Raw genomic sequence first — 57,671 nt, 5'->3', positions numbered from 1 at the left:
CGTCACGGCGCTCGGGCGTCGAAAGGTCGAGCAGCACCTCGTCGGGCCAGTCGGGGTCGGTGACGGGCGCGCCGTCGGAGTCGTGCAGGAGCAGCTCGGCGGGCCAGTCGTCCTGCTCCCCCGGCTGCGTCTGGAACGCGTTGACGTAGCAAATCGAGTACGCGCCGGGCTCGGGCACGTCGGTGCGATCGCGCACGACGACCTCGACACCGTCGGGTGGCGCGTAGCCGCCGCCGAGCTGGTAGTCGAACGGGGCGCCGGCGGGGAACTCGGGGCGGGGCTCGACCGTGTCGCTCGGCGCACCCGCGCAGCCCGCGAGCACGAGCGCCGCGGCCACGCCACAGGCCGCCGCGATACCGTGCCCGCGCATCCGCGCTCGTCTCACCATGCGCTCACGGTACCCGCCCCACGGGGCGGCGTTTCGCCGCGCGTGGCACGGTGAGCGCAGAACGCGAGGAGGCGCCCATGCGCGACGACCAGCACGAGCGAGCGGAGCTCGGCGATTCGGGGAGCGCGAACCTCGCGCTGACGGTGCGGTTCTTGCTCGAGATCGGGCTGCTCGTCGCGGTCGCGATCGTCGTGGTGCAGCTCGTCGCCGGGTGGCTCGGCTGGGTGCTCGCGGCACTGCTCGTCGTCGCGGTCGCGACGCTGTGGGGCGTGTTCCTCTCGCCGAAGGCGCCGATTCGGCGGTCGCCGGGCGCGAAGCTCGCGCTCGAGGCGGCGCTGTTTCTTGCTGCGGGCATCGGGCTCGCGGTGATCGGGCACGCGGTCACCGCCGTGCTCGGGCTCGTGATCTGGGCGATCGACCGCATCGCGCTCGCCCGCCTCGGGCGGTAGGCCGGGCGCTGCCTAGTCGGCTGGCCCCGCAATGGCGCGCAGGGCGAGTACGTGCGCGTCGAACGCAGCACGGCCCTCGCGGGTGAGCGACACCCACATGACGCGCCGGGCGTCGCCGCGACCCGCCGAGGCGGCCTTCGTCGAGTCGACGTAGCCCGCCGCCGTGAGCACCTTGAGGTGCTTCGAGAGCGTCGCGTCGGCAACGTCGAGGGAGTCACGCAGCAGCGCAAAGTCGAGCCGATCGACGCGACGCAGCAGGCCGCAGATGCGCAGTCGCAATGGCGCGTGGATCGTCTCGTCGAAGCGCCCGTCAGCCACGGCGCAGGTGGTCGAGCGCCGACCGGTACGCGTATCCGGCAAGGAGGGTTGTGCTCGCGAACGCGACGAGGCTCGTGAGTACAACCACCCAGCCGGCACCGAGCGACACGAGCCCGAGCGAGACGCTGAACAGCGCGAGGGCGATCACGATGATGCCAACCGTCGCCCACGTGGCGCGTGCGCCCATGTTGCGAAAGCGCACGCCGAGTTCGCGCTGCACGAGGTGCGCGACGACGAACACGCCGACGAACGCGAGCCACGCCGAGGCCGGCGGCTCGTAGTTTGCGCCGGGCTGCGTCGTCGCGGCGGCGGCCACCCACCACGCGCTGAGCGCGCCGTAGGCCGCCATGAGTGGCCAGGGGATGCGCACCCGCGACGAGAGCCGGTCGCGGTCGTCGGCGAGGGCGTCGAGGGCGTCGGCCGCCTCGTTGCGGGCGGCATCTCCAGAGTGAGTTTCCATACCGGAAAGACTATGCAAGTCTTTCCGTCACGGCAAGTGACTTTCGGGTGACGCCCAGGTTCACGCGGTTGCCCAGCTTCGACCACTGCCGAATCCCGCGGCCACCGGCCCGTGTTCACCTCGCGCTTGCGAGCCGGTCACCCGAGGGGCCCCGGCACGTCGCCGGCCCGACATCGCCGGTTCAACGTCGTGGCGAAGAATCGCCGCCCGTGACCGCCCTCCCCTCCCCGCATCGCCGGCGCCAGCGCCGACGCAACGCGCTGATCTTCTTCGCGTTCGCGGGCCCGAACCTCGTGCTCATCGCGACGTTCATCTACTACCCGCTCTTCAGCAATCTCTACTACTCGACGCTGAACTGGCGGATGGGCTCGTCGAAGGCCTCGTACGCGGGCTTCGACAACTACGTGCGCCTGTTCACGTCGGCGCAGGGCGCCGAGATGTGGCGGGTCACGATCACGTTCACGGTCGTCACGGTCGCCGCCTCGATGCTGCTCGGGCTGCTCGTCGCGCTCGCGCTCAACCACAAGATTCCGGGCGTCACGGCCGGACGCACCGCGATCTTCTCGCCGTACGTGCTCTCGGGCGTCGGTGTCGGCATGGTCTGGAACTTCATCTTCGACCCGCAGCTGGGCCTCCTCGGCCACGTGCTGCGCGCCTTCGGTGGCCGCTCGCCCGAGTGGTACCTCGACGGCGACCTCGCCCTCGTCATGGTGATGATCGTCTACGTGTGGAAGAACCTCGGCTACTGCGCCGTCGTGTTCCTCGCCGGCTTGCAGTCGATCCCATCCGACCTCCTCGAGGCCGCGAAGATCGACCGCGCGGGCACCCTGCGCCGTTTCTTCAAGGTGACGCTGCCGCTGCTCTCGCCGACGGTGTTCTTCCTCACCGTCACGACGATCCTCAGCTCGATGCAGGCGTTCGACCTGCTGAAGATCATGACCCCCTCGGGCAACGGCACGAACACGATCGTCTTCGAGCTCTACCTGCAGGGCTTCGGCCCGTACCAGAACGCGGGCTATTCCGCGGCGATCTCAGTCGTGCTGTTCGTCGCGCTCTTCGCGATCACCGCGTTTCAGCTTCGCTTCGTCGAAAAGCGGGTGCACTACGCATGAGTTCCCACACCCAGTGGCGGCACGCGTTCTCGCGCCCCAACCTCGCCGCGACGCTGCTCGGCGGCTACCTGCCGATCCTGCTCGCCACCGTCATCATCGCGCTGCCGCTCATCTGGATGGTCATTGCCTCGTTCAAGCCGCCGTCGGAGATCATCACGATGCAACCGACGCTCTGGCCGCAGGAGCCGACGCTCGACAACTACCGGCACGTCGCCGACAAGGTGCCGCTGCTCACGGTGCTGCGTAACAGCATCATCGTCACGGCCGTGGCCTCGGTGATCAAGGTCGCGCTCGCGATCACGACGGCGTACGCGCTCGTGTTCGTCGACTTCCGCTTCAAGAACGTCGTGTTCCTCGCGATTCTCGTCGCGCTCATGGTGCCGCCCGAGGCGGCGCTGCTGCCGAACTACATGACCGTCTCGGCGCTCGGCGGCCGCAACACCCTGTGGGGCATCATCCTGCCCGGCCTCGGCACGGCATTCGGTACTTTCCTGCTGCGGCAGCACTACAAGACGCTGCCGCGCGACCTGCTCGAGGCCGCGAAGCTCGACGGGGCCGGGCACTGGAAGCGCCTGTGGCGAATTGTCGTGCCGGTGTCGGCGCCGACGATCGCGACCGTCGCACTCGTGACGATCGTCGGCGAGTGGAACAACTTCATGTGGCCGCTCATCATCACCGACTCGGCCGAGAACATGACGCTCCCCGTCGGGCTCAACCTCCTGCAGTCGCTCGAGGGGCAGACCGGCAGTTACGGCTATCTCATGGCTGGTGCCGTGCTCGTCATCCTGCCGGTGCTCGTCGTGTTCGCCGCACTGCAGCGCTTCATCGTCGCGGGCCTCACCCAGGGCGCCGTGAAGTAGCGCCGGCCCCGCAGCCACCACCCCAATGACCACGTCACCCATCACCCGATTCGTACGAAGGAGCACCATGACCACCCGCATCCCCTCGACGCGCGCGACGCGCGTCACCACCGCCGTCGCGGCCCTCGCCGTGGCCGGGCTCGGCCTCACCGCCTGCGGCCCGAGCGTTGGCGCCACCGACGACGCCGAGGCCGCCGCGGTCGACTGGGCGTCGATCGAGCCCGCCGACTCGATCTCGTTCTGGACGAACCACCCCGGTGGGTCGCAGGAGGTCGAGCAGGAGCTCATCGACCAGTTCACCGCCGAGACCGGCATCGAGGTCGAGGTCGTCACGGCCGGCGCGAACTACGAGGAGGTCTCGCAGAAGTTCCAGACGGCGCAGAACTCGGGCGACGCGGGCGACCTCGTCGTGATGTCTGACGCCACCTGGTTCACGAACTACGTGAACGACTCGCTGCTGCCGATCGACGATGTGTTCGCGGCGGCCGGTGGCGACACCTCGACCTACCACGAGACGCTCTTCGACGACTACCTCTATGAGGACGCGCACTACGCCGTGCCGTACGCCCGTTCGACGACGATTTACTACTACAACAAAGACCAGTACGAGGAGGCCGGCCTCACCGAGGCGCCCACGACGTGGGACGAGGTGAAGGCGAACTCCGAGCAGCTCATCGAGGCCGGTGTCACCGACACCGCGTTCAGTTTCCCGCCCGCCGAGGACTACCCGGCGTGGATGATGAACAACCTCGTGTGGGGCTACGGCGGCGGCTGGTCTGACGAGTGGGATGCGAGCGCCGTCACGAGCGACGGCACGGTCGAGGCCGTGCAGTTCGCGCAGGATGCGGTGCAGGACGGCTGGGCGAACGTGTCGAGCGGCTCCCCCGCCGACGACTTCGCGGCCGGCGCGACGAGCCAGTTCATCGGCTCGACCGGCTCGCTCGGCGGAGTCACCGAGACGGCGAACTTTGAGGTTGGCGTCGCGTTCCTCCCCGGCGGCCCCGTCGAGCAAGAGCTCGTCGTACCGACCGGCGGCGCGGGCATCGCGGTGTCGGCGAACTCGACGCCCGAGGAGCAGCTCGCCGCGGCGATGCTCGCCGACTACCTCACGAACGCAGAGAACACGGTGACGTTCTCGACGGCCACCGGGTACATGCCGGTGCGCTCGGACGCCGACGCGACCGCACTCTACGAAGAGAACCCGAACTTCAAGGTCGCGGTCGACCAGCTCGAGACCGGCACGCGCACGCAGGACTACATGCGCGTGCTGCTCCCGGGCGGCGACCTCGCGCTCGCGACGGCGCTCCAGAGCATCCTCACGAGCGACGTCGACGTCGAAGAGTCGCTCGCGTCGCTCCAGACCGAGCTTGAGGGCCTCTACGAGAACGACCTCAAGCCGCAGCTCGAGGGCTAATCCCGGAGCGTCCCGCACCCCACCAAAGAAGGCACCGAACACCATGGTCAACGTCACGCTCACCGACGTCACCCTCACGTACCCCGGCGCGACGAGCCCGTCGATCGACTCGCTCAACCTCGAGATCGCGCACGGCGAGTTTCTCGTGCTCGTCGGCCCCTCGGGGTGCGGCAAGTCGACGACGCTGCGCGCGCTCGCGGGGCTCGAGTTCCCGTCGTCGGGTCGCATCGCCTTCGGCGACCGCGACGTGACGGGCGACGACGGCAGCGAGCGTGACGTGGCCATGGTGTTCCAGAGCTACGCGCTCTACCCGCACATGACGGTCGCCGGCAACATCGAGTTCGCGCTGAAGAACGCGAAGATGCCGGCGCCGCAGCGGCAGGAGCTCATCGCCGAGGCGGCCGAGCTCCTCGAACTCACCGAGCTGCTCGACCGCAAGCCCCGCGAGCTCTCGGGCGGGCAGCGGCAGCGCGTCGCGATGGGGCGCGCGATCGTGCGTCGCCCCGAGGTGTTCCTCATGGACGAGCCTCTCTCGAACCTCGACGCGAAGCTGCGAGTGCAGACCCGCGGGCAGATCGCTGCGCTCCAGCGCAAGCTCGACGTGACGACCGTGTACGTCACCCACGACCAGACCGAGGCGATGACGATGGGAGACCGCGTCGTCGTCATGAATAAGGGCCGCATCGAGCAGGTCGGCACGCCGCGCGAGCTCTACGACGAGCCCGAGACGCTGTTCGTCGCGAGCTTCATCGGCTCACCGCAGATGAACCTCCTCGAGGGGTCGTGGTCGGATGCCCGGGGCGCGACGGTCGGCGACCTCCCGCTGCCGTTCGCCCCGGCGGCCGGCCATTCCGCGACCAGTCTGACCTACGGCATCCGGCCCGAAGACCTCGCGTACGTCGCCGACGCAACGTCCGAGGCTGCGCCCGTGCGGGTGACGGTCGAGCTCGTCGAAGAGCTCGGCTCCGACACGTACGTGTACGGCACGGGGCACGGCGCGCGCTGGACAGCGCGGCTGCCGAAGGGCGCCCAGCCCCAGCCCGGGCAGGAGCTCGGGTTCGCGGTGCGGGCCGACGACGTCATCGCATTCGACCCGACCACCGGGCGGCGAGTGCGGTAGCTGTAATGCCCAGGGGCGCGTTGGCATGCGTAGGCGAGGTCATGACTGCTCTCAGCGATCTCAGATCAGCTCCATCACCGGGCCCTCATGCACGGCCTCGTAGATCGCGTTGCGGATCACGTTGGCCTCATCCGAGGTCAGGGTGCGGCCGATGGGGCGCAACATGATCCGGATCAGGAGATTGACCTGTCCGTCCTGAGTGCCGAGTCGAGAGCGCGCGGCCTCTGGCAATTCCTCGTGGCCCGTGCGGCTGAGAACCTCGAGAGACTCGATGACGTCGGCATTGTCTCCGAGCGCGACGCGGATGCGGTCACCAAGCGTCTCCTCATCCTCTTCCGCATCCACGACGACTGAGAGGTCGCGCCGTGCCGCAGGCAGAAGTGAAACGTGCCGCCATGGATCCAAGGTGAGCATCTGGGCCGATATGCGAGGGTCTTCTGCCCGAAGGTAGCGGATGTCAGGGATGCCCTTGCGCAGCATGAGTGCACGTTCAAGCCCCATACCGAGCGCCAGGCCGGACCATCGCTCGGGGTCAAGGCCCGATCCGCGCAGCACCTCGGGATGGATGCGGCCGCACTCGGCAAGTTCAAGCCATTCGCCGTCGTGGAACACGTCGATCTGCCTACCACCGACGGTGTACGGGTGCGCCACGTCTGTTGTTCTCCACTGCGCATCCGGAAGGACTGCCTCGACCAAGTGGCCGATCATCGTGAGCATGTCCTCGTCACCGGTATCCGGAGTGCTACGGATGCGCCACAAGTCCACCTGGTGCGGTTCCCCCACGTGGGTGCGATCGACGGCGGGGCTGATGTACCGGGTGTACCGGCGAGCCCGAGTCACATCACCTGGGTCGTAGCCGAGGCGGTCGTAGTTGTCCCGAACAGGAACGACCGGCGAGCTGCGCACATACCGGAGGGAGCTGTCCAACTCGGGCTGCAGACGGTCGATGACTGATTGCAGGAGAGACTGGATGGCGTGACGTCCCTGGTCGGGATCGCTGAGGTCTCGAATATTGAGAGCACGATAGAGCTGGTCGGAAGTCAGATAGTCGGCATGCGACATGAGAAGGTCTCCAAGAAGATGGCAGGTAGGCGAAGGACGAGAAACTTCCCCCGGCCGTACCTGCGGAGACCTACTGCGCTACAACTGCGCGTCGAAGACCCCGCGGCCATATCCCGGCCGGGGGTCTTGAAATCGCTGCTGCATCCGCATAGCACTATCGTAGCTGCGCGATCTGCCAGCTGCGGAAAACGTCAACAACCTCCCGGCCAGCAACAGCTAGCCGCGCCGCACTCCCCAAGCAGCCGCTACAGCACCGCCCAGCCGACGAGCCCCGCGGCGACGACGACCGCCCACGGCGGGGTCTTCCACACGCGCAGCGCGAACCACGCGAGCGCGGCGACGAGGAACGTCGGGGTCGAGGTGATGCCCTCGACAATGACCGGGTCGTAGAGCGCCGCTGCGAGCAGGCCCACGACGCCGGCGTTCACGCCCATGAGCGCGCGGCGCACGCGGGGCGCGTCGCGCAGCCGCGACCAGAACGGCAGCGCGCCGACGAGCAGCAGTGTGCCGGGCACGAAGATTGCGATGAGCGCGATCGCGGCGCCGAGCAGCCAGTTAGGTGGGGTCTGCGCGAGCATGCCGAGGTAGGCCGAGAACGTGAACAGCGGGCCGGGTACCGCCTGCGCGGCGCCGTAGCCCGCGAGGAACTCGTCGGCACCCACGAGGCCGGTCTGCACCGTCTCGGCCTCGAGCATCGGCAGTACGACGTGGCCGCCGCCGAACACGAGCGCGCCCGAGCGGTACATCGCATCGATGAGCCCCGCGGTCGAGTCCCCCGTCGCGGCGAGCAGCGGCAGCACCGCGAGCAGCAGTCCGTACGCGGCGAAGCACGCGACGCCGACCCAACGCGGAACCCGCACGTGGAACGGCGCCTCATCACCGGCGGGCGTCGGCGTTGCCCGCAGCACGATGAGCCCCGCGATCGCGGCGGCGACAATCACGCCCACCTGCGTGAGTGGCCCCGGCAGCAGCAACACGACGAGCATCCCGCCCGCGGCGATTGTCGCGCGGGTCGCGTCGGGGGTGAGCGTGCGCGCCATGCCGATCACCGCCTGGGCGACGACCGCGACGGCTGCTGCCTTGAACCCCTGCAGCCAGCCGGCGCCCGAGACGTCGCCGAGCGCCGTCACTCCGAATGCGAAGGCGACGAGCAGCACCGCCGAGGGCAGCGTGAACGCGAGCCACCCGGCGATGAGTCCGAGCACGCCGGCGCGCTGCAAGCCGATCGCCATGCCGACCTTGCTCGAGGCAGGGCCCGGCAGAAACTGGCAGAGCGCGACGAGGTCGGCGTACGCGCGGTCGCCGAGCCACCTGCGGCGCACGACGAACGTTTCGCGAAAGTACGCGAGGTGCGCAACCGGCCCACCGAACGAGGTGAGGCCGAGGCGCAGGAACGCGGTGAACACTTCGCCGACCGTGCCCGGATGCGCGCGGGGCGGCGGTGGTGCATCACTCATCCGTCGAGCATCTCCTGGGCCACGGTTCGATGCAAGCTGGCCTCGCGGAACAGTTGGCGAATTCTTGTGGACTACGCCCGCAGCTTCGCGATCACGTCCGTAGCTTCGCGATGCCGTCGAGCACGATGCCGAGGCCGACTTCGAACGAGTCGGCGATTGGATACGCGTCGGTCACGTACCGCTCGGCCTGCTCGGCGATGTGCGGGAAGCCCTCGAGCGGCATGCCGTCGCGCAGCTCGGCCGCGTCGGTGTCGAGGCCGACCTGGCGCAACATCGCGTCTTGCAGCGCGAAGCCGTAGACGAACGCGTCGAGCACCGCGAAGGCGTGGCCAGCCGCCTCAACCGAGAACCCAGCCCCACGCAGCACGGCGAGCACCGCCTCGTGTCCCGCGAGGTTTGCCAGCCCAGGGTGGGCGCGGGTTTCCATGACGCTGAGGGCCCACGGATGCGCGGCCATCGCCGCGCGCACCGAACGGGCACGGTCGGCGAGCTCGTCGCGCCAGTCGCCGCTGGAGCTGGGCCGAGCAATCGTTTCGAAGACGCCGTCGACGAGGGCGTCGAGCAGCGCGTCTTTCGTCGCGACGTAGTGGTAGATCGACATCGGCCGCACCCCGAGGTGTGCCGCGAGCGCGCGGATCGTGAGCGCCTCGAGACCCTTCGCATCGGCGAGTTCGAACGCGCCGGCGAGCACCCGGTCGCGGGTGAGGGTGTTGCGCGGGGCTCGATCCGACATGCTGCGAGACTATCGTACGGCGTATCGTACGCTGTACGATACGGACGTGAGGGCCCTCTCCGTGCGCGCCCCGCCCCACAAAAGGAGTTCCGATCATGTCCGCCGCCGCCGTCTCCGCCACTCCGACGCTTTCGACCGACCGCTCGCCCGACTCGGGCGCCGCATCCGTTCTCGACCGTGCGGCCGCCCGCACCACCGGCATCACGCTCGCCGTCATGGCGGTCGCCGCTCCCCTCGGCCTGCTCGTCGCACTGCCCGCGGGCGCAACCGGCATCGCCGCACTCACGGTGCTCGTCGTCGCGGCGCTCGACGTTGTCGTCGGCGTCGCGCTGTTCGTCGTGTTGCGTCCGGCGGGGCGGCTCCTCGCCGGCTGTGCCGCCGCGCTGCGCCTCGCGTACGCCGCGGCGTTCGCCTCGGCCGCGGGCTGGCTGCTCGGTGACGCCGACGTCGCTCGCTTCGAGGCGGCCTGGGACGCGGCACTGCTCGTCTTCGGTGCGCACCTCGTGCTCGTCGGCGTCACCGTCGTGCGCGCCGCCGGCATGCCGTCGTGGGTCGGTACCCTCACAGCGCTCGCCGGCGTCGGCTACCTCGTCGACTCGGTGAGCGTCGCGCTCGAGGCACCGCTGTCGGTGAGCGAGTTCTCGTTCGTCGGTGAGGTCGTGCTGCTCGGCTGGCTACTTGTGCGCGGCCTGCGGCGCGGCTCGCGATAGCCTACGTTCGGCGACGCGGCCGGGTGCGGCCTCGCGCATCCACGTACCTTTTCTGTTCGTAAGCCGAGGCAATACCGAGTGAACGATTCCAGAGCGCAGCGCGCGACGGCGACCGCCTGGGCCGTGTGGTGCATCGCGGTTGCCTGCTACGTGCTCGCGGTCGCGAACCGCACGTCGCTGTCGGCGCTCGGTCCGATGACGCAGGAGCACTTCAGCATCGACGCGACGGCACTCTCGTCGTTCACGGTGCTGCAGCTCGTCGTGTACGCGGGGATGCAGGTGCCGGTCGGCGCGCTGCTCGACCGCTACGGCTCGAAGGCGATGGTGCTGAGTGGTGGCGTGATCATGCTCGCCGGGCAGCTGCTCCTGGCGATGACCGAGCACGTGTGGCTCGCCGTCGTCGCGCGCATGCTCGTTGGCGCGGGCGACGCCTTCACGTTCATCAGCGTGGTTCGACTGCTGCCGGCGTGGTTCCCGCCGCGCAACCTTCCGCTCATGGGGCAGCTCACGTTCATGTGTGGCAACCTCGGGCAGCTCGTTTCGGTGCTCCCGCTCGCGTTCGCGGTCGACCGGTTCGGCTGGGCCACCGGGTTCATCGGCATCGCGGCGGTTGGGGCACTCGTCGTGCTGCTCGCAGTGGTGCTGCTGCGCGATCGCCCCGTGGGGGCAGCCGGGCTGGAGCCCGACGACTCCCCCGTCTCCGAATCCGTAGTCCCAACGCCGGCCGGCCTGCGTGGCGCGCTGTCGCGGCCGGGCGTGCGGCTCGCGTTCTGGGTGCACTTCACGGCGGGGTTCCCGCAGCACCTGTTTCTGCTGCTGTGGGGCACGCCGCTGCTCGTCGGCGGGCTCCGGTTCACGACCGGGCAGGCAGCGGCGACGCTGAGCGGCATGGTGCTTGTCGGGGTGTTCATCGGGCTCGTACTCGGGAGGGTGACGGGCCGATACGCCGAGCAGCGGGTGCCGATCGTGATCGGCTCGGTCTCGACCGTCGCGCTCGCGTGGATCGCTCTGCTCGCCGTGCCGGGCATGCCGCCGCTGTGGCTCACACTGTTGACGATTACGCTGACGTCGAGTGGCGGGGCGCTTTCGATGGTGGCGCTCGACGTCGCGCGAACCCACGCCCCGGCGCGGTCGCAGGGCCTCGCCGCGGGATTCGTAAACATGGGAGCGTTCATCGCGACCCTCACCGCCGTGTTCCTCATCGGCCTCGTGCTCGACCTGCAGGGTGCCGGCACACCCGACACCTACGAGCTCGGTGCATTCAAGCTCGCGTTCGCAACGCAGGTGCCGCTGTGGGCGCTGGGCATTGGGATGCTCGTGCTTGAGTTTCGGCGCACGCGGCGGGGTGGCGGAGCGCGGTAGGTGCCTCAGACCTCAAAGTCGATGAACGTCGGCGCCGGCAACTGCCACCCCACCCCTTGCTAAGTTGAGTTCCATGTACTGGAAACCAGTTCGTGACGAGCTGCGCGAATTCGTGGCTGAGCGAGATTGGGCGCAATTCCACACGCCCGAGAATCTCGCGAAGAGCATTTCGATCGAGGCCGGCGAGCTTCTCGAATGTTTCCAGTGGGGTGATGCTTCAACCGATGAAGCGAAAGATGAACTCGCCGACGTGCTCACCTACTGCATCCTGCTGGCCGACCGGCTCGAAGTCGACCCCGACACGATCGTGCTTGAGAAGCTCGCGAAGACGCGCGAAAAGTATCCGGCTGATAAGGCCCGCGGACGAAGCGACAAATATGACCGACTTTGAGGTACAACGGTTCCCCTTCGCCCTCAACGAGATTCGCACGTGGGGTGCGTCTTCAGCGCGGCACCGTAATTGGCCCGTCGTGTACGTCATGAACAACGCACGCGAGGTCTATGTCGGCGAGTCACTCAATGCTGAGGGGCGGATGCGCCAGCACCTCGAGTCAGCGGAGAAACAGGGGCTCGAGTGGGTACGCGTCGTGCTCGACGATACGTTCAACAAGTCAGCGTGTCTCGACCTTGAATCGTTCCTCATCCGGATGTTTTCGGGGGATGGGAAACTGCAGGTACTCAATCACAATGCGGGCATCACCGACGCCGACTATTACAACCGCGCGACGTATCGCAGGACGTTCGACGCCGTCTTTGAACAGCTGCGCACGCAGGAGCAGCTCTTCACGCGCACGCTGCCGGAGATCATCAATAGCGACCTCTTCAAGCTGTCACCGTTCAAGGCGCTGAATCACGACCAGGCGATCGCTGTTGAGGACATTCTTGAGGGTCTGTTCGATGACCTCGAGACCGGCGCCGAGAGCACTGTCGTTGTGAAAGGCAACCCGGGTACTGGCAAGACGGTCGTCGCGATCTATCTGTTGAAGCTTTTTGAAGATATCCGGCGGCATAACCCCGAGGAGCCACTCGACAGCGACTCGATTTTCAGCGAGTTCTTCACACCGGGTCATGCCGAGCTGTTGGCATCGCTCAAGGTCGGCATCGTCGTGCCACAGCAGTCGCTTCGCGAGTCAATCTCGAAGGTGTTCACGCTCACTCCGGGCCTGCACAAACGACTCGTATTGACGCCGTTTGCAGTTGGCGAAAGCGAGGAACGCTTTGATCTGCTGATAGTTGATGAGGCTCACCGACTCAACCAACGTGCGAACATGCCGTCTGGCCCACTGAACAAGAAGTTTGCTGCCATCAACGAGCGACTCTTCGGCGAAGACGATCTCAGCGTCACCCAGCTCGACTGGATCATCAAGCAGAGCAAGCACCGAATTCTCATGCTTGACACAGGTCAGTCAGTGCGCCCCGCTGACCTCCCCGAGAAGACGACTCGAGCGTTGCTCTCCGAAGCGAACGCGCGGGGCCGCGTCTATCCGTTGCAGTCACAGATGCGCATCGCAGCTGACCGGGACTACGTTGGCTACGTTCGCGCAGCGTTGAGCGACACTCCCCCATTGGCGCGAGAAGACTTCGGCGACTACGACCTCCGGTTCTTCACCGACTTCGGAGAACTGCGCCAGGCGATTCAAGCGCGCGAGCGTGAGCACGGCCTCGCGCGGCTCATTGCGGGATATGCGTGGCCGTGGCGCAGCAAGACCGATAAGCACGCATTCGACATCGAACTCGACGGCGAACAACTGCGTTGGAATTCGACGCAACGCGACTGGATCAACTCGCCCGGTTCCATCGACGAGGTCGGTTCAATTCACACGGTGCAGGGCTACGACCTGAATTATGCTGGCGTGATCATCGGCAAGGATCTTCGGTACGACGCCGGCTCTGGCCGCATCGTGTTTGACCGTTCGCAGTACTTCGATAAGAAGGGTCGCGAGAATAATCCGAAGCTCGGCATCATCTACACCGATGAGGACCTGCTGCAATACGTGCGGAACATCTACACGGTGCTGCTGACTCGCGGAATCCTTGGGACATACGTGTACGTGTGTGATGCGGCGTTACGCGAGCGTTTGCAGGCGTTCTTCTGACCTCGCACGATCCTGGGCCCGCACTCTCCTACCCACCGGCTCAGTCACCTCCCGATGGCCGCAACGTCTTGAGGGTCTTCATCGCGAACCGTGACGAGACGCGAGCAATTCCCGGGATCGTAAGTACCTGGTCAGTCAAGAATGACTCGTAGGCGTCGGTGTCCGCGGTCGCGACTCGAGCGGTGTAGTCCGGAGTGCCAAACAACCGGTGCAGCTCAAGGGCGTGAAGAACGAACTGGTGACAACTGATCGTTAGTGCCGGGAGGCGCTGACGGGGAGGATGTCATCATGCCCGGTCCCTATCCCAGAGAGTTCCGCGAGGACGTCGTCGCGGTCGCTCGTCGCCGCGAGAGCGGCGTCACCATCAAACAGATCGCCACCGACTTCGGTATCAGCGAAGCGACCCTGCAGAACTGGCTCCGTCAGGCCGATGTCGAAGACGGGAACCGTCCCGGTCAGACCGCGGCGGACGCAGCTGAGGCTCGGGAGTTGAAGAAGCGGATCCGTCTCCTTGAGCAGGAGAACGAGGTACTCAGGCAGGCGGCGGCGTATCTGTCGCAGGCGAATCTGAAACTCGGTGGCTCCCCAAAATGACGTACCCGCTCGTATCTGAGCTCGCTGAGGCGGGGATCCCCGTGTCGGTGTCGTGTCGGGTTCTCAAGCTCGCGAGACAGCCCTACTACCGGTGGCGCAACGATCCCGTCCGGGATGCGGACGTGCTCCGTGCGCATCGGATCAACGCGCTGCATGACGCTCACCACGACGACCCGACGTTCGGTTATCGATACCTTGCCGACGAAGCCCGCCGGGCGGGGTGGCGGATGAGCAGACGGACGGCGTGGAAGCTGTGCTCGCAGGCGGGGATCCTCTCGTCCGAGCAGCGCCGTCGTCGCGGGAAGGGCAAGAAGGCCGGCCCGCCCGTGTTCGACGACCACGTCCAGCGACAGTTCCGCGCCGACGCGCCGAACCGGCTCTGGCTCACGGATATCACGGAGCATTGGACGAGCGAAGGCAAGCTGTACTGCTGCGCGATCAAAGACGTGTTCTCCAACCGAATCGTCGGGTACTCGATCTCAGATCGAATGACTGCGAAGCTCGCCGTCGATACCGTCCGCAATGCCGTCACGCGCCGCGGTGACGTCGCCGGCTGCATCCGGCACGCCGACAGAGGTAGCCAGTTTCGAAGCCGAGCGATGGCCCGTGAGCTCCGCCGTCACGACATGGTCGGTTCGATGGGCCGCGTCGGCGCAGCGGGCGACAACGCCGCCATGGAGAGCTTCTGGTCGCTCCTCCAAACCAACGTGCTCAACCAGCAGCGCTGGGACACACGGCAGGACCTGCGACTCGCGATCGTCGTCTGGATCGAGCGGAAGTACCACCGCCAGCGCGCCCAGGACACCCTCGGCGGCTTGACGCCCATCGAGTTCGAAGCGAAGCTAACCGAGCCGCTCACACTCGCGGCCTAAACCGAATCTGTCACCAGTTCGTTCTTCACGCCCCCGGTATGCCGCTTGGGCTCACCGCAACGGATACGCACTGCAGTCCGCATCTCATTCATGGCGTAGAAGATGGACAGGAGACCCGCAGCAGGACCAGGAACTGCGTATCGTGCGGGAGTCCGCCTCCCGTCACCAATCATCGCGCAGACTCGAACACGGTTGACCCGGTCGCTTTCGACTGCGTGAAGGGCTCTGCAAACATGCCTACGAGCTCATCACCGAGAACGTCATACACCCGCCACAGCAACAGCGACCCGAGTACACCGATCCCGCCCCAGGGCCAGTGCTCTACGACACCGGACTCGACGCTGCAGAAGGACTCTGGCTACGACACGGATGGGCCGGTCGCCCCTGACACGCCCAACGCCATCCACACGTTTCTGCCGATAACCCGAAGCGTCGGGATGCGCCCCACTGCGCCTCCCCAACCGCCGCCGGTAAACGAGGCGGGCTTCGCGAGGGAGGCGGGGCGGCGGCCGGGGACCCCTACGGCGCAGCGGGGACCCCGCCTTGGCAACGCGAATAATGCGAAACGCCCTGCCTTCGGCAGGGCGTTTCGCATTATGTCGGGCTGACAGGATTTGAACCTGCGACCCCTTGGAAAATCCCTGATCAGAGCGGGTTTTTCCGAAAATCTTGGATTGTCTTGGGTTCCCTAGTGTGGACTGGGAAGTAGGCGTTTCGCCTCCTCCGAGTGTACCCGATCATCGTCGGTCCGTCAGGAGTGATTGAGTTGGGCTTGCAGTGTGTTCGGCGCGAGACACGTGCTGGGACAACTGAGAGCCATCCGACTCGACTGAGCGAGCTGCGCCGCTTGGGCCTTACGCACCTTCGGTTGATTGAGCCGCCCAAACCGGAGCGTTCCGCCGGGGAATTCGAGGTGCCTCGGTTGAAAGTTAGCGCGAGGGTGAGGTGGCCTCCACGACCTCGCTGAGCTAGAATGATGTTGTGCACTGCAGTAGCGGTGTGAAGTGAGCTCGGCAGCCTTCCGGACGGTCGGTGAGCCGAGCTTCGCGCTTTCATGGCGACAGCTTGGTAATCCCCGCGATGAGCGGGTCGGCGCGTTTCTTCCATTCTCCGCCTTTGGTGTAGCTCCACGCGATCGCGTCGGCTACCCACAGCAGCGGCTCCTGATGCGGCACTTCGAGAGCGTAGCTAAGTATGTCGCCAAGCCCGTGACGCCTGACTTCACGGAACAGAATCTGACGATCAGCCTTCTCGATTGATTCGTCACGCTCAATCACGATCTTGGTGTGCGCGTGCTCCGCAGCATGAGCGACGATACCTGTCAAACAGGCCTCACGGCCAAGAATCTGGCTCTTCGTCGCACAGTGGAACACCTGCGCTTGAGCACCGAACGCGGTGAGTCGAGAGAGGATCAGCCGCTTACGCTCGGGCTGTTCCTTGGTGAAGTGGATCCGCCGCTGGCCTGGGAGCACCAGCGATCGCACGTCGCGACGCAGACTGGTCACGTCGCCGGGCACGACCAGTGCCGCAACCATCGTGTAGCCCTTGGCCTTCGATTCGTCCACGAACAGGATGCTCATGATGCACCTGCTTCCGTGAATCGAACCTTCTTCCGGCTCGCTGCTTGGGCGTCATCGATGGCTTTCTTCGAGAACGGGCCTTGCAGGGTGTAACGGAACTCCTCTGCCCAACCGTTGGGCGACCGAGGCGAAGGAACGAACGAGCTGATCTTGCTCAGCAAGCCGCGAGCTTCCAGTCCACGAAGCCCTCGACGCGCCGTAGATTCTGATACCCCATACCAGTTGGCGGACTGGTTGAGAGGGAGGGGAAAGTCATCCTGCTGGTCGAGCGCGATCAGTAGCATCAACTTCTCGGGGTGACTGAGCGACGCGTCGTACTCATCGATCCAGTAGGAGTAGGGCAGGCGCAACCAGTGCCCGTCTCCAGCCTTCTTGGGTCGAGTGTATTCCTCGCCAGTACCCGCTTCGTGAAGAAGCTTGTACTGCATCTCGTTGCCCTTGCGTTCGCGCTCGAGCAGACGCAGCGAAACGAGCTTGGTGACGACCTTTGACCAACGAGACTTCCCCGCCTCGAATGTCGCTGCTTCATCAAGTCGCACAATCTGCACCCACGTCGCCGCTGGGTAGGCCGCAACATAGGGCTCGCTGCTGGATGCCAGCGCATGGAGGAGGAGATAGGCGTCCAGAGCGAAACTGTCCCGTGCAAGAAGTGCGAGACTTGATCCGCGACCCCCCTCCGTTCCGCGAGGTTTCTGAATGAAACCTCGACGGATCGGAACGAAGGCACGTCTGGTGCCTTCGAGCATCGGGATCAGGAGATCGCGCCGTGGCGGCCGCCTCTGTGGGGCGGTTTTCGCCCCAGTATGTGGGCGGGTCGCTTTATCCATGCCCATAAGATTACCGCACGAAGGATCGTGGGTTGCATCATTAGACCAAAGTGGATTGCCCTCGCAGATACCCCTATGTGAGAGCGTTATGATAACTCTAAGGTCAATGCGAGTCCATGTGCGATGTCCAAGTTGGGTGGGTTTCCGCGAGGACTCCGCCTCGCTGGTGGGTTGCCGGTGTAGGCGCATGGCTGAGTGCGGAGAGTGAGTTGCCGATTTCGGATATGACTCGATGCCGATTAGCGTCTCTTCGGCACTCTCGGTACGGAGAAAAGACCTGGTGCAGCTGGAAGCCTTCGATGCAGGGCACACGCAGGCGTGGAACTCGGATTCTCAGCGGTGGAAGTCTTCTGTCAGCGCTTGGCTGTCCGGACATCTACTGGCCTGAGTTCAGGTACTTGAAAAGCTCAGCTGCTTCGCTTGCTCCACCTGCTCAGTGGCGAGGTAGCGGAAGCTCTGTGATGGTTCGATTCCAAGGACGGCCCTCAGTGAGTTGAGCGACACCGGTTGTTCCCAGGACTCTGGGCAGTCAACTTCCAAGAGAGTCGACTCATCAGCACCTGCGAGATACGCGTTGAGGTCGCTCTCATCAATACCAATGTCCGATCCATGCAATGCCCACACGCAACCAGGGCTGATCTTGATCGTTCGCCGAAGACGCACGGTGCCGAGGACCGCTTTCTCAGGGGAACTTGAATACAGAACCACTGTGGTTCCCGGATCGATGTTTGGGAACCTGCGCCGTACTTCGATCGTCTTGCGTCCCTCTAGGATCGCCCGAGCGTACTGCGGCTTTATCGATAACAGTAAGGCTCGGGTCATCGCTCAGCCCACCTCGGTTGCATGCGCATGACGTCATCGAACACACCGGGTGTTGCTCGACGGGCGGTGATCTTGGAAGTTGTCACGTCGTGCTTCTTCAGGATGCGATCGAATGTCGCGCGATCAATGGGCCTTTCGAGTAGCTGTGTATCCTCGACCCGCAGTACCGCGACTTTCCCGTTCGTTGCGTGTGCTTCGATCTCTCTGGTCCGTAGTGTTCCGATCGCTCGATACTGCTCAATGGCTGCTTCTACTGGAAGCGTCGTTGCCTCCACGACGCGGGAATGTGCAACCACGGCACGGACAGCTGAAGCCTTATGCCCCTTCGGGTCCCAGCTGACGTACCACAAAACGCGCGAAGGCACCTCTTGGACTCCCTTCGGAGCGGCGAAGTAGACGACGTGCCGTGCGAAGCCCAGTGCTCGCTTCTCACGGGTATTGAACAGAGTGTCGTTGTAACCGATGAGTTCGCGTGCGTACCTGGGCTGGATAGGTACGATATAGACTGGAATGTTGCGTTCTAAGAGAACCTGGGGCCAATTCATTCGCTCATACTCGCTGACCTCGGTGTCGGTGATCGCTCGCGCGGCAGCATCAGGTGGAGCCAGCCAGGACAGCTTCACGCTCGGCCCCTTCCCAGTGAAACCGTCGGCCTGCAAGGCAGACCTCAGTACCGGCGAGAGGGCTTGATCGGTAATGGAGATGCTGTCGGCACCCTGCTCCAGCGCGCGCCAGCGGAGATGACGTACCAGCTGGAACGCGATGGTTTCACCAAGCGATCCACTACCGACTCGCAGGATCGGAACGTGAAGTGTCGCGTCACGTAGCTCAGTTGCAAGTAGCGCCCACAGGCGAGATCTCTCGTCGACGAGTACCTGCAGCCCGAACTCTGACGGCTTGGCGAGTATTGCCTGGAGCTGACGACGGAGAGCCGTACCCTTCTCGCGAGAGGTGCGCTCCACGAAGGCTTCTTCGAGCCGCGATGACAGCGACGCGACTTTCTCCCACTGGAGGCCCACAGCCTCCAGTTGCTCGGAACGGAATCTAAACGGTGGCGCTGGGGGCATCAGCCGTTGAATGAGGTCGACGGGGCGCAGCACCTCGGTTCCGAACTCGGCTTCGATCCATGTCTCGCAGGCTGCAATAAGGTTCGAGTCACGGGTCACGAAGAACTCTGCTCCCGCAAGGATTGCGTCGGCGAGATGCTTGACGTCATCAGCCAGGCTGGCGTCGCCAGACGTGAGCCGTTCCGGCATTCTTCGAAGGAGTTCGGATGCGAGGCCGCGCATCCCTCCCTCTCTTCGGAGCGTTACAAGGCCATTCAAGGCCTCACGAACCCTGTCGCGCTCGCTCTCTAGTTGTAATCGATCGATGTCTGAGGCGACTTCGGGGGAGATCGTCAACTCAACTTCACCGATGAGCCAATCCGCTTCAAGACCGAGTGACTCTTCACGTTCAGGGCGTTGGAACGTGCTAGAAGAGTAGAGGTCGATGATGACGTTGGAATCGAGTACAGCTTTCGGCTTTGTCAAGTCGTACAGCGCGCTCTCAAATAAGTCGAGTTGGCCAATGGATCGCGTCCAAATGGTGAGTGTTGACCCAGCCTTTGCGCGACCGGGCCGCTGTCCCGTTGGCGCCATGTCGAGCGAGCGCCAAAAATCATCGAGGCCATAGTCCACGCGGCAATGTGCGGTGATCATCGTGCGAGCAGGATTCAAGTCAATGACTTTGTTCACCATTGCTCTCGCCAAACCGGACCGCCGCGCAGAGTCGCCAACGCAAACGTGAACAAGCCGGATGAGATGCTGCCGAGGCGTGCTGAAAAGTACGTACCCGGCGATTTCATCGTCGATGAGACCAAGAACGAGTTGTCCCTTGTCCCCGGCTGCTTCAAAAGCAGCAAATGGGAGGTGACCTAGTGTCGCTTTACTCTCTCGGTGAAGCTGGATGACAGCATGGAAGTCTTTGTAATGCGACTGAGACTTGGGATCCCAGATGCGGGTCGAGAGCGAACGAGTGACCGCACGTTCAGCCATCATGTCCCCCTCTTCCCTCGGTCGTCCAAGGCTGCGCCTTCAGTCATGCTGCTTCTACCGCCCAGCGGATCGTGAGAATGTGCTCACGCTCGTCGGTGCCCTTCAGTGCCTGCTCGATCATTTCAAGGTAATCGTCGGCCTGTTGCCGGAGCCGGTCGCGTTCAACTTTGAAGTCGTCGTAAAGTGCCTCGGCCCGACGTGCCAGGCGCTGTGCTTCTTTGCGAAGTTTCAGCCGCTCCGAAAGGTCATCGGTCCTGCGCTCTCGCGCACGTGCATCTTCCTCTTCCTTGTTGAGCTTTCGCACCTCGGCGTCGTACTTGGCTTTGTGGTCCTTCAGCCGTGACTCCACGAGGTCGCCCTGTTCAATACTGAACTGTGCCGTTCGGTTCTGGACTTCGTCGTTGAACTGTTCGCTCTGTTGCATGAGCGCAGCCTGCAACATGCTCGTGTCGATAGCTTCAGTCTCGGATATGGACACGCAGGTGAGATCCAAAAGCTGTTCGACCTGTTCGGCGTCAAGAAGCTTTCCGCTATCAGTGTGACCAGCGCTGAGCACGTAGGACTCAGTAACAGTGTCGCTTCCGGATCGCATCGTAAAGGTCAGTAGCTCGGCAGTTAGAATGCCGCGTTCGCCGACAAGCTCGCGCGCAGCGGAGGCAACTCGATCCGAGTCGGCAATAGAGAAGACGAGGTTGGCCGCAGGCGTCTTCTCGGCGAGCGCAGTTTGCACCACGAATCGCCCGAGGTCGCTGCCGTACCGGTACTGATGGGCGCCAAGTTGCGGCTTCGACTTGAAGAAGTACTTTCCGGTCGGAATTCCCTCGGCGGGAGCGTGTGTGAGCGTGAAGTTGTGACCGTCAGAATCAAACTCGGCGAACGAGTCGAGCTGGCGGCGGGTCACACGAAGCAAGAGCTGTTCAAACCTGTTGAGCACAACGTCCTGCTGGGTGTCATAGCTCTTGAGTTTGTCTTGCACGTTCGGGTCGAGGTTGTCGAAGACACGAGCTCGAGTCGACCGCATCTCTTGGCTGATCTCAGATTCGTATTGACGCTCTAGCTCGTCGAAAGCAGCATTGATGTCGTCTGCGGTGCGGCATCGTTCAAGGATCGCGGCGATGGACTTCTCGAAGTCGAGTCCGTCCTCGATCGACCCGAGCACTTCGTCTGAGGCGCCAAAGACGGACGTGAAGAGGTTGAACTTCTCGGTGAGTAGTTCAAGGATGCGCTCCTCGGCGAGGTTTCCTTGATTGGAGAAGTTCACCACGATCACGTTGTGCTGTTGACCGAAACGGTGCACACGACCGATGCGTTGCTCGACGCGCTGTGGGTTCCAGGGGAGGTCGTAGTTGACGAGCATCGAGCAGAACTGCAAGTTGATGCCCTCGGCAGCGGCTTCGGTGGCAATCATTATGGTGCCGCGTTCGCGGAACTCGTCGACGAGTGCCTTGCGTCGGTCTGCCGACGGGTTCCCTGTAATCAGGTCTGACCCCTCGTTTGTCTCCAACCAGGCCCGGTAGATCTCGGTCGCTTCGGGGGAGTTGTTCGCGCCGTTGAAGAGCACCAAACCCTCACCGCGCCCTCCCGCACGGAGTGCGGAGGCGAGGTACTCCTGTGTCTTCGTTGAGTCGGTGAAGATGATCGCCTTCTGTGGGGCGCCGATCTCGGCAAGCTTGGCGAAGCCCTGGTCGAGAGCGTCTAAGAGTTTGACAGCCTTCTGGTTCACTGTGATCGATCGCGCCAGATCCGCGTAAGATCGCAGCTCCTCGACCTCAGCCGCGATCTCCTTGCGGGTCGCCTCGACAGCCTCGGCATGCTCGGGAGACGGGAGTGCGAACAGGGCCGACTCCGACGCCTCGAGCTCTTCATCTGTCATGTCTTCATCGACCAGCGCTCCACGGTTCGAGCGGCGGCGGCCAGACTGTAGTTCCGCTTCGAGTCTGTTGGCGATGCCTTCGAGCGTTGAGGCAACCGCATACGTAGAGGAGCCGAGGCGTTTACGCAGGATCAGCGCAGACAGGTGCCGCTGAGAACTCGCGAATGCGTACAGAGTTGGGCGCTGCAGGTAAGCGTTGACCTTGTTGTAAAGGTCTTGCTCTGCCGGTGACGGCATGAAACCGAACGTGAGCGGCATCCGTTCGGTGAAGCGAATGTACTTCTGTGCGTCTTTCCGAAGCGTCCTCTTCGCCAGGTGAGAGATGCGCATAGAGAGATCGTCGTTCCCGTAATCGTCGGGATGGTCGACGTACCGCTCTTTGAACCCTTCGATCGAGTGAAAGAACTCGGGATCGAACACGGAGACGAGGCCGTACAGCTCTTCGAGCCGGTTCTGCAGCGGCGTCGCGGTGAGGAGGAGCGACTTCCGAGCCGAGCCCATCACTTCGGAGACGGCCTGCGCGATCTTCGCGTCGCTGCCCCTCCAGAATGAACGCAAGCGGTGCGCTTCATCCGCGACAACAAGGTCCCAGTGTCGGGCAAGATCATCAACATTGCGGAGCACAAACTCGTACGAGCAAATCAAGACATCACTCGAGAGAACCGCACTCGGTTTCAGAAGCTGGTCTTTGTTCTTCGAATCAAGCAACTTCGAAGGGATCGCAAACTTTTCATCCAGCTCCTGCCGCCACTGCTGACGAAGCGATGATGGCGCGATGATCAGGATCCGTCGCTTGCGTTCTGCCCAATACTGGCACAGCACGATGCCTGCTTCGATGGTCTTTCCAAGACCCACCTCGTCCGCCAAAATGACACCCGGCGAGGTGGAGGTCTGCAGTGCGAAAAGGGCCGCATCGATCTGGTGCGGCTTCGGCTCAACCTGCGCGTCAAACAGCAGCCCAGCGAGCTTTCCCACATGATCAGACGCGTACGAACGCTCCAGTTGGTGGGCATAGAACTTCGCCTGATGCGCGGTCAGCGGTATTGCCAAGATGCAGCCCTACCGGTAGTCGCTAGCCAGGTCAGACTCGTACAAGGTTTTCGCGTCATGAACGCTGCGAATCGCTTCGCGCACTTGATCACGCTTCAGATCGAGCACACGATAGACGCCATTCGTCTCAGCCACGGACTCGATTCGACGGAACTCGCCACCATATTGTTCGGCAAACTCGGCAAGCCCGCGTAGCTTCGGCATCGCGTCGGCCAGGTGATGACCGTGCGGGTCGACCAGATCGGCGACGATACCGTTCTGGCCCTCTGCGAAGAAGATGAAGTCGGGTCTGAGCGCCTTCCAGTTACGTGATCCGTCCATGTACGCGATCGCGAGCGATTCCTTCACCGCGCGATCCGGGTTGCGCCACCACCCGACGAAACCATTCCTGTCGGACTCAGCGGCAAATACGTGGCGTTCCCACGAATTCAGCTCGACCGGGTAATCGCCCGTGTTGGTGACCATGAGGTGGTTGCGGTAGACCGGCAAGTCAGTCTCGGTGCCGTCGACTTCGCGTGCCTTGGCCTCTGCTTGCCCGGTCTTCGGGCTGACGAGGCTGATGCGTTCGGGCTCCGTCGACATGCCTTCGAGACGGTCATACTCAGCTTGCTTCTCGTCACTGAGGTTTTTGCGGTCAACTCGGGTGTCGGTCAACCATGCGCGAGCGAGACGATCGGCTTCGGCCTCGACGCTTGCGACGATATCGGGCACAAGCCCAATCGCTGCGACTTCGATGTATGCCTCCAGGAGGTCATCTTCGATGGCGTCTTCGGGTACCAGGTAGTCCACATACGACGAGCACAACGCCGGGCTGAGGTTGCGCTCGGCTACCTTGTACGCCTCGGTAATGGCGCGAGTATCAGCGGCAAGCTCGAACGACGAGTTCACCCACAGACCGCCACCGAGCCGTGCACGCAGTTCCTCTCCCGACATCGTCAGCACGTCTTCACGGGCACGGTCCACCTGCGCCTTGTATTGCATGGCGCGTGAGGCCACGACGTTGTTCAGCTCGTCGTGGGCGCGCTTGAGTGCCTGGTCGACGACCTTGTCCTTCGTGAGCGCAGCTGCGAGCGCGGTGAATCGTTTGATCGGTTTGCTGCGGTGCTTCGGAATCGTCACGGTTGGGAGAGCTTCGAACTTCTCCCATACCTCCGCCAGAAGATCCGGGTTCGGATGGAGCAGCACCGGGTCGAACAGCACCCGGCGTCCTTCGCCGCCGCCGCTGTCGCCCTCGTCGTCCTTCGAAGTTGCGCCGTGCATGAGCATCTCAGCGACACGCATCGCGGTGGTGCGGTCGAAGTAGGGCAACATGCAGTCGACCGAGTTGAGAACTTCATTGCCGGGGATGCGGCGCGCCAGTGGCGTGCGGATCATGCGCCCGAGCAACTGCGTGATGTTGGTCGGGTCGGAGGCCGGGCGGAACGACACCAACACCTCGGCCCGCGGACAATCCCACCCCGTGGAGATCGCCGACTTTGCGATCAGCACCCGCACATGCGTCGAATCCTGCACACGCTGGGGTTCGATGTACGGGATCGTGTAGCCGCCGACCTTGAGGTCTTGATGTTCACCGAACACGTTCGCGATCGCGCCGTGATCAAGCTCGGGCCATGACTCGAGGATCGTGTCGATCGTACGCACGAGTGTTTCGTCGCTCGGTTTGTCGGCCATTTGCACGACGAGGAGGGGTACGACGGAGTCGGCTTCTTCCTGCTCCCGCGTGTAGGCATCCCACGCGCGACCTGCCTCACGAATCTTGTCAACGGCACGCCGCAGCAGCACGGTGTCGAACGCGCCGGTCTCGGCTGGAATGGACAGCACGATATCGTCCTTCAACAGGCCGGATGCCTGCACCAGCGCAGAGTCAACCTCGACACTCGGTAGAGCTGTGCGTCCCGTCACGGACTTCATCGCCTGCTCGAAGCGCTCCACAGTTGCGGAGATTCCAAAAACGATCGGAATGGGCGGCACTTGCCCTTGGCCGTTGATGAGTCGTTGCACGATCGTCGAGCGGTCCCGTTGCGGTTTCATGCCTCGGTGCGCCTCATCAAGCACCAGATACAACGTGAGTTCCTTGTTCTCGATGGTGTTGATGATCGTGTCGTAGATGTTCGACTGCATCTCGTCAGGTGCAGGGGTCAGCTCGTCGATCGTCGCCGTCGGGTCGATCCTGGTACCTGCGCCCTTGACCAGGTTTGACGTCCTGCTGAGCTTCTGAGTGTTCAGGAAGTAGACGTGCCCCGGCCGAAACGAGGTTTCACGGAAGTCGTTTGTGATGAGCTTCAGCCGCCAGTCCAACTCGCTGGACGCTGCCTGAATCCGGGCGCGGGATTGTTCGTTCAGCGAGGGGTCATCTGAGAACCACAGCACTACCGCTCCGGGGTCAGCCGGGAAGTCAAACTCGTCTGACCCTGAGATGAGCGCTTCGATGACAGCAGCGGCCATCACCGTCTTGCCAGCACCTGTGGTAGCTGAAAGAGAGAACTGCGACAAGGAGCCGTAGCGCTGGTACATGTCCTTCGCCTGGGCCAGATTCTTGAGTACATTGCCGACGGCTTCGGCTTGATAATCCTTGAGTGTGTACCGCATCAGACTGCACGCCCCTGATTAATCTCAAAGTTCTGCAGGTACGACTCGTAGAGCCGTACCATGTCAAGCTCCGACGGGAGTTCACGGCAGACCATCTGGAACGCGGCATCATCGTCGGTGATGACGAACACCGTGCGTACATCCTCGGCGTCGCGTATCGCGGAGAAGAAGGCTTCAGCGTTGTCGATATTCTCCAGCACTGCGTACACCTCGGAGATTTCCCAGCCTCGGTCGCCGAGGTCACCGATTATCCGACCTGTGGATCCCGCTCGCATCCACAGCATTGGCGCGATGCGCTCGAAAGCACGGTTGTGGCGCACTGAGAGCGGCGACTCGTAAGTCAGGGTGAAGAACACGGCGTTCTCATCGAACCCATCGGCCATTGGAAACTCGTCAGTGAATTTATAGTCGCCCTTGATCGGTTCGCCATCAGGCGTACGGCCGGTGATCGCGGCACGGATGCGGGGCTTTGTGATGTAGTTGCAGATTCCCCACTTCTCCCATTCGGGATCGCCAGGGCGAAGACCCTGCTTGCGGAGCTTACTTTGCTCCTCGGCGCTGACCTCGTTATTGGTAACTGAAATGCATTGGCGTCGGCCGCGGTCCTGACGATTCAGTCGCATCACAGCATTTGCTGTCGTGCCAGACCCTGAGAAGAAATCCAGTATCACAGCAGAAGGTTTGTTACTTACAAAGAAGCGAAGAACGTCTTCGACGGCGTATAGGGACTTTGGAAAAGGGAATTTTCTATCCGGCATGAGGGATGAAAGTAGGTTAGATCCGTTGCGGCTTGCATCGTGCGATGGAATTGACCATTGTGTTCCGGGAATGAACTTCGCTACATATTCCGACTCGTCAACAAGCACGGATCCGTCAGGCCGGTGACCCACTACTGGAAATAAGCCAGCCTCAATCTTTTTGCGCTCACCACTCTTTAAGTACGAAATCGCCATGCCTCGTTCTGTGAGCCGTCCGAGGCGGACATACCCAGATTCGATTGAACTCCGAAGTGCTACAGGGGAGATTTGCCAATTGGCTTCCTCGCCATTGGCTTTGAGCGGCCAGATCACTCTCGCGCCTTCGGGTGCAGGAACATCATCGCGCGAATCTTCCAGAGCAAGCGGCTCCCCAACGCTGAGAATTGATTGCCCTGACTCGGAGACATAAATGGGATAGAATAGGTTAGGACGATCTACACGACGTGAATTCGTGCCTGTCCGGACAAGAGCATTCCAGTGCAACTTGTTCTTTACGGAGCTACCAATTTTGCCAAGCCACTCTGGAGCTAGAGCGGCAGGCAGCGGGCGTGCATCACCGATCATTACAAGGAAAATGTACTCATCAGTACGCGCAAACTCGCCACCGCGTGCGACACCAGCGGGATTGATGACGGATGAGATCATCTGAATATTGGCTTGAGGGAACGTCTGCTCCAATAGCAGACCAAGTCGTAGGTACTCTTTCTCATCAATTGTGACAATAAGTACCGAATCGTTCGGGTTTAGCAGCTCATTGGCGACTAGCAACCTGCGTTCCATGAAGGCCAGCCACTTCGAATGACGGTAGTCGTCGTCGCCCTCGACGTAGTCGTTGTTGTACTTCCAGTCGCGAGCACCAGTGTTGTAAGGAGGGTCAATATAGATTGCGTCGATCTTGCCTCGATGCGTGTACGTGAGCATTTCGAGGGCGTGGTAGTTCTCAGCGTTGATCACCGTGTGGAAAGGCTTGTCGCCGCCGCGCTCGATCCGCCCGGTCTCAACGAGACCGGGGAAGATCTTGTCGTCGAACTCAGCGACGACTACGAGATTGTCAAGCGAAGCAGTACGCCGCTCGGGCTCATCGGTGACGTGCTCGACTAACTGCGCGAGTTGCGCACCGCTCTCATCAAACGTGAAGGATTCGACGCGCCAGAGCCGTGAGTCGCCCTTGGCGGTCTCTCCTCGCAGCGGAAGCACACGCACCTTCGATCCGCGGCGTATAGGTTGGCCGGGTAGTTCGACGGCCTCGGGCTGGTGGCGTTCGAAAACCAGTCCGAAGCTGCGTCGCTTCGTGAGCGCGGTGATCTCCTTTTCGAGATCCGCACCGAGCTGAGGGTCGGCACTGCGCAGTTGACGGAGTAGATCCGTGAGTCGTGACATCGGCTATTCGTTCTCCTTTGTCGAGGCGCCGCCTTGGCGCACCCACTCGTCAACTTCGCTTGTCTGAAACTTCCACAGCCGCCCAACCTTGTGGGCGGGCATGTTTTGCGCGCTGATCCATGCGTACACGGTGTCTTTGGAAACGCCGAGGTGTGTGGCGATCTCATCGGCCGAGAGCCATGGTTCAGCCACATCCGCTCCTCTTTAGTACGCGCATCAGAAACCTCGCTTGACAGGATCTTATCGGAGTAAGGCAGGTCTTGGCGGAGCAAAGCAGGTGCTTCAGACTGAACGAGATTCTGATACTCAGCAGGTCGCTGATTCGTCGCCACGCGTCTGGCAGATCACGGACGAGCGACCCAAAACGATCTCCTTGAATCGCCCTTTCCTCGATCTGCCAGAGGCGTGGCAGCTTTGGGATCGGTTGATCGAGGGGACGGGTGATTGGCGGCTGGGAGAAGCCGTGCACCTAATTCATGGGAATGAGCATTAGCGGGAGGAGACTGTCATGCCCAGGTCGAACTCTTGCGTGTTCGAAGTAGCCCTGGGCGGGACGGCCAAGCATGCGGTCGTAACGGACTCGCTCACTCTCAACCGTCATACCGAAACCCGCACGAAGCGCTATTTCACAGGATCAACGGTTCCGCCGATTCGGCGGAACCTCAAATTCCGCGGGTTTCGTCACTGTGCCGCAAAATTTGCGTGACCGTGAACTCGCACCAGATATGTGCGCGATGCTTGACGGCGCAGCTCCTAGCGCGGCAACTATGTAGCCAACGTACGTCAAAGTTGCGTCCCGATCAACGCCGACTTCACGCCTCCTTCCCGAAGACACGGTCGAGCATTTCGGCGGTCGCCGGGTTGACCATCTCGTTGCGGCGGATGTAGTGCTGCACCGTGATCGCCGGGTCCGTGTGTCCAAGCAGCTCGGCGGCAAGGTCGACGCCAGCCTCATTGCTGATTGCGGTGGCAACCGTGCGACGAAACATGTGCGGTGTGACGCCCTCGATGCCCGCGAGGTCGAGCACGTGCCGAAGCTGCCTGCGCACATTGTTCGTCGTCAGCGGGCCACCGTCACGATTGCAGAACAACAGTGCATCGAGCGTGGCGTCGTCACGGCGGGCGAGCCTGAGCCGCACCGCCTCGGCAGCGAACGCGGGGAGTGCGACGGTGCGTCTGGACTTCGCGGTCTTGGGATGATCCTGCCGCTGGGTCGGCTCGCCGCGGTGCGCGACGATGGTGCCGCTAATGCGAATCGACGGCGGGGCGCTCACGATGTCGATATCGCGGCGGCGGATCGCGAGCACCTCACCGATGCGGGCCGACGTGCCGAGCATCACCTCGACGATCGCGCTGAGCTGCCCGTCTGGTTTCGGCCCGGTGGGTGAGAGCCCGGTTTCCCAGAACGCGATCGCGGTGCGGATTGCGTTCACCTCAGCGGGGGTGAGTGCGTTCGGTGTCGTCGGGGGTTTCCGGAGCCGTGAGACGTGATCCATCTGGTTGCGCGGCAGCACCTCGTGCCGCACCGCGAGCCCGAGCGCGAGCCGCAATGCGACTCGGGCCTGCTTGGCACGGTTGTAGCTTTGCTTCGCCAGCTGCTTCAAGAAATGGTCGCAGCGTGCCACGCCGATCTCACGCAGCGTGAGGTCTTTGAACGCGGGCATGACGAGCGTGCGCATGTTGCGTTCGTACAGCTGGCGGGTCGTGGTCGAGAGCCGGTCTTCAAGATCGAGATCTTCAAGCCAGTACGCCACCAGGTCGGGGAACGGACTGTCGGCGGTCAGCCCGATACCTGCGGGCTGGTAGAGCGTGCGCTCGGCAAGCTTTGCTTTCAACCGTTGTTCGGCGGCGCGCTTCGTGTCACCGGTGGCTTGCACGAGGCGTGACTTTCCATCCCAGTCGCGATACCTCGCGCGGGCGGTCACGCGACCGTTCGAAGAGGTCTGAAACCCGATCGTGCCGAAGGTGCCGATAGTGAGGCGTGGGCGGCTCATCGCGTCACCTCTCGTCGAGCGGGAAAGCAGGGGCGCCGTCGCGTTGCTGCTCGATCCAGACTCGCACGTCGGAGACGGCGAACTTCAGGTGTTTGCCGAAGCGGTACGCGGGCGGGCCGAGGCCGCGGGTGCGCCAGTCGTAGATCGTCGAGACGGGGATGCCCAAATACGTGGCCAGCTCGCCGACATCGATCAGGGGCTCCAGGCCCCACGGGGAGGGTTGTGCTTCGGTGTCCATAACGAACAGGTGCACGGCGCGCATCGCAGCTGACCGTACACAATCGGAGCGGTCGGGGCCCTGCCGGGCGACTGCCGCCCGAGTACCGCCTCGGCGTGTCAAAAAGATGGGTTTGTGATGACCGGATCAAATCTCACCTACGAAGAAATCGCGGAAACCCTTGAGTTTCCGCGATTTTTTGGTCGGGCTGACAGGATTTGAACCTGCGACCCCTTGACCCCCAGTCAAGTGCGCTACCAAGCTGCGCCACAGCCCGTTGATCACTTGCGTGACAACTCGAATAGCTTAGCGCATCCTGCGGGCTCGTGGGAACGCATCCGGGCACCGCGGCGCCACGATTGCGTATGCTTGCGTTCACAAGTAGGAGCAACCGACGGAGGCGAGCATGGCAGACATCAAGTACGCGGAAGAGCGCCGCTCCGAACTACTGCGCATTCTCGCAACGTCGGGGCGCATCGACGCGGCCGACGTCGCCAACGAGCTCGGCGTGACCTCCGAGACGATCCGCAAAGACCTCATCGCGCTCGAATCAACGGGCCTGCTGCGGCGCATCCACGGGGGCGCGGTGCGAGCCGACGCCCACCTGCACGAACCGCACCTCGCGGCGCGCCTCGAGTTCTCGAGCGAAAAGCAGCGCATCGCGAAGCGCGCCCTCGACTTCGTACCCGACGGCGGCGCCGTCATGTTCGACGCCGGCACCACCACGCACCAGCTCGCACAGCACCTCCCCCAGTCGACCAGCTTCACCGCGTACGTCAACGCGCTCCCCCTCGCGACGACACTGCTGCGCCTGCCGAACGTGCGCGTCGAGCTCATCGGGGGCCGGATGCGCGCCACCACCTCGGCCGCCGTCGGCGCCCGCACGAACCAGAACCTCTCGACGATCAACGTCGCCGTGGCATTCCTCGGCACGAACGGCATCTCGCACGAGCGCGGGCTCACGACCCCGAACCCCGACGAGGCCGCCGCAAAGCACGCGATGCTCGCCGCGAGCGAGCGGCGCATCCTCCTCGCCGACCACTCGAAGTTCGGGCAGGTGCAGGGCGAACAGCACGCCACCCTCGACGACCTCGACGTCATCATCACCGACCAGGCACCAAACGCCGAGTACCGCCGCGCGCTCGACCGCGCCGGCGTCGAACTCGTCATCGCGTAGTCAGCAACTCACCGCGCCGCCCGTCGACCCGCGTCGATGGGCGGCGTTTGCGTGCCCGCGTCCAGGCACCAACTTGGTTTTCCAACCGCCACGAGCGCCGCATCCACCCTTCTCAGGCAACAACCTCGCACCAGCCTGCGCTTGATGCTTGCGTTTTACCCAAGCATCCCCAATACTTACCAAGTAATCGCAACTACCCGCGTTGCGCTCGCATCGCCGCGAGGTAAGGAGAAATCGTGCACGACGACCACCCACGCGCCACCATCGTGACGGTGACGCCCGCGCCGTCCATCGACTGGACCGTGCGCGTCGACCACTTCGAGCTCGGCGCCGTCAACCGCACCACCGGCTCGACCCGCGAGGCGAGCGGCAAGGGCGTCAACGTCGCCTGGGCCCTCCACCGCGCGGGCCTCGCCGCGACCGCGATCGTGCCGGCCGGTGGCTCCACCGCCGAGTTCTTCGCCGAGGAATTCGCGGCGGGCGCGCTCCGCCACGAGCTGATCCCGATCGCCCGCCCAGTGCGCACGAACCTCACCCTCATCTCTCCCGGCGCGACCACGAAGGTGAACGAGCCCGGCACGCCCCTCGACGCCGACGAGTGGGACGCGCTCGCCGCGGCAACCTGGGCCGCCGCGTCGACCGCCGACATCGTCGCGCTCTGCGGCAGCCTGCCCGACGGCGCCGACGCCGACACCTACAACCGCCTGCTCAGCACCACCCGCGCCCGCTCGCCCCGCGCGCGCCTCGTGCTCGACACGTCGGGCGCCCCGCTCGCCGAGGCGGTGAGCGCCGGCCCCGATCTCATCAAGCCGAACGCCGACGAGCTCGCCGACCTCACTGGCCGCCCGCTCACGACCCTCGGCGACGTCGCTGATGCCGCCCACCGCGCCCGCGAACTCGGCGCCGGCGCCGTGCTCGCCAGCCTCGGCGGCGACGGCTCGATGCTCGTCACCGCCGACGGCACCTGGATCGCGACCGCGACCGACATCCCCGTCGTGAACACCGTCGGCGCGGGCGACGCCCTCCTCGCTGGCTTCCTCGCCGGCGGCGACTTCGGCCCCGAATCCCTCCGCACCGCCGCCCTCTGGGCCTCGAGCGCCGTCGCCTCGGCAACGACCCTCTTCCCCGTGCGCACCGAGTTCGCCGACCGCATCCAGGTGCGCGAGCTCGACACCCCCGACACCACGCTTTCCGAGCCCGCCGCCGGGCTCATCCACTAATCCCCACGAACAAGGAGCCGGCAGATGTCTGACACCTACCTCATCGCCGCCACCGGTTGCCCCACCGGAGTGGCCCACACCTACATGGCCGAAGAGGCCATCATTAAGGCCGCGCAGGCCCGCGGCATCGAAGTGAAGGTCGAGACCCACGGCCAGGTCGGCGTCGACCACGCCCTCACCGCCGAGGACATTCGCCGCGCCACCGCCGTCATCATCGCCGCCGACAAGGACGTGCAGAAGGAACGCTTCGCGGGCAAGCCCGTCGTCGACGTCTCGGTCGCGACCGGCATGCACAAGGCCGACGAGCTCATCGACCAGGCCCTCGCGAAGGCGAAGGCCGGCGAGGCCGCCTCGGCTGGCGACGACGAGCCCGAATCGGCACTCGACGCCGACCTGCTCGACGTGAAGTCGATCGAAACCGGCGGCTCTGGCTGGCGTCGCGTCGGCAAGGACATCTACAAGTCGCTCATGAACGGCGTCTCGCACATGCTGCCGTTCGTCGTCGCGGGCGGCGTGCTCATCGCCGTCTCGTTCCTCTGGGGCATCTACTCCGCCGACCCCGACAACGAGCAGTACAACGTGTTCGCCGCGAAGCTCAACGAAATCGGCGGCATCGCCATGAGCCTCATGGTGCCCGTGCTCTCGGCGTTCATCGCCGACGCGATCGGTAAACGCCCCGCGCTCGTCGTCGGTTTCATCACCGGCCTCATCGCCTCGACCTATGGCACCGGATTCCTCGGCGGCCTCGTCACCGGCTTCCTCTCGGGCTACGGCATGCTGCTGCTCGACCTCGCGCTGAAGTGGCTGCCGAAGGCACTGAACGGGCTCAAGGCGATCTTCCTGTTCCCCGTGCTCGGCACCGTGATCTTCGGGCTCATCACCGTCGTCATCGCGACCCCCATGGCCGGCATCTCGACCGGGCTCCAGAACTGGCTCACCTCGTTCCAAGACGCCAACCCGATGCTGCTCGGCATCGTACTCGGCTGCATGATGGCGTTCGACATGGGCGGCCCCGTGAACAAGGCCGCCTACGTCACCGGCGTCGCGCTGCTCGGCGACGGCAACCTCACGTTCATGGCCGGCGTCATCGCGGCCGGTATGACCCCGCCGCTCGTCACCGCGATCGCGACCACGCTGTTCCCGAAGGGCTTCCAGCCCGCCGAGCGCCGCGCGGGCTACGTCAACTACGTGCTCGGCGCGACGTTCATCACCGAGGGCGCGATTCCGTTCGGCGCGCGCAACCCGCTCGTCGTCATCCCGATCTTCATGGTCTCGAGCGCCATCACCGGCGCGCTCTCGCTCGCGTGGGGCGCCGGCTCCCCCGCCCCGCACGGCGGATTCCTCGTGCTCCCCGTCGTTACGAACCCGCTGCAGTGGTTCCTCGCGATCCTCATCGGCTCGGCCGTCGGCGGCGTGATCTTCGGCCTCTACCGCACTGCGGCCGCGCGCCGGAAGGCCGCGACCGAGGGCACGGATGCGTCGGCTGCGCCCGCCGCATCGGCTCCCGCAGTGACGGATGCTCCTGCCGCGGCTCCCGCTGCCGCGCCGGCCACCGCTGGCGGCACCGGCACGGCGACCGCCACCACGACCGCGACCGACATCTTCAGCCGCGAGCAGGTGCGCGTCGACCTCGACGTATCCGGCCGCGACGCGCTGCTCGAGCAGGTCGCCGCGACCGCGGTCGAGCTCGGCATCGCGAGCGACGCCTCGGCGGTCGTCGAGGGGATGCTTGCCCGCGAGGCACAGAGCACGACGGCGCTCGCCGAGGGCGTGTCGATTCCGCACGTGAAGACGGCGGCCGTGTCGCGGGCGGCGATCATCGTCGCCCGCGGTGCACAGCCCGTCGAATGGACCGACGGCGAGCAGGTCGCGACCGCCCTCGCGATCCTCGTGCCCGAGGCCGAGGCCGGCAGCACCCACCTCGAGCTGCTCGCGAAGATCGCGCGCGGCCTCATGGGCAACGACCTGCGCGAGACGCTCATCTCGGGCAGCGCCGACGAGATCACGACGCGCGTGACGGCGCAGCTCGAGAGCTAAGCGGCTACGCCACGCCTCCCGAAGGGCGGTATCGCACGGTCACCGGCATGACGGTGTGCGGTACCGCCATTCGCCGTTCGGTACCGCCATTCACACGAGCGGCTGCACGAAACGGCACCGGCGGTATCGCACACCATGCACCGGGTCGCCGTACGATACGGCCGTATCCCACGCCACGGCCACATTGCAGGCCGCGCGCAGGCCGCGCTACAGCCCGAGCCGCAGGCGCTCGCCGGCGTGCATCCGCGACAGTTCGTCGATGCCGACGAGCTCGAGCGACGTCGTGATCGATGCCCCGAGCCGCTCGAAATCGTCGAGGTGGTCGAGGTTGCTCGGCACCACGAGCACGTGTGCGCCCGCCACGACGCCCGAGGTCGCGCCGCTCACTGAGTCTTCGATCACGAGGCAGTCGCCAATCGCAACGCCGAGCCGCGAGGCGCCCGTCAGATAGGGCTCGGGGTCGGGCTTATTCGCGTGCACCTCGTCGCCGGCGACCGAGTCGTGGAACACGCCCCCGGGTGCCGCCGCGAGCACCGCGTCGACGAGGCTGCGGAAGCTCGCCGACACGATCGCGGCCGGAATCTGCGCCGACCGCACCGTCTCGAGCAGCGCCTCGACGCCGGCCATCCACTCGACCCCGGCCCGGTGGTGCGCCACCATCATCTGCACGATCTCGTTGATCGCCTCTTCGTTTGTGAGCGGCAGCCCGAGCGCACGCATCTCGGCGACGGTCACCGCGAGCGGGTTGCCGATGGTCGAAAACGCATCGGCCTCGGTCCACCGCGAGCCGTACTTCTCAGCGAGGCCGCGCTCGGTCTCGCTCCACTTCGGCTCCGAGTCGACGAGCGTGCCGTCGAGGTCAAACAGGATCGCCGCCGGCAGGCCCGACGGCGGACGGTCGTACGTGGCCTTTGCCGATTCGGGCGGTTGCGTTGCGGGCATGTCGTCCTCCTGGTGTCGTCGGCTCTCCAGGCTAGCCTGGGGAGGTCATGTCGCACGATCTCACCCAGCTCGCTCCAGCCCGGCAAGCTCCCGCCCCGCGCATCCTCGCCGCCGCCGACTGGCAGGCCCGGGAGGCCGCCCACCGCGAGCGCGCCGACCGCCTCACCACCGCGTACCGCAAGGCCCGAGCTGCGGGGCGCCCGCACGCGATCGACGACTTCCTGTTCACGTACTACTCGTACAAGCCGGCGGTGCTGCGCCGGTGGCATCCGGGCCTCGGCGTCGAGCTTGAGGGGGCGGATGCGCTCGTCGACCGCCGCTGGTACGTCACGACCGACGCGGGGCGGCTCCGCGTCGACGTCGACGCGTTCCTCGCGAAGCGCGGCGAGCTCGTCGGGAGCATCCGCGAACTCACGACGGCGATCGCGGGCCGGGCGGGCCAGTTCGGCTGCTTCGGCCTCCACGAGTGGGCGATGGTGTACCGCGATGAGGAGCACCGGCACCCGATTCCGCTGCGGCTCGGGCAGCGGGGCACGGATGCGGTGGTCGAGTCGCACACGATCGCCTGCAGCCACTACGACGCGTTCCGCTTCTTCACGCCCGACGCGCAGCCTCGTAATCGGCTGCAGCCCACCCGTGAGCGGCAGTGCGAGCTCGACCAGCCGGGCTGCCTGCACGCAAACATGGACATCTACAAGTGGTGCATCAAGCTCGGGCCGCTCGTGCCGGGCGAGCTGCTGCTCGACGCGTTCGAGCTCGCGCGGGAGATTCGTTGGCTCGACATGGCGGCGTCGCCGTACGACGTGCGCGACTACGGGGTCGACCCGGTCGAGATCGAGACACCGCAGGGCAAGGCCGAGTACGTGCGGCAGCAGCGGGCGTTCGCGGCGCGATCGCAGGCGCTGCGGGCGAGGCTGCTCGAGGTGCTCGACGGCCTGCCGCTGCCCGCCTGACGCGGCCGACCCGGCCAGCTACCTCGCTGCCCGCTGCCAAACGGTCGTGAGCGGGCGGAACCCGTGCCGGAACCAGAACGGCGCCGACTCGGGGTTCAGCGCGCCGAAGTCGACGCCGAGCACCTCGGCGCCCGCGGCCGCCGCGCGCGCCTCGAGTTCGCGCACGAGCGCCGTGCCAACGCCGCCGGCGCGCAGCCGCCGCGTGACGGCCGCGAACTGCACGTAGAGTTCCCGCTCGCGGCTCGTGCGCGCGGGCACGGCGCCGGGCGCCGCGAGGTTCGCGACGCCCGCGAGCAGCCCGAAGTATTCAGCGACGACGGCGAGCACGGGCGTCGCGACGACCTGTTCGGCATACGCGTCGAGGTGCTCGACGAGGCGCGGATGCGCCCACGCGCCGGTACCCGCGTCGGCGTCGGCGTCGTGCAGCTCACGCAGCAGGTCGGCGACCCCCGCGCGGTCGGTGTCGGTCGGTCGGCGCAGTGCGCGGCCAGGGCGGGCGGTCCAGTCGGCGCGGCCGGCCCCATCCGCGGGTTCGACCGCGCTCGGTTCAACCCGCTTCACCGCGAACATGCTGACGGGCGCGAACCCGCGGGCCGCGAGTACCGCCGGGGCGCCACGCAGGGCAACCGGCAGCTCGACCCGCAGCGGCGCGTCGCCCGGCGTATCCGCCACCCACTCGTCGAGGAGCGCTGCGAGCTCGGGCGGGCGAGGCGCGTCGGGGTCTTCGCCCGAGACGTCGGCGCCGCGCACGACGAGCTCGCGCACGACGGGCGGGTTGAAGATCGACCACGTCGCCGCCTCGTCGGGCCGCAGCTCGGTCGCGACGCCGACGAGCGAGCCGGCGGCGTGCGTCGCCTCCCCCGCGGGCACGTCGTACGGCGCGAGTTCGGCGAAGGCGTGGATACGCCACTCGTTCATGGCGTCGGTTGCGGCGGCGAGGTTGGTCACCCGCTCGACGCTACACGGCGCGCGGCACCGCGAGCTACGGCGTCTGGTACGTGACCTCGCGGTACGCGATCTCGTACCCGAGCTGCTCGTTCACGTGAATCATCCACGGGTTCACGTGCGAGTTCCAGGTGACGATGCGCCGCACCTCGGGGAAGTCCTCGGCGAGCCGACGGTGCGTCGCGAGCTTCAGCGCGAGCCCGAGCCGGTGCCCGCGATGCGCTTCGAACACGATCGTGTTCTCTTGCAGCGCGAGGTCGGTACCGGGAGTGTCGAGCACGTGCACCTCGGAGTGCGCGGCGAGCGTGCCGTCGGCCGCCTGCGCGACCGCGATGATCATGCGCTCGCCCATGCGGTCGGAGCGCTCCTCGGCGGCACGGATGCGCTCGGGCGTGTAGTCGGCCACCTCCGACACGACGTCTTCGTCGGGCTCGTCGAGGTCGAGCTGCCGCATGAGCGCGCTGTACTCGGCGAGATACTCCTCGGGCACGCGGTCGCGCCACAGCAGCAGCCGGTAGTCGCCCGAGGCGGCATCGGCCTCGCGCTGCAGCTCCGCCATGGCACCAGCGTCGACGGGAATCGGCGCGATGCGCGCGACTGCGAGGTTCTTCCGCACGACACCGAGCCGGCGAGCAATCCGGTTGACCGGATGCGCCGGGTCGTCGACGTCGTCATCGCCGACAAACTCGCCATACGCCTCGAGGCGGGCGCGGCCCGACTCCCGGAAGGCGGGCAGCAGGCACTCTTCGACCAGCCGCGTGCCGATGCCCTCGCCCTGCGCATCCGGCAACACCTTCAGCACGACGTTCGCGAGGTCGAGGTTCTCGCTGAGCGGGAGCAAGAGCGCGGCCGTGCCGACCACGCGCCCGTCGCGCACCGCGACCCAGCGCCGCTGCCGCCAGTATTCGGTGTCGGCGCACATCACCCGAACGGCGTCGGGAGTGAGGATGCTCGCGGCGCCGTGGAGTGCGCACTCGTCGTCGGTCAGAAACTGGGCGAATGGCTGGGCGTCGCGTTCCGCGTCGAACGCGCGCACGGTGACGTGCTGCATTTCAGCGAGTCTACGCGGGCATGCTGCCCGGAAAACGAGCGAGCCGGGACACCGACGAATCGGTGCCCCGGCTCAGCACACAGGGCTTGGTCTCCGAGTGACTAGACCTCGGTGACGTCGCGGCGCACCGGCACGACCGAGGGGTGCACGTTGCCGAGCGCCTCGATGACCCGCACAACCTGCTTCGAGTAGCCGAACTCGTTGTCATACCAGACGTAGAGCACGAGGTTCTTACCGTTCGCGATCGTCGCGAGGCCATCGACGATGCCGGCGCGGTCGTGGCCGACGAAGTCGGTCGAGACGACGTCGTGCGACTCGATGTAGTCGATCTGCTGGCGCAGGTTCGAGTGCAGCGAGACCTGGCGCAGGTAGTCGTTCACCTGCTCCTTCGTCACCTCGGTCTCGAGCTCAAGGTTGAGCACGGCCATCGACACGTCGGGCGTGGGAACGCGAATCGCGTTGCCCGTGAGCTTGCCCGCGAACTCGGGCAGCGCCTTCGCGACGGCCTTCGCGGCGCCGGTCTCGGTGAGCACCATGTTCAGCGTCGCCGCGCGGCCGCGGCGCGAACCCTTGTGGTAGTTGTCGATGAGGTTCTGGTCGTTCGTGAACGAGTGCACCGTCTCAACGTGGCCGTGGTTCACGCCGAACTTCTTGTCGAGCGCGTGGAGCACCGGAGTGATGCCGTTCGTCGTGCACGAGGCCGCCGAGAGAATCTTCTCGTCGGGCTGAATGTCCTGGTCGTTGATGCCGAACACGACGTTGCGAATCGAGCCCTTGCCCGGCGCGGTGAGCAGCACGCGGGCGACGCCCTTCGCCTGCAGGTGCTGGCCGAGGCCCTCCTCATCGCGCCAGCGGCCCGTGTTGTCAACGACGATCGCGTCGTTGATGCCGTACTGCGTGTAGTCGATCGAGGTCGGGTCGTTCGAGTAGATGACCTGAATCAGCGTGCCGTTCGCAGTGATGGTGTTGTTGTCGCGGTCGACCTTGATCGTGCCGCGGAACGGGCCGTGCACCGAGTCGCGGCGCAGCAGCGAGGCGCGCTTGCCGAGGTCGTCGTCACCGTTCTTGCGCACGACGATCGCGCGCAGGCGCAGGCCGGGGCCGGTCGTCGCCTGGTCGATGAGGATGCGCGCGAGAATGCGGCCGATGCGGCCGAAGCCGTAGAGCACGACGTCGGTGCCGCCGTCTCCCTCGACGAGGGGCTTCACGTCGCCGAGCTGCGACGCGAGGAACGCGTCGGGGTCGCCCGAACCGGACTCGCGGAACGCGACGCCGAGCGCACCGAGGTCGACCGACGCGATGCTCACGTTCATGCGCGAGAGCGCCTCGAGCAGCTGCTTCGTCACCGCGAGGTCGAGCGCGCCACCGTTGCCGTGGCGGCGACCGAAGCGGTGCGCCTTAATGATGTCGATCGACGAGAGATTGATGAGCCGGCGGCCGTGAATCGAGGTGACGATGTTGCGCTCGCGGTACAGCTTCGAGATGAGGGGAATCAGCTGCTCGGCAGCCTCGACGCGGGCAAACCACTGTCGCTGTTCGGCCAAGTACTCATCGGTCATGTTCTGAGGTCCTCCGTTGGGCTCATTTGGGCGCGCCAAAACGCGGTGGGCCCCTTCAGACTAGCGAAAGAAGGCGCCCACCGCGTGCCCGTGACCGGGCGTGACTACTTGCGCTTGCGCCGCTCGCGCACGCGCATGTTGATCTGGATCGGGGTGCCGACGAAGCCGAACACCTCGCGCAGCCGTCGCTGAATGAAGCGACGGTACCCGGGGTCGAGGAACCCCGTCGTGAACAGCACGAACGTCGGCGGACGAGTCTGCGCCTGCGTCGCGAACAGCACGCGCGGCTGCTTGCCGCCGCGCAGCGGGTGTGGGAGCTCCTGCGTGAGCTCCGTGAGGAACGCGTTGAGCTTGCCGGTGGGGATGCGCGTATCCCACGACTCGAGCGCGACGGTGAGCGCCGGCACGAGCTTCTCGAGGTGCCGGCCCGTCTTCGCCGAGATGTTCACGCGCGGCGCCCAGGCGACGTGCCCGAGGTCCTGTTCGATCTCGCGCTCGAGCTGCCAGCGGCGCTCGTCGTCGAGTTCATCCCACTTGTTGAAGGCGAGCACGAGCGCGCGGCCCGACTGCAGCACCATGTCGACGATGCGCACATCCTGCACACCAAGCGGCTCGGTGACGTCGAACACGACGACCGCGACCTCGGCCTTGTCGATCGCGGCCGCGGTGCGCAGCGACGCGTAGAAGTCGGCGCCCTGCTGCAGGTGCACGCGCTTGCGAATGCCCGCCGTGTCGACGAGCCGCCACACGCGCCCGCCGAGCTCGACGAGCTCGTCGACGGGGTCGCGGGTCGTACCCGCGAGGTCGTTCACGACGACCCGTTCCTCCCCCGCCGCCTTGTTCAGCAGGCTCGACTTGCCGACGTTCGGGCGACCCACGATCGCGACGCGGCGCGGCCCGCCGACCTCCTGCTTCGCGACCTTCGAGATCTCGGGCAGGATGCGCATGGCCTCGTCGAGCATGTCGGCGACGCCGCGCCCGTGGAGCGCCGACACGGCGTGCGGTTCGCCGAGGCCGAGGGCCCACAGTGCCGCCGCGTTCGGCTCCTGCACGAGGTCGTCGACCTTGTTCGCGACGAGGAGCACGGGGCGGTCGCTCTTGCGGAGCATCCGCACGACGTGCTCGTCGCTCGAGGTCGCGCCGACGTTCGAGTCAACGACGAACAGCACCGCGTCGGCGAGCTCGATCGCAATCTCGGCCTGCTCGGCCACCGACCGGTCGATGCCGCGCGCATCCGGCTCCCAGCCGCCCGTGTCGACGAGCGTGAAGTGGCGGCCGCCCCATTCGGCGCGGTAGCTCACCCGGTCGCGGGTGACACCGGGCACGTCTTCGACGACCGCCTCGCGACGGCCAAGAATGCGGTTGACGAGCGCCGACTTGCCGACGTTCGGGCGGCCGACGACCGCGAGCACCGGCAGCGCCGGCATGAGGAACGTGCCGTCGTCGGCGAAGTCGCCCTCGAGCACCTCGAGGTCGTCTTCTTCGAGGTCGTACTCGTCGAGCGCACGGCGCAACACGTCGGCGCGTTGCTCGGCAAGCTCGTCGTCAATCTCGTCGAGGCGCTCGACCAGGTCGCCCTCGTAGGCGTCCTCGAACGCCTCGTCGCCCGAGACGAACTCGTGCTCATAGGGGGCGTCGACCTGCACGCCCTCGAATTCGGCGTCGCGAGAAGTTGAATCGCTCACTCGGCGCTCCTTTCACGGATCAGCCCGAGCACGGTGTCGATCACCGTGTCGAGATCAAGTGTGGTCGAGTCGACGACGCGCACGCCATCGGCGGCCGTCGTGAAGTTCACGACCTGCGAGTCACGGGCGTCGCGCGCCGCAACCGAAGCGGCGACCTGCGCCGCGTCATCGCCCTGCTGCTCGGCCTGGCGGCGGCGAATCCGCACCGCCTCGTCGGCGGTGAGCAGGATGCGCACGGCCGCGTCGGGCGCAACCACCGTCGTAATGTCTCGGCCCTCCGCGACGATGCCCGGCGCATCCGTGCCGAACATGAGCTCGCGGAATCGTTCGTTGACCGCCTCGCGCACCGGAATGATGCGCGCGACCTTCGAGACCTGCGAGCTGATCTCGGTCGTGCGGATCGCCGCCGTAACGTCGGCGTCGCCGACCCGCACCCACGACTCATCGGGGTTGAGCGAGAGTCGCCAGGCCGCGAGGAACTCGGGGACGAGCTCGATCACGCTCTGCTCGTTGTCGAGGTCGACGCCCCGCTGCAGCCCGAACCACGTGAGCGCCCGGTACACCGAGCCCGTGTCGAGCAGCTGCCACCCGAGTCGCCGGGCGACCTCGCGCGAAACCGTCGACTTGCCCGAGCCCGCGGGCCCGTCGATTGCTACCGTCGTCGCCGTCACTGGGCGAGCCTCCATCCGCGTGCTTCGAGTACTTCGATGAGCTTGCCGTGCGCCTCGGGCAGCACCTCGAGCTGCACGAGGCCGAGGTTGACGCCCGGCGAGTGCTCGATCACGAGCTCCTCGATGTTGATCTCGGCGGCGCCGATGTCGGCGAACAGCCGCGCGAGCTGGCCCGGCTGGTCGTCGACGAGCACCGTGAGCCGCGCGAACGTGCGGCGGCTGCCGTGCTTGCCGGGCACCTTCGAGACGCCCTCGTTACCGGCGCGCATGTGCTCGGCGACCGTCTTGCGGGCCCCCGGCTGCGCCATGTCGTCGAGCGCGTCGGCGAGCGCCGTCGTGTCGGCCGCGACGTTGCGCAGAATGCGGGCGACGCGCGGGCCGTTCGCCGCGAGAATCTGGTTCCACATCGTCGGGTCGCTCGCCGCGATGCGCGTCACGTCGCGCAGGCCGGCGCCCGCGAGCGCGGCCGCCTCGGTCTCGTCGGCAAGCAGCTGCTCGGCCATAACGCTCGAGACGAGCTGCGGCACGTGCGAGATGAGCGCGACCGCGTCATCGTGCTCCTCGGCCGCAAGGGTGACGATCGTGCCGCCGAGGTCGAGCGCGAGGCCCTCGACCTCTTGCAGCGCGAACACCGTCGTTTCCTCGTGCGGCGCGACGACCCAGGGGCGGCCGACGAACAGGTTCGCGCGGCCCGCGAGGGGGCCACCCGTCTCCCGGCCAGCCATGGGGTGCGAGCCGAGGTACCGGCTGAGGTCGGCGCCCGAGGCGCGCACGTGCTCGAGCGGCGCGAGCTTCACGCTCGTGACGTCAGTGACGATCGCGTCGGGCCACGCCTCGAGCTGCTGCACGACGACGCGGCCGGCGACATCCGGAGGCACGCAGACGACGACGATCTTCGGCACATCCTGTGGCTCGGCCTCGTCGGCGTTGCGCGCCGGCGCAATGCGGCCGGCGCCGTAGTCAGCCGCGAGGCCGAGCGCGACGGGCGACGCGTCGCTGAGCAGCACGTCGACGCCCTTCATGCGCAGGCCAAGACCGACCGACGAGCCGAGCAGGCCCGTACCGACGACGAGGACCGGCGAATTCGTGCGAGTGGGTGCCACTAGCGACCTCCGTATCGGTTACCGCCGCGGGCCTGACCGCCGCGCGGATTGCCGCCACGGCCCCGGCCACGCTGGTCGTTGCGGCCGCGGTCGCTGCGGAAATCATCGCGACGGTCACCACGGAAGTCATCGCGGCGATCGCCACGGTCATTGCGGCGCGGCGCCTCCCGGTCGTTCCGGCGCCGGTCGCCACGGAAGTCGTCGCGCCGGTCACCACGGAAGTCATCGCGGCGATCGCCACGATCGTTCCGGCGCGGCGCATTCCGCTCGTCGCGTCGCGGAGCGCCCGCGGGCGACTGCCGACGTCGCTGTTGCTGCGGACGACCGCGACCGCGGACATCCCGGCTCTCGCCGCCGCGCGCGTCGCGGCCCTCGCCGCGGTCGCGCTCGAGGTTGCGTTCGGCGCGCTTGCCGAGCCGCAGCAGCCGGCCGAGCTCCTCGCTCGTCAGCTCGCGCAGGTCGCCCGCGGCGAGCGTGCCGAGCTGCAGCGGACCAAAGCTGCGCCGCACGAGCTCCTCGACCGGATGCCCGACGTAGTCGAACATGCGGCGCACGATGCGGTTGCGGCCAGAGTGCAGGGTCACCTCGACGAGCGTCGTGCGGCCACCACTCTCGCGGTCGACGATGTGCCCGGCGTCGGCCTTGATGAAGCCGTCTTCGAGCTCGAACCCGTCGAGCAGCTGCTTGAGCTTGCCCGGCGAGAACTTGCCGCGCACCTTCGCGACATAGGTCTTCGTGACGCCGAACGACGGATGCGCGAGCACGTGCGCGAGCTCGCCATCGTTCGTGAGAATGAGCAGGCCGCTCGTCTCGGCGTCGAGTCGGCCGACGTTGTAGACGCGCTCGGCGAACTGGTCGGTGAACTCCCGCAGGTCGGGGCGCCCCTGCTCATCGCGCATCGTCGACACGACGCCGACGGGCTTGTTCAGCATGACGTAGCGCTTCGTCTGGTCGAACTGCACGGGCGTGCCGTTCACGATGACCTTGTCGGTTTCGGGGTCGATGCGCGTGCCGAGCTCGGTGACGCGCTTCCCGTTCACGAGCACCTTGCCCTTCGAGATGAGCTCCTCGGCGGTACGGCGCGACGCGACGCCGGCGTTCGAGAGCGCCTTCTGCAGGCGCACGCCCTCCTGCGACCGCGGAGCCGGCTCAGCCGCGCCCTCAGGGCGGTGCTGCGGCTGGAACGGGATGTCGTCGAAGTCGGCGAGCGAGTAGCCGCCGGTCGGCCGCTGGCTCGTCGCCCGACGCACGGCATCGCGCTCCTGCTCGCGCTCGGCCCGGTCTTGCGCCCGTTCGCGGCGGAAGTCCTCGTCGTATCGGTCGTCGCGGCGCGGCCGGTCGTCACGGCGCGGCCGGTCATCCCGGTACCGGCCGTTGCCCGGGCGGTCGTCATCGCGACGGTCGAAGTTCGGGCGACCGGGCTGGGGCCGGCCGCGATTCGGTCGGCCGTTGGCGCGGCGGTGGTCGTCAGTCATGGAATCCATCCTGCCCGTCGTCGAGCAACGGGGAAATCTTGGGCAGCTCCTCGATCGAATTGATGCCGAGGAACTGCAGGAGTAGGTCGGTGGTGGCGTACAGCGTGCCGCCGGTCACCTCGTCGACGCCGGCTTCGGCGATGAGCCCCCGGCTCACGAGGGTTCGCACGACCGAGTCGACGTTCACGGCTCGCACCTGCGCGACCTGCGAGCGGGTCACGGGCTGGCGGTACGCGATCACCGTGAGGGTCTCGAGCGCCGCCTGCGAGAGTCTCGACGGCTGCCGCACCGACACGAAGTCACCCACGATGTCGTCGAAGTCCGCACGCACATACATGCGCCAGCCGCCGCCGACCTCGCGCAGCTCGAAGCCTCGGCGCGCGCCGCCAGACTCTCCATCATAGTCCGCGACAAGCCGCAGCAGGGCATCGTGCACCGCGCGCACAGGCTGCGACACCGCTGCCGCGAGCGCGACGACCGGAACGGGCTCGTCACTCACGAACAGCATCGCCTCGAGCGCGCGGTCGAGGTCGATCTCGGCAGGCGCATCCGGCGTCGCCTCGGGCGAAACGCTTGCCTCGGCGTCGAACGAATCATTGGTCATAGTCGGCCCCCAGCGTGCTCAGGTCTTCATCGTCCCAGTCGTCGCCGCTCCAGCTCACGACGAGTTCGCCGAGCGGCACCTCTTGTTGCAGTTCGACCGCCGCGCGCCGATAGAGCTCGAGCACTGCGAGAAACCGCGCGACAACGACGCCCGCGATGTCGGCGTCGGCGACGAGCTCGCGAAACGACACCGGCCCCGAATGCTGCAGCCGCTCGACGAGGAGGCTCGCCTGCTCGCGAATCGACACGAGCGGGGCGTGCAGGTGGTCGAGGCCGACAGTCGGCACCTCGCGCGGCGCGAACACGAGCGCCGCAATCGCGGCGAAGTCGTCGAGCGAGTGATTCCAGATGAGGTCGGGCACGCGGTCAATGAACTTCTGCTCAAGCGGAACCGCGCGGGCGTGCCGGCCCTCCTCGACCGAGAATCGAGCGCGGAACCACTCACCCGCCTGTTTGAACGCCCTGTACTGCAACAGGCGAGCGAAGAGCAGGTCGCGCGCCTCGAGCACCGCGACGTCGTCCGCATCCACGTACTCGCCCTGCGGCAGCAGGCTCACGAGCTTCATGTCGAGCAGCGTCGCCGCCACCACGATGAACTCGCTCGCCTGGTCGAGCTCCTCCGCGGTCTCGAGCGTCGCGACGTACGAGATGAATTCGTCGGTCACCTTCGACAGCGACACCTCGGTGATGTCGAGCTCGTGGCGGCTGATGAGCTGCAGCAGCAGGTCGAACGGTCCGGAAAAGACGTCGAGGGTGACGCGGAAATCCGCGTCGTCGGCGACGTCGAGCGACGGCTCGCTAGGCGGCTGCACCGCGGGCCACCAGCTCGCGCGCGAGCTGTCGGTAGGCCTTCGCGGCGGCGTGTTCGGGGGCGAATTCGACGATCGGCACACCGGCGACGGAGGCGTCGGGGAACTTCACGGTGCGGCCGATGACGGTGTCGAACACCTTGTCGCCGAACACCTCGAAGACGCGGTCGAGCACCTCGCGGGCGTGGAGGGTGCGGCCGTCGAACATCGTCGGCAGAATGCCGTCGAGCTCGAGCGCCGGGTTGAGGCGCGAGCGCACCTTCTCGATCGTCTCGATGAGCAGCGCAACGCCGCGCAGCGCGAAATACTCGCACTCGAGCGGAATCATCACGCCGTGGCTCGCGGTGAGCGCGTTCACGGTGAGCAGGCCGAGCGACGGCTGGCAGTCGATGAGCACGAGGTCGTACTCGTCGGCGACCTTGCGAATAATCGACGCGAGAATCTGCTCGCGGGCGACCTCGGTGACGAGGTGCACCTCGGCCGCCGAGAGGTCGATGTTCGCGGGAATCACGTCGAGCCCCTCGAAGTCGGTCGACTGAATCGCGACGCGGGGGTCGGATTCGCGGCCGATGAGCAGGTCGTAGATCGTGAGCGTGTTGTGGGTCGTGATGCCGAGGCCCGCCGAGAGCGCGCCCTGTGGGTCGAAGTCGATGCAGAGCACGCGGCGGCCGTACGTCGCGAGCGATGCCGCGAGGTTGATCGACGTCGTCGTCTTGCCGACGCCACCCTTCTGGTTGCACATCGCAATGACGCGGGCAGGGCCGTGCTCGGTGAGCGGCTCGGGAACCGGGAACTTGTTGTACTGGCGCGTCGAAACCGCCTCGGCCGAGCGCGGCTGACCGGGCTCGCTCGCAGACGCCGGCTCGGGCGCGGGGCCGGTCACCGGCCGCGGTTTCACCTTCGGCTTCGTCTTCAGCAGATCTGCGGGCACCTCGAGGCCCGGCAGTTCGGGCAGGTCGGCTTCGTTCATTGCAGACACAGGCGCCGCCTCCTTTTCGACATGATGATCACGCGTTTCCAAATAGTAGGCACCGCCCCCGAGACGCCCGTGCAGCCTCGCCGCTTCCACCCCACTGCACCTCAAGTACAGGTTGAACCTTAAGTTTGAGCCTGCGGCTCGGCCACTGGCGCCGCTAGCGACAACTGGCGCCGTCCTGACAGCGCCAGTTGTCGTATCAAGCGCCAATACTCGCCCTCAGCGCCACTACCGGGCAGCGGATGCGCGAGCGCGTCAAGATGCCCGGGTAGGGTCCACGAGCAACGGGTAGCTCAGGGGGATGCGGTGGCAAGCGAGGTGAATCGTCGGCGACGCTGGCTGCGGCTCGGCATCATTGCGGCCGTTGTCGTGCTGCTCGCGTTGATCGCCTACCCCTTGTATGTCGGTGCGACGACGACGTGGGAAGAACGCGTCACCAGCTCCGTGCGCGACGACGTGCTCGAGATCCGCTCGGTGACGAACGATTCGGTTCGCACCGTCGCGGCCACGGCGCGTGCCGACGCGACGCCCGAGGACATCGCCGCCGAGGTGTGGCAGTTGGTCACCAAGCAGCATGCCGAGAGCGTCACGGTCACCTTCGGCGACGGGCAACACCTCAGCGTGCTGTTCGACGGCACGCGTTCGACCGACTACCTCGAACAGGTCGTCGGGTTCCTCGTCGAGCATCCTGAGCAGGTCGCCAAGATCTGGCTCAACGGCAATCAGGGCGATGTCACGACGGTGTACGAATCCTGCGCACAGCAAACCAGTTCTGGCGATAGCGTCGCAGAGCTTCAAGAGCTGCTCGCCGCGTCGGGCCTCGACGACGCGCGAATCGCCGACGAGTGTCTCGATTAGTTCACTCGACTAGTTCAGCGGGCACGCGGATGCGCGAGCGCGTACATCTCGCGCAGCGCGTCAGCGGTCACCTTCGTGTAGATCTGCGTCGTCGACACCGACGAGTGGCCGAGCAGCTCCTGCACGACGCGCACATCCGCCCCGCCCTGCATGAGGTGTGTCGCGAACGAGTGTCGCAGCGTGTGCGGCGACACGTGCGTCGACAACTCGGCACGCTCCGCGACGCGCTGCAGGATGTTCCAGGCGCTATTCCGCGACAGCGCACCGCCGCGCACCCCGAGAAACAGGGCGGGCGACCCCTTGCCCTTCGCCGCGAAGATCGGCCGCGCCCGCACGAGGTAGGCGCCGAGCGCCGCCTGCGCGTACGACCCTAGCGGCACGACCCGCTGCTTGTCTCCCTTGCCGCGCACGCGCACCATGTCGCGGTCGATGACGTCGTCGACCGCGAGGCCCACCGCCTCAGAGATGCGGGCGCCGGAGGCGTAGAGCACCTCGAGCAGCGCCCGGTCGCGGAGTTGCTCGGGCGCGTCTCCCCCGGCGGCGTCGAGCAGCCGCTGCACCTCGTCGATCGTGAGGGCCTTCGGCAACCTTCGCGCCTGCTTCGGCGCCTTCAGCTCGCTCGCGACGTCGCCGTCAACGACGCCCTCGTCGTCGAGAAACCGATGAAACCCGCGTACCGACGACGCGATGCGCGCGGCCGATGACGCCGACATGTCGAGCTCGTCGGGGTCGCGCAGCCACGACATGAACGCCTGCGTGTCGCCGACGGAAATCGAGGCGGGGTCGTCGATCCCCTGCTCGGCGAGAAATCCCGTGTACCGCTCGAGGTCGCGCCGATACGCGGCGAGCGAGTTCTTCGACAGGCCCCGCTCGATCGTGAGGTGCCGCAGGTAGCGCTCGACGAGCTGCTTCACGCGCGCCGGCCGCCCTCGAGGGCGCGCGGCGTCACCTCCGGGCCGGGCGAGCGCGTCGGCCACGGCGTCGCTGCGTCGCGGAGGTTCGCCCAGCCGCGGCGGCGCGACTCGTTGGCGACGAGCAGCGCCTGCAGCAGCGCGGGGTTGTGCAGGTCGCCGGCGAGCACCGCGTCGACGGCGTCGTCGAGCGCGACCCAGCGCGTCTCGATGTCGGCCTCCTCGAGCTTGCGGTCAAACTCGAGCGGCGAGGTGCGCAGGTCGCGCGCGAGAAAGATGCGGATCGACTCGTTCGAGCCGCCCGGGCTGTTCCAGAAGTCGTGGAGCAGCCACCAGCGGTCAGCCTCGAGCTGCGCCTCCTCGGCGAGCTCGCGCTGTGCGGCGACGAGCGGCGACTCGTCGGGACCGCCGTCGAGCAGGCCGGCCGGAATCTCCCAGTTGCGTGCCCGCACGGGGTGCCGGTACTGCGAGATCAGCAGTACCTCGTCGCGCTCGTTGATCGCGAGCACCGCGACCGCCGACGTGTGGTCGACGTATTCGCGATGCATCGTCGCGTCGCCGTAGTGCACCTCGTCGTCGACGAGGTTCCACACCCAGCCGCGGTGCAGCAGCGTCCGCGCGCCGAGTTCGTGGTGCTCCGGCTCGTCGCGCAGTGTCACTCTTCTTCGTCCACCTCGACGAGGCGGCTCGCCGCCTGCCGCTCGATTGCGGCCTCCACGAGGCCCGCGAACAGCGGATGCGCGTGGTTCGGCCGCGACTTCAGCTCGGGGTGCGCCTGGGTCGCGACGTAGTACGGGTGCGCGCTCGCGTCGAGCTCGACGAACTCGACGAGCTGGCCGTCGGGCGACGTGCCCGAGAAGCGCAGGCCCGCGTCGGCGATCTGCTCGCGGTAGCGGTTGTTCACCTCGTAGCGGTGGCGGTGACGCTCTTCGACCTCGGTCGAGCCGTAGACGCCGGCGACGATCGAGCCGTCGGCGAGCTTCGCCGGGTACGAGCCGAGGCGCATCGTGCCGCCAAGGTCGCCGCCGTCGATGATGTCGATCTGCTCTTCCATCGTCGCGATGACGGGCGCCGGGGTCTCGGGGTCGAACTCGCTCGAGCTCGCGCCCTCGATGCCGGCGACGTTGCGCGCGTACTCGATGACCATGCACTGTAGGCCGAGGCAGAGGCCGAGGGTCGGGATGCGGTTCTCGCGAGCGAAGCGGAGGGCGCCAAGCTTGCCCTCGATACCGCGCACGCCGAAGCCGCCGGGCACGCAGATGCCGTCGACGTCTGACAGCGCGGCTGCGGCCCCTTCGGCGGTCTCGCAGGTGTCCGAGGGCACCCACCGCAGCTCGACCCGGGCGTCGTTCGCGAAGCCGCCGGCGCGCAGGGCCTCCGACACCGAGAGGTACGCGTCGGGCAGGTCGATGTACTTGCCGACGAGCGCGATCGTCACGGTGCGCTTCGGGTTGTGTACGACGTCGAGGAGGCGCTCCCACGCCTCGAAGTCGAAGCCGTCGTGCACGGGCAGCTTCAGCTGCTCGATGATGTAGTCGTCGAGGCCCTGCTCGTGGAGCTTCGACGGAATCTCGTAGATCGACGGTAGGTCGGGCGTGTTCACGACCGCGCGCTCGGCGACGTCGCACATGAGGGCGATCTTCGAGCGGTTCGAATCGGTCACGGGGCGGTCGCTGCGAAGCACGAGCGCGTCGGGCTGAATACCGTACGAGCGCAGCGACGCGACCGAGTGCTGCGTCGGCTTCGTCTTCTGTTCGCCCGAAGCGCCCATGAACGGTACGAGCGAGACGTGCACGAAGAACACATTGTCGCGGCCGAGTTCGTGGCGAATCTGACGCGCCGACTCGATGAACGGCAGCGATTCGATGTCGCCGATCGTGCCGCCGACCTCGGTGATGATGACGTCCGGGCGGGGCTCCTCGGTCGCCTGGAGGCGCATGCGGCGCTTGATCTCGTCGGTGATGTGCGGAATGACCTGCACGGTGTCGCCGAGGAACTCGCCGCGGCGTTCCTTCGCGATCACCGTCTGGTACACCTGGCCGGTCGTGACGTTCGCCGCGGCCGTGAGGTTCACGTTGAGGAACCGTTCGTAGTGCCCGATGTCGAGGTCGGTCTCGGCGCCGTCGTTCGTGACGAACACCTCACCGTGCTGGAACGGGTTCATCGTGCCCGGGTCAACGTTGAGGTACGGGTCGAGCTTCTGCATGACCACGTGGAGGCCGCGTGCCGTGAGCAGATTGCCGAGACTCGCGGCGGTGAGGCCCTTGCCGAGCGAGGAGACGACACCTCCGGTGACGAAGATTTGCTTGACCGGAGTTTCGGTCTGAACCGAGGGAGCAGTTGAGTCGTTCACGGATTATCAGCCTACCTCACGCGCTCCCCGGCGCAGTAGTTCTTCGGCGTGGGCGCGCCCCGATTCCGACTCGGTGAGGCCCGAGAGCAGGCGCGTGAGTTCTTCGACGCGCCCGGCGCCGTCGAGCTCGCGGATCGACGAGGTCGTCACCTGCCCGTCGGTCGCTTTTTCGATGCGCACGTGGTGATCGGCGAAGGCGGCGACCTGCGCGAGGTGGGTCACGACGATCACCTGGCTCGAGGCCGCGAGGCGCTGGAGCCGCGCGCCGATCTCGAGTGCCGCGGCGCCGCCGACGCCGGCGTCGACCTCGTCGAACACGAGGGTCGGCACTGGGCTCGCGGCGGCGAGCACGACCTCGAGCGCGAGCATGACGCGGCTGAGTTCACCGCCCGACGCGCCGGTCGCGAGTGGCGACGGCTTCGCGCCGGGATGCGGGGTGAGCTGAAACTGCACCTGGTCGCGTCCCGTGCGGCGGATGCGCTCGCCCGGTGTCACGACGACGTCGAGTCGCGCGTTTGGCATCGCGAGGGCGTGGAGCTCGACCGTCGCAAGGTCGGCGAGCTCGGCGGCCGCGGCGGAACGGAGGTTGCTGAGGCGGGTCGCCGCCTCCTCGAGGTCGGCCCCGAGCTGGGTGACCGCCTCCGCGAGCTGCGGGATGCGCGTATCCGCACCCGTGAGGTCGAGCAGTCGTTTGCCGGCCGCGTCGGACCGCTCGAGCAGGTCGTCGAGGTCACCGTCATGGCGACGCTTGAGATCTTCGAGTGCCGCGAGCCGATCGTTGAGCGCGTCGAGCTCGCCGACGCCCTCGGTGTCGAGGTCGGCGAGGTAGCCGCCGAGCTGCGCGGCGAGGTCGTCGATCGTGTATTCGAGGTCGCCCGCGGCCTCGGCGACCGACTCGAGGGTCGAGTCGCTGCGCAGGGCGCGCTCGATCGCCGAGCGCACCTCGCGGGCGCGGTCGCGGAGCGACCCGGCCGGATGCTCGCCACTGAGCAGCTCGTGGGCGCCGCCGATGTCGGCGCGCAGCTGCTCTCGGTTGCTGAGTCGTTCGATGCGGCCGAGCAGCTCCCGGTCTTCACCAGGCCGCGGGGCGAGCGCGTCGACCGTGTCCACGAGCTCGGCGAGGCTAGCCCGTTCGGCGTCGCGCTCGCCCGCCGAGGCGCGCAGCTCGGCGAGTTCGCGCTCACGATCGCGCAGTTCGTCGTGGAGGCGTCCGACCCGGTCGAGCGCATCGGCGAGGTCGTCACCGCCGAAGCGGTCGAGGGCCGTGCGCTGCGCCTCCTCGCGGGTGAGGCGAAGCTGCTCGGACTGCCCGTGCACCGCGACGAGGTACTCCCCCGCCTGCGCAAGCTGGCTTGCGGGGACGGCGCGGCCGCCGAGCCACGCGCGTGAGCGACCGTTCGCCGCGACCTGCCGTGCGAGCACAACCTCGGCGCGCTCCGCGCCACCGTCGGTGAAGTGCTCGAGCTCGCCGCCGGCCTCGCCGACGATCGCCGCGATCGGACCCTCGGGGTCGATGACGGCGTGTCCCTCGACGTTCGCCTTCTCGGCGTCGGCGCGCACGGCGTCGCTCGTCGCACGGCCGCCGAGCAGCAGTCCGAGCGCGGTCACGACCATCGTCTTACCCGCGCCGGTCTCACCCGTGATCGCGGTGAATCCCGGACCGAGCGGAAGCCGGGCGCGATCGATGACCCCGAGCGAACGAATCTCGATGTCGTCGAGCATTAGCCGCGCCAGCCCACCGTCGGCAGCTGAAACTTTTTCACGAGCCGCGTCGTGAACGGGCCCGGGTGCAGCCGCGCGAGGCGCACGGGCTGCTCCGAACGGGTACCCGTCACCTGCGAGCCCGGGGGCAGCGCGATGCTGCGGCGGCCGTCGAGCCAGATAATCGCGTCGGGTCCGTCGGGCTCGATCTCGACCGTGAGTTCGGAGTCGGGCGCGACGACGATCGGTTTCGTGAACAGCGCGTGCGCCGAGACCGGCACGAGCAGCAGCGCCTCGACGGCGGGCCAGATGATCGGGCCGCCGGCCGAAAACGAGTACGCGGTCGAGCCGGTCGGCGTCGAGAACAGCACGCCGTCGCAGCCAAAGCTTGAGAGCGGCTCGCCGTCGATGTCGATCGCGACCTGGAGCATCCGCTGCCGGTTGCCTTTCTCGATCGACGCCTCGTTGAGCGCCCAGTTCGTCACACGGCCGCCATCGGGGCGCGTGACGTCGATGCGCAGCGCCATGCGCTCCTCGACCTCGTAGTCGCGGTCGATCGCGCGCTGCAGCACGAGCGGAAGCGACTCGCTCTCCGACTCGGCGAGGAATCCGACGTGGCCGAGATTCACGCCGAGCACCGGCACGTTGCTGTCGCGGGCGAGGTCAACGCCGCGCAGAATCGTGCCGTCGCCACCGAGCACGATCACGAGCTCGCACGCCGAAACGTCACCGTCGCGGCCAAGCTGCTCGACGCCGACCGGCAGTTCGACACCGAGGTGGCCTTCGAGCTCGTGCACGAATTCGCGCTCGAGCATGGGCGTGATCGCGCGCTCGAGCAAGAAGTGGAGGGTGTTCAGCGTCGCGTCGATGGCTTCCTCGCGCGCGACGTGCCCCACCACGAGAATTCTGCGGACTTCGCCGGTCATACGCCTCCCTTTGCCACCATCCTACGAACCGAGTCGCTCGGGTCGTGTTCAGGAACCGTACCGGGGCGCAGATGCATGAGGAACTCGGAATTCCCGTGCGTGCCGGTGATCGGCGACGGGGCGAAGCCCGCGAGGCCGAGGCCGAGTTCCTGCGCGTCGGCGATCACGGCGAGTGCGGCGTCGGCCGCGACGTCGCGGTCGGTGACGAGGCCGCCGCGCACGTAGCCGCGGCCCACCTCGAACTGCGGCTTCAGCAGCAGCAGGTAGTCGCGGGCATCGGGCACGCTCTCGCGCAGCGCGGGCAGCACGTGCCGCAATGAGATGAACGAGAGGTCGCCCACGACGAGGTCGGGATGCGCGCCGCCCGTGAGCTCGTCGAGTCGCGCGCGCGTGAGGTAGCGCGCGTTCTCGCCCTCGATGACGGTCACTCGGGTGTCGGCCCGCAGCAGCCCGTCGAGCTGGTCGTGCCCCACGTCGAGTGCGACGACCCGGGCCGCGCCATGCTGGAGCAGCACCTGGGTGAAGCCGCCCGTCGACGCGCCAACGTCGAGCGCGACGCGGCCCCGCGCATCCACCCCGAAGGTCTCGAGCGCGGTCAGGAGCTTGTGGGCCGCGCGTGAGACCCAGCGGCTGCGCTCAGGGACCTCGATGAGTGCGGTGCCGTCGACCGGTTGCGAGGGCTTCGTGGCGCGCACACCGTCGACCGCGACCGCGCCGTCAGCGATGAGCCGTGCCGCCTCGGTGCGGCTCTTCGCAAGCCCCCGCGCGGCGAGCGCCCGGTCGAGCCGCTCAGGCATCGGGCGCGTGCTCGGCGTCGGTCAGTGGCTCGGCGTCGGTCGGCGGTTCGGCGTCGTTGCTGCCGTCAGCCGGCTGCTCCGCCTCGAAATCGAGCGGGGTGTTCGGGTCGTCGAGCGCCCGCTTCAGCTGCTCCAGCTCGCGCTGGAGCGCGGCCGCGTGCTCGCCGAGCGGAACACCGTCGAGGTCTACCACTGCGACCAGTCCTTCGTGAGGTACTCGGGCACGCGCAGCGCGTAGATCAGCTTGTCGGAGTTCCAGATCGCCGCCGTCGCTGCACGCAGCAGGTTGAGCGGCTCCTTGCCGCGCGAGCGCACCTGCAGGTCGATGCCGTCGAGCACGACCCGCTCGGCGCCGACGCGTGCCTCGACGAGCTCGGGTTGTCGCTTCACCTCGACGTTCGGATACGCGGCATCGAGGTCGCGCAGGTCGCCGACAATGTAGTCGGGCCGCTCGTCGGGCCCGGCCGCGATGAGCTGCTTCGGGCCGTCGATACCGGTGAGCACGAGCGCCGACTTCACCTTCGCCCGTGCGGCGCCCTTGATGTCGGTGTCAAGCCGGTCGCCGACCATGATCGGCGATGTCGCACCGAACCGCTCGATCGCCGTCTCAAACAGCGCCGTCTCGGGCTTCCCCGCAACGATCGGCAGCTTCTGCACGGCCGTGTGCACGGCGCTCACGAGCGTGCCGTTGCCGGGAGCAATGCCGCGTTCGACCGGGATCGTCCAGTCCTGGTTCGTCGCAATCCATGGGATATCTCGCGAGAGCGCGAACGATGCCTCGGCAAGGTGCTGCCAGCCGACGTCGGGGGCGAAGCCCTGCAGCACAGCGTCGGGCGCGTCGTCGGCCGAACGCGTGGTGCGGTAGCCAGCTTTCTCGAGCTCGTGCACGATGCCGTCGCCGCCGATCACGAGCACGAGCGCGCCCGGTTCGACGTGCTCGCGCAGCAGGTGCACGGCCGCCTGCGGGCTCGTCACGACGTCGTCGGCCTTCGTGTTCAGCCCGAAGCCGGCGAGTTGCTCCGCAACCGCGGCGTCGGTGCGGCTCGCGTTGTTCGTGATGTACCCAAGCCGGATGCCGCGGGCCGCGTATCCGTTCAGCGCCTCGACGGCGTGCTCGATCGCCCGCGGGCCCCGATAGACGACGCCGTCGAGGTCAGCGAGCAGCACGTCGATGCCCTCGAGGGGCGCCGGCTGCGTGGAACGGTTCCCGAACAGTCCCATCGAGGCTCCTACAGGTCGAAGAGCGAGGGCGGGAGGTTCTCGTCGTCCTCGTGCTCGGTCGTAGCGGACTCGGTCGTGGCAGGCTCAGTGCTCGCAGACGCAGCCTCTGCCGGCTGCTCGCTGGCGGGGACAGCGCTGTCGGCAGCTGCTTCCTCCGCCTGCGGCGCAGTCGGAGCATCGGCGGGCGTATCTGCCGCCTCGGCCACTGCCTCGAACTCAGGTGCACTCTCCTCGGCAACGTCGGCCGCTGCAGCCGCGTCTTCGGAAGCCACATCCTCGGCCTCCGCATTCTCAGCGGCCGCATCTTCAGCCTGGGCCGCCTCGACCGCGGCGGCGACCTCGTCGGCCTCGGCCTCGGTGGCGTCGTCAATCTCGGCAAAGATCTCTGCGATCTCCGCGTCGACCTGGGCTTCGACGGATGCGCGTGCGAACTCGTCGTCGTCAACCGAAGGGCTCTGCGTGGCGTCAGGCTCGTTGGCCTCGGGCTCGTCGGCGACCTGCGTTTCGGAATCGGACGCAGCGTCAGTCTCGTCTTCGTCGTCGACAGCGGCCTCGGCCAGCTCCTCTTCGGTCGGCTCGGGCTCGACGTAGTCGGGGTTCGCCTCGGTCACGAAGTCGATCGTCTCGTACTCGTTGTGCTCGGCGTCTGCAAGCGCCGCCTCTGCCAGCTCGGCGGCCTTCTGCCAGGTCGCGGCCTCGGCATCGCGGCCCAGGTCGGTCAACACGGCTGCGTAGGCGCCGAACAGCGCGGGGCTGTATGAGAACGCGCGGGTGCGGTCGAGCTGCGGAATCTCGAGCTCGGCGAGCGCGAGTTCCGGCTGCCCCTGGTCGAGGCGTGCGCCCGACATCGCGATCGCGAGCTGCACCTTCCCGTTCGTGTCGAGCTTCGACTCGTCAACCGAGCGGCCGAGCTCGAGCGCGCGGTCGGGGCGGCCGAGGCCGCGTTCCGAGTCGACCATGAGGGCGATCTGGTCGTCCTTGCCCGAAATGCGTCGGTACGTGCGCAGCTCGCGCAGCGCGAGCGCGAAGTCGCCGACCGTGTAGGCCGTGATCGCGAGCGTCTCCCGCACCATGGCGATCCGTCCGCCACGGCGGGATGCGCTCAGCGCGTGCTGATGCGCCAGCTCCGGATCGGTGTCGATGAGGGCCGACGCCATCACGAGGTGCTTCGCGACGAAGTCCGAGGTGTCCTTCGCGAGCGTCTTCAACTCCATGCGTGCGCCCTGGTCGAGGTCGCGCTCCGTGACCCCCTCAGGGATCTCGGGGTCGACGTGCACGGCACGCACGGCCTGCAGTTCTTCGGGGCGCGAGGGCTGCAGGCGCGCGCTCCCCTCGGGCTTCTGCCACTGGGCACGGCCCTGCTGGCCGCGCGACTGCGGGGCCCGGTCTGCGCGGTCGCCGCGCGGAGCACGGTCGTCGCGACGGGGACGTTCGTCACGGTCACGACGCTGGTAGCCGCCACGTTCGCGATCGTCGCGATCACGACGCTGGTACCCACGACGCTGGTCACCGTCACGCTTCTGATAGCCGCCGCGGTCCCGGTCGTCACGATCGCGACGCTGGTA

Annotated in this window: 52 protein-coding genes, 1 tRNA gene and 1 pseudogene (1 of these 54 running past the window's edge); 16 read left to right on the top strand and 38 right to left on the bottom strand. The window is 66.4% G+C overall.

Features of this window, described 5'->3' with window-relative positions; translation table 11 throughout:
- Positions 1–388 carry the start of an endo alpha-1,4 polygalactosaminidase gene (locus G328_RS0100275; RefSeq protein ID WP_235619830.1) on the bottom strand. Its footprint begins 443 nt before the window's first position, so the window shows 388 of its 831 coding nt (coding positions 1–388); it begins with the start codon at positions 386–388; the stop codon falls past the left edge of the window.
- A gap of 77 nt (positions 389–465) precedes the next feature.
- Between G328_RS0100275 and G328_RS0100270 the strand changes: the two genes are divergently transcribed.
- Positions 466–837 carry a DUF2568 domain-containing protein gene (locus G328_RS0100270; RefSeq protein ID WP_019617335.1) on the top strand — a complete coding sequence of 124 codons (372 nt, stop codon included), beginning with the start codon at positions 466–468 and terminating at the stop codon, positions 835–837.
- Between the two features lie 12 nt (positions 838–849).
- On the opposite strand, the gene G328_RS0100265 is transcribed toward G328_RS0100270, so the two are convergent.
- A complete protein-coding gene (locus tag G328_RS0100265) occupies positions 850–1,155 on the bottom strand; it encodes a transcriptional regulator (protein ID WP_019617334.1) in 306 nt (101 codons plus the stop codon).
- On the bottom strand, positions 1,148–1,615 hold the full coding sequence (locus tag G328_RS0100260) for a hypothetical protein (protein WP_019617333.1): 468 nt from the start codon (positions 1,613–1,615) through the stop codon (positions 1,148–1,150). Before G328_RS0100260 ends, G328_RS0100265 begins: the two co-directional genes overlap by 8 nt.
- A gap of 209 nt (positions 1,616–1,824) precedes the next feature.
- Between G328_RS0100260 and G328_RS0100255 the strand changes: the two genes are divergently transcribed.
- The 4 genes from G328_RS0100255 (at position 1,825) to G328_RS0100240 (ending at position 6,121) form a co-directional block, all read left to right on the top strand.
- On the top strand, positions 1,825–2,727 hold the full coding sequence (locus tag G328_RS0100255; RefSeq protein WP_019617332.1) for a carbohydrate ABC transporter permease: 903 nt from the start codon (positions 1,825–1,827) through the stop codon (positions 2,725–2,727).
- Positions 2,724–3,587: a carbohydrate ABC transporter permease gene (locus G328_RS0100250; RefSeq protein ID WP_019617331.1), complete on the top strand. Its 864-nt coding sequence runs from the start codon at positions 2,724–2,726 to the stop codon at positions 3,585–3,587. Before G328_RS0100255 ends, G328_RS0100250 begins: the two co-directional genes overlap by 4 nt.
- Positions 3,588–3,654: 67 nt before the next feature.
- Complete coding sequence (locus G328_RS13500; RefSeq protein WP_019617330.1) at positions 3,655–5,001, top strand: ABC transporter substrate-binding protein; 1,347 nt, start codon at positions 3,655–3,657, stop codon at positions 4,999–5,001.
- Between the two features lie 43 nt (positions 5,002–5,044).
- Positions 5,045–6,121, top strand: coding sequence for an ABC transporter ATP-binding protein (locus G328_RS0100240; protein ID WP_019617329.1), 1,077 nt, complete (start codon positions 5,045–5,047; stop codon positions 6,119–6,121).
- Positions 6,122–6,181: 60 nt separating this feature from the next.
- Here G328_RS0100240 and srmL read toward each other — a convergent pair whose 3' ends face one another.
- The 3 genes from srmL to G328_RS0100225 form a co-directional block, all read right to left on the bottom strand.
- Positions 6,182–7,183, bottom strand: a complete 1,002-nt coding sequence (srmL, locus tag G328_RS0100235; RefSeq protein ID WP_019617328.1) for a PheS-related mystery ligase SrmL — start codon at positions 7,181–7,183, stop codon at positions 6,182–6,184.
- Between the two features lie 245 nt (positions 7,184–7,428).
- Positions 7,429–8,640: a chromate efflux transporter gene (gene chrA, locus G328_RS0100230; protein WP_019617327.1), complete on the bottom strand. Its 1,212-nt coding sequence runs from the start codon at positions 8,638–8,640 to the stop codon at positions 7,429–7,431.
- Between the two features lie 91 nt (positions 8,641–8,731).
- Positions 8,732–9,373 (bottom strand): TetR/AcrR family transcriptional regulator, encoded by a 642-nt coding sequence (locus G328_RS0100225; protein ID WP_019617326.1) that lies wholly within the window; start codon positions 9,371–9,373, stop codon positions 8,732–8,734.
- Positions 9,374–9,468: 95 nt separating this feature from the next.
- Between G328_RS0100225 and G328_RS0100220 the strand changes: the two genes are divergently transcribed.
- The 4 genes from G328_RS0100220 (at position 9,469) to G328_RS0100205 (ending at position 13,541) form a co-directional block, all read left to right on the top strand.
- Positions 9,469–10,083 carry a DUF4386 family protein gene (locus G328_RS0100220; RefSeq protein WP_019617325.1) on the top strand — a complete coding sequence of 205 codons (615 nt, stop codon included), beginning with the start codon at positions 9,469–9,471 and terminating at the stop codon, positions 10,081–10,083.
- 78 nt (positions 10,084–10,161) lie between these two features.
- Positions 10,162–11,445: an MFS transporter gene (locus G328_RS0100215; protein ID WP_019617324.1), complete on the top strand. Its 1,284-nt coding sequence runs from the start codon at positions 10,162–10,164 to the stop codon at positions 11,443–11,445.
- Positions 11,446–11,518: 73 nt separating this feature from the next.
- Positions 11,519–11,836: a nucleotide pyrophosphohydrolase gene (locus G328_RS0100210; RefSeq protein WP_019617323.1), complete on the top strand. Its 318-nt coding sequence runs from the start codon at positions 11,519–11,521 to the stop codon at positions 11,834–11,836.
- On the top strand, positions 11,823–13,541 hold the full coding sequence (locus G328_RS0100205; protein ID WP_019617322.1) for a DUF2075 domain-containing protein: 1,719 nt from the start codon (positions 11,823–11,825) through the stop codon (positions 13,539–13,541). The genes G328_RS0100210 and G328_RS0100205 overlap by 14 nt, the downstream gene beginning before the upstream one ends.
- A gap of 40 nt (positions 13,542–13,581) precedes the next feature.
- Here the strand turns inward: G328_RS0100205 and G328_RS16070 are convergent, their stop codons facing one another.
- Complete coding sequence (locus G328_RS16070) at positions 13,582–13,755, bottom strand: Lrp/AsnC ligand binding domain-containing protein (RefSeq protein WP_275401663.1); 174 nt, start codon at positions 13,753–13,755, stop codon at positions 13,582–13,584.
- Between the two features lie 74 nt (positions 13,756–13,829).
- On the opposite strand from G328_RS16070, the gene G328_RS0100195 reads away from it, so the two are divergent.
- Positions 13,830–15,007, top strand: a protein-coding gene (locus G328_RS0100195) for an IS3 family transposase (protein WP_390295929.1) whose coding sequence is annotated in 2 segments (ribosomal slippage) — positions 13,830–14,096 and positions 14,099–15,007 — 1,176 coding nt in all. Because the reading frame shifts where the segments join, the coding sequence is not laid out codon by codon here.
- A gap of 1,052 nt (positions 15,008–16,059) precedes the next feature.
- Here the strand turns inward: G328_RS0100195 and G328_RS0100190 are convergent.
- From G328_RS0100190 to G328_RS0100140, 11 genes are all read right to left on the bottom strand, one after another.
- Positions 16,060–16,587, bottom strand: coding sequence for a hypothetical protein (locus G328_RS0100190; protein WP_019617319.1), 528 nt, complete (start codon positions 16,585–16,587; stop codon positions 16,060–16,062).
- Complete coding sequence (locus G328_RS16435; RefSeq protein ID WP_154651486.1) at positions 16,584–17,333, bottom strand: hypothetical protein; 750 nt, start codon at positions 17,331–17,333, stop codon at positions 16,584–16,586. Before G328_RS16435 ends, G328_RS0100190 begins: the two co-directional genes overlap by 4 nt.
- 471 nt (positions 17,334–17,804) lie before the next feature.
- Positions 17,805–18,236, bottom strand: coding sequence for an ASCH domain-containing protein (locus tag G328_RS16845; protein ID WP_110463734.1), 432 nt, complete (start codon positions 18,234–18,236; stop codon positions 17,805–17,807).
- Complete coding sequence (locus G328_RS16285; RefSeq protein WP_187325711.1) at positions 18,233–20,272, bottom strand: GNAT family N-acetyltransferase; 2,040 nt, start codon at positions 20,270–20,272, stop codon at positions 18,233–18,235. Before G328_RS16285 ends, G328_RS16845 begins: the two co-directional genes overlap by 4 nt.
- A gap of 43 nt (positions 20,273–20,315) precedes the next feature.
- The gene (locus G328_RS0100175; RefSeq protein WP_026339529.1) at positions 20,316–23,195 is read right to left on the bottom strand and encodes an SNF2-related protein; all 2,880 of its coding nucleotides are present in this window, start codon (positions 23,193–23,195) and stop codon (positions 20,316–20,318) included.
- Between the two features lie 9 nt (positions 23,196–23,204).
- Positions 23,205–25,784: a DEAD/DEAH box helicase gene (locus G328_RS0100170; RefSeq protein ID WP_026339528.1), complete on the bottom strand. Its 2,580-nt coding sequence runs from the start codon at positions 25,782–25,784 to the stop codon at positions 23,205–23,207.
- Positions 25,784–27,922 carry a site-specific DNA-methyltransferase gene (locus G328_RS13495; protein ID WP_040904423.1) on the bottom strand — a complete coding sequence of 713 codons (2,139 nt, stop codon included), beginning with the start codon at positions 27,920–27,922 and terminating at the stop codon, positions 25,784–25,786. Before G328_RS13495 ends, G328_RS0100170 begins: the two co-directional genes overlap by 1 nt.
- Before the next feature lie 3 nt (positions 27,923–27,925).
- Positions 27,926–28,114, bottom strand: a complete 189-nt coding sequence (locus G328_RS0100155) for a helix-turn-helix domain-containing protein (RefSeq protein WP_019617310.1) — start codon at positions 28,112–28,114, stop codon at positions 27,926–27,928.
- Between the two features lie 620 nt (positions 28,115–28,734).
- Positions 28,735–29,916: a tyrosine-type recombinase/integrase gene (locus G328_RS0100150; RefSeq protein ID WP_019617309.1), complete on the bottom strand. Its 1,182-nt coding sequence runs from the start codon at positions 29,914–29,916 to the stop codon at positions 28,735–28,737.
- Between the two features lie 4 nt (positions 29,917–29,920).
- A complete protein-coding gene (locus G328_RS0100145) occupies positions 29,921–30,178 on the bottom strand; it encodes a helix-turn-helix domain-containing protein (RefSeq protein WP_019617308.1) in 258 nt (85 codons plus the stop codon).
- Between the two features lie 155 nt (positions 30,179–30,333).
- A tRNA-Pro gene (locus G328_RS0100140) sits at positions 30,334–30,410 on the bottom strand.
- A 129-nt stretch (positions 30,411–30,539) separates the two neighbouring features.
- Between G328_RS0100140 and G328_RS0100135 the strand changes: the two genes are divergently transcribed.
- The 3 genes from G328_RS0100135 to G328_RS0100125 all read left to right on the top strand — a co-directional run bounded on the left by G328_RS0100135 (position 30,540) and on the right by G328_RS0100125 (position 34,567).
- Entirely contained in the window at positions 30,540–31,310 is a 771-nt protein-coding gene (locus G328_RS0100135; RefSeq protein ID WP_019617307.1) for a DeoR/GlpR family DNA-binding transcription regulator, read from the top strand.
- Positions 31,311–31,546: 236 nt separating this feature from the next.
- A complete protein-coding gene (locus G328_RS0100130) occupies positions 31,547–32,530 on the top strand; it encodes a 1-phosphofructokinase family hexose kinase (protein WP_019617306.1) in 984 nt (327 codons plus the stop codon).
- Between the two features lie 24 nt (positions 32,531–32,554).
- Positions 32,555–34,567, top strand: a complete 2,013-nt coding sequence (locus tag G328_RS0100125) for a fructose-specific PTS transporter subunit EIIC (protein WP_019617305.1) — start codon at positions 32,555–32,557, stop codon at positions 34,565–34,567.
- Positions 34,568–34,774: 207 nt separating this feature from the next.
- Here G328_RS0100125 and G328_RS0100120 read toward each other — a convergent pair whose 3' ends face one another.
- Entirely contained in the window at positions 34,775–35,509 is a 735-nt protein-coding gene (locus tag G328_RS0100120; protein WP_019617304.1) for an HAD family hydrolase, read from the bottom strand.
- Positions 35,510–35,556: 47 nt separating this feature from the next.
- Between G328_RS0100120 and G328_RS0100115 the strand changes: the two genes are divergently transcribed.
- Positions 35,557–36,462, top strand: coding sequence for a hypothetical protein (locus G328_RS0100115; RefSeq protein ID WP_019617303.1), 906 nt, complete (start codon positions 35,557–35,559; stop codon positions 36,460–36,462).
- An 18-nt stretch (positions 36,463–36,480) separates the two neighbouring features.
- On the opposite strand, the gene G328_RS0100110 is transcribed toward G328_RS0100115, so the two are convergent.
- From G328_RS0100110 to G328_RS0100060, 10 genes and pseudogenes are all read right to left on the bottom strand, one after another.
- A complete protein-coding gene (locus G328_RS0100110) occupies positions 36,481–37,410 on the bottom strand; it encodes a GNAT family N-acetyltransferase (protein ID WP_019617302.1) in 930 nt (309 codons plus the stop codon).
- Positions 37,411–37,444: 34 nt separating this feature from the next.
- Entirely contained in the window at positions 37,445–38,458 is a 1,014-nt protein-coding gene (locus G328_RS0100105) for a GNAT family N-acetyltransferase (RefSeq protein ID WP_019617301.1), read from the bottom strand.
- A 101-nt stretch (positions 38,459–38,559) separates the two neighbouring features.
- Positions 38,560–40,017 (bottom strand): glyceraldehyde-3-phosphate dehydrogenase, encoded by a 1,458-nt coding sequence (locus G328_RS0100100; protein WP_019617300.1) that lies wholly within the window; start codon positions 40,015–40,017, stop codon positions 38,560–38,562.
- Positions 40,018–40,121: 104 nt separating this feature from the next.
- A complete protein-coding gene (der, locus tag G328_RS0100095) occupies positions 40,122–41,567 on the bottom strand; it encodes a ribosome biogenesis GTPase Der (RefSeq protein WP_110463745.1) in 1,446 nt (481 codons plus the stop codon).
- A 131-nt stretch (positions 41,568–41,698) separates the two neighbouring features.
- Positions 41,699–42,373, bottom strand: coding sequence for a (d)CMP kinase (gene cmk, locus G328_RS0100090; protein ID WP_019617298.1), 675 nt, complete (start codon positions 42,371–42,373; stop codon positions 41,699–41,701).
- On the bottom strand, positions 42,370–43,476 hold the full coding sequence (locus G328_RS0100085; RefSeq protein ID WP_019617297.1) for a prephenate dehydrogenase: 1,107 nt from the start codon (positions 43,474–43,476) through the stop codon (positions 42,370–42,372). The genes cmk and G328_RS0100085 overlap by 4 nt, the downstream gene beginning before the upstream one ends.
- A gap of 401 nt (positions 43,477–43,877) precedes the next feature.
- Positions 43,878–44,600 (bottom strand): annotated as a pseudogene (locus G328_RS16695) (pseudouridine synthase); the annotation flags it as partial.
- Between the two features lie 343 nt (positions 44,601–44,943).
- Entirely contained in the window at positions 44,944–45,555 is a 612-nt protein-coding gene (scpB, locus tag G328_RS0100070; protein ID WP_019617295.1) for an SMC-Scp complex subunit ScpB, read from the bottom strand.
- Positions 45,545–46,366, bottom strand: coding sequence for a segregation and condensation protein A (locus G328_RS0100065; RefSeq protein ID WP_019617294.1), 822 nt, complete (start codon positions 46,364–46,366; stop codon positions 45,545–45,547). Before G328_RS0100065 ends, scpB begins: the two co-directional genes overlap by 11 nt.
- Complete coding sequence (locus tag G328_RS0100060; protein WP_019617293.1) at positions 46,353–47,333, bottom strand: ParA family protein; 981 nt, start codon at positions 47,331–47,333, stop codon at positions 46,353–46,355. The genes G328_RS0100065 and G328_RS0100060 overlap by 14 nt, the downstream gene beginning before the upstream one ends.
- Positions 47,334–47,645: 312 nt before the next feature.
- On the opposite strand from G328_RS0100060, the gene G328_RS0100055 reads away from it, so the two are divergent.
- A complete protein-coding gene (locus tag G328_RS0100055) occupies positions 47,646–48,197 on the top strand; it encodes a hypothetical protein (protein WP_019617292.1) in 552 nt (183 codons plus the stop codon).
- Positions 48,198–48,211: 14 nt separating this feature from the next.
- On the opposite strand, the gene xerD is transcribed toward G328_RS0100055, so the two are convergent.
- The 9 genes from xerD to G328_RS13485 are packed head-to-tail and all read right to left on the bottom strand — an operon-like array spanning position 48,212 to position 57,392.
- Positions 48,212–49,111 carry a site-specific tyrosine recombinase XerD gene (gene xerD, locus G328_RS0100050; protein WP_019617291.1) on the bottom strand — a complete coding sequence of 300 codons (900 nt, stop codon included), beginning with the start codon at positions 49,109–49,111 and terminating at the stop codon, positions 48,212–48,214.
- The gene (locus G328_RS0100045) at positions 49,108–49,767 is read right to left on the bottom strand and encodes an NUDIX domain-containing protein (RefSeq protein WP_019617290.1); all 660 of its coding nucleotides are present in this window, start codon (positions 49,765–49,767) and stop codon (positions 49,108–49,110) included. The genes xerD and G328_RS0100045 overlap by 4 nt, the downstream gene beginning before the upstream one ends.
- Positions 49,764–51,461: a CTP synthase gene (locus G328_RS0100040; protein ID WP_019617289.1), complete on the bottom strand. Its 1,698-nt coding sequence runs from the start codon at positions 51,459–51,461 to the stop codon at positions 49,764–49,766. The genes G328_RS0100045 and G328_RS0100040 overlap by 4 nt, the downstream gene beginning before the upstream one ends.
- Before the next feature lie 6 nt (positions 51,462–51,467).
- Positions 51,468–53,183 carry a DNA repair protein RecN gene (recN, locus tag G328_RS0100035; protein WP_019617288.1) on the bottom strand — a complete coding sequence of 572 codons (1,716 nt, stop codon included), beginning with the start codon at positions 53,181–53,183 and terminating at the stop codon, positions 51,468–51,470.
- On the bottom strand, positions 53,183–54,088 hold the full coding sequence (locus G328_RS0100030; RefSeq protein ID WP_019617287.1) for an NAD kinase: 906 nt from the start codon (positions 54,086–54,088) through the stop codon (positions 53,183–53,185). Before G328_RS0100030 ends, recN begins: the two co-directional genes overlap by 1 nt.
- The gene (locus G328_RS0100025) at positions 54,085–54,885 is read right to left on the bottom strand and encodes a TlyA family RNA methyltransferase (protein WP_019617286.1); all 801 of its coding nucleotides are present in this window, start codon (positions 54,883–54,885) and stop codon (positions 54,085–54,087) included. The genes G328_RS0100030 and G328_RS0100025 overlap by 4 nt, the downstream gene beginning before the upstream one ends.
- Entirely contained in the window at positions 54,878–55,078 is a 201-nt protein-coding gene (locus G328_RS0100020) for a hypothetical protein (RefSeq protein ID WP_019617285.1), read from the bottom strand. Before G328_RS0100020 ends, G328_RS0100025 begins: the two co-directional genes overlap by 8 nt.
- Positions 55,072–56,106: an HAD-IIA family hydrolase gene (locus G328_RS0100015; protein ID WP_019617284.1), complete on the bottom strand. Its 1,035-nt coding sequence runs from the start codon at positions 56,104–56,106 to the stop codon at positions 55,072–55,074. Before G328_RS0100015 ends, G328_RS0100020 begins: the two co-directional genes overlap by 7 nt.
- 8 nt (positions 56,107–56,114) lie before the next feature.
- A complete protein-coding gene (locus G328_RS13485) occupies positions 56,115–57,392 on the bottom strand; it encodes a prolipoprotein diacylglyceryl transferase (RefSeq protein ID WP_187325710.1) in 1,278 nt (425 codons plus the stop codon).
- On the opposite strand from G328_RS13485, the gene G328_RS16430 reads away from it, so the two are divergent.
- On the top strand, positions 57,378–57,671 hold a 294-nt coding region (locus G328_RS16430; RefSeq protein ID WP_154651485.1), incomplete at its 3' end, for a hypothetical protein. The genes G328_RS13485 and G328_RS16430 overlap by 15 nt on opposite strands.

The organism is [Zimmermannella] faecalis ATCC 13722 (genome assembly GCF_000381765.1).
GTDB classification, from domain to species: Bacteria; Actinomycetota; Actinomycetes; order Actinomycetales; family Microbacteriaceae; genus Gulosibacter; species Gulosibacter faecalis.
This window is presented reverse-complemented; position numbering and strand designations above follow the sequence as displayed.

Bases quoted from the DNA above. Each gene is read 5' to 3' on its own strand.
- G328_RS0100025 (WP_019617286.1), bottom strand. From the start codon at position 54,885: ATGCCTGAGCGGCTCGACCGGGCGCTCGCCGCGCGGGGGCTTGCGAAG.
- G328_RS0100250 (WP_019617331.1), top strand. From the start codon at position 2,724: ATGAGTTCCCACACCCAGTGGCGGCACGCGTTCTCGCGCCCCAACCTC.
- G328_RS16285 (WP_187325711.1), bottom strand. From the start codon at position 20,272: ATGGCTGAACGTGCGGTCACTCGTTCGCTCTCGACCCGCATCTGGGAT.
- G328_RS16845 (WP_110463734.1), bottom strand. From the start codon at position 18,236: ATGACCCGAGCCTTACTGTTATCGATAAAGCCGCAGTACGCTCGGGCG.
- G328_RS16435 (WP_154651486.1), bottom strand. From the start codon at position 17,333: ATGCTCGAAGGCACCAGACGTGCCTTCGTTCCGATCCGTCGAGGTTTC.
- G328_RS0100145 (WP_019617308.1), bottom strand. From the start codon at position 30,178: ATGCGCGCCGTGCACCTGTTCGTTATGGACACCGAAGCACAACCCTCC.
- G328_RS0100205 (WP_019617322.1), top strand. From the start codon at position 11,823: ATGACCGACTTTGAGGTACAACGGTTCCCCTTCGCCCTCAACGAGATT.
- G328_RS0100060 (WP_019617293.1), bottom strand. From the start codon at position 47,333: ATGAACGAAGCCGACCTGCCCGAACTGCCGGGCCTCGAGGTGCCCGCA.
- G328_RS0100240 (WP_019617329.1), top strand. From the start codon at position 5,045: ATGGTCAACGTCACGCTCACCGACGTCACCCTCACGTACCCCGGCGCG.
- G328_RS0100220 (WP_019617325.1), top strand. From the start codon at position 9,469: ATGTCCGCCGCCGCCGTCTCCGCCACTCCGACGCTTTCGACCGACCGC.
- G328_RS0100225 (WP_019617326.1), bottom strand. From the start codon at position 9,373: ATGTCGGATCGAGCCCCGCGCAACACCCTCACCCGCGACCGGGTGCTC.
- G328_RS0100125 (WP_019617305.1), top strand. From the start codon at position 32,555: ATGTCTGACACCTACCTCATCGCCGCCACCGGTTGCCCCACCGGAGTG.
- G328_RS0100270 (WP_019617335.1), top strand. From the start codon at position 466: ATGCGCGACGACCAGCACGAGCGAGCGGAGCTCGGCGATTCGGGGAGC.
- G328_RS0100030 (WP_019617287.1), bottom strand. From the start codon at position 54,088: ATGACCGGCGAAGTCCGCAGAATTCTCGTGGTGGGGCACGTCGCGCGC.
- G328_RS0100190 (WP_019617319.1), bottom strand. From the start codon at position 16,587: ATGAGCATCCTGTTCGTGGACGAATCGAAGGCCAAGGGCTACACGATG.
- scpB (WP_019617295.1), bottom strand. From the start codon at position 45,555: ATGACCAATGATTCGTTCGACGCCGAGGCAAGCGTTTCGCCCGAGGCG.
- G328_RS0100105 (WP_019617301.1), bottom strand. From the start codon at position 38,458: ATGCAGCACGTCACCGTGCGCGCGTTCGACGCGGAACGCGACGCCCAG.
- G328_RS13500 (WP_019617330.1), top strand. From the start codon at position 3,655: ATGACCACCCGCATCCCCTCGACGCGCGCGACGCGCGTCACCACCGCC.
- G328_RS0100100 (WP_019617300.1), bottom strand. From the start codon at position 40,017: ATGACCGATGAGTACTTGGCCGAACAGCGACAGTGGTTTGCCCGCGTC.
- G328_RS13495 (WP_040904423.1), bottom strand. From the start codon at position 27,922: ATGTCACGACTCACGGATCTACTCCGTCAACTGCGCAGTGCCGACCCT.
- G328_RS0100135 (WP_019617307.1), top strand. From the start codon at position 30,540: ATGGCAGACATCAAGTACGCGGAAGAGCGCCGCTCCGAACTACTGCGC.
- G328_RS0100115 (WP_019617303.1), top strand. From the start codon at position 35,557: ATGTCGCACGATCTCACCCAGCTCGCTCCAGCCCGGCAAGCTCCCGCC.
- G328_RS0100210 (WP_019617323.1), top strand. From the start codon at position 11,519: ATGTACTGGAAACCAGTTCGTGACGAGCTGCGCGAATTCGTGGCTGAG.
- G328_RS0100170 (WP_026339528.1), bottom strand. From the start codon at position 25,784: ATGCGGTACACACTCAAGGATTATCAAGCCGAAGCCGTCGGCAATGTA.
- G328_RS0100150 (WP_019617309.1), bottom strand. From the start codon at position 29,916: ATGAGCCGCCCACGCCTCACTATCGGCACCTTCGGCACGATCGGGTTT.
- G328_RS0100120 (WP_019617304.1), bottom strand. From the start codon at position 35,509: ATGCCCGCAACGCAACCGCCCGAATCGGCAAAGGCCACGTACGACCGT.
- recN (WP_019617288.1), bottom strand. From the start codon at position 53,183: ATGCTCGACGACATCGAGATTCGTTCGCTCGGGGTCATCGATCGCGCC.
- srmL (WP_019617328.1), bottom strand. From the start codon at position 7,183: ATGTCGCATGCCGACTATCTGACTTCCGACCAGCTCTATCGTGCTCTC.
- G328_RS0100015 (WP_019617284.1), bottom strand. From the start codon at position 56,106: ATGGGACTGTTCGGGAACCGTTCCACGCAGCCGGCGCCCCTCGAGGGC.
- G328_RS0100260 (WP_019617333.1), bottom strand. From the start codon at position 1,615: ATGGAAACTCACTCTGGAGATGCCGCCCGCAACGAGGCGGCCGACGCC.
- chrA (WP_019617327.1), bottom strand. From the start codon at position 8,640: ATGAGTGATGCACCACCGCCGCCCCGCGCGCATCCGGGCACGGTCGGC.